Source organism: Bacteroidota bacterium, from assembly GCA_016720935.1.
Lineage (GTDB): Bacteria > Bacteroidota > Bacteroidia > AKYH767-A > 2013-40CM-41-45 > JADKJP01.
Map to the genome: position 1 here is coordinate 230,686 of JADKJP010000006.1, position 57,671 is coordinate 288,356.

At 41.7% G+C, this 57,671-nt stretch carries 52 protein-coding genes and 1 pseudogene (2 of these 53 only partly in view); 23 read left to right on the forward strand and 30 right to left on the reverse strand.

Annotated elements, in window-relative coordinates; genetic code table 11:
* Positions 1 to 2,175: the 5' portion of an aminomethyl-transferring glycine dehydrogenase gene (gene gcvP, locus IPP86_09260; GenBank protein MBL0138702.1), read on the reverse strand. It extends 693 nt beyond the left edge of the window; the window shows 2,175 of its 2,868 coding nt (coding positions 1-2,175); it begins with the start codon at positions 2,173 to 2,175; the stop codon falls past the left edge of the window.
* 136 nt (positions 2,176 to 2,311) lie between these two features.
* On the opposite strand from gcvP, the gene IPP86_09265 reads away from it, so the two are divergent.
* From IPP86_09265 to IPP86_09275, 3 genes are read left to right on the forward strand one after another with little or no spacing between them, the layout of a single operon-like run.
* Positions 2,312 to 2,908 carry a hypothetical protein gene (locus IPP86_09265; GenBank protein MBL0138703.1) on the forward strand — a complete coding sequence of 199 codons (597 nt, stop codon included), beginning with the start codon at positions 2,312 to 2,314 and terminating at the stop codon, positions 2,906 to 2,908.
* A 33-nt stretch (positions 2,909 to 2,941) separates the two neighbouring features.
* Positions 2,942 to 3,814: a hypothetical protein gene (locus IPP86_09270; GenBank protein MBL0138704.1), complete on the forward strand. Its 873-nt coding sequence runs from the start codon at positions 2,942 to 2,944 to the stop codon at positions 3,812 to 3,814.
* Entirely contained in the window at positions 3,811 to 4,233 is a 423-nt protein-coding gene (locus tag IPP86_09275; protein MBL0138705.1) for a hypothetical protein, read from the forward strand. Before IPP86_09270 ends, IPP86_09275 begins: the two co-directional genes overlap by 4 nt.
* On the opposite strand, the gene hemL is transcribed toward IPP86_09275, so the two are convergent.
* Complete coding sequence (hemL, locus tag IPP86_09280) at positions 4,207 to 5,526, reverse strand: glutamate-1-semialdehyde 2,1-aminomutase (protein MBL0138706.1); 1,320 nt, start codon at positions 5,524 to 5,526, stop codon at positions 4,207 to 4,209. The two genes, IPP86_09275 and hemL, sit on opposite strands and share 27 nt — an antisense overlap.
* 209 nt (positions 5,527 to 5,735) lie before the next feature.
* On the opposite strand from hemL, the gene kynU reads away from it, so the two are divergent.
* The 3 genes from kynU to IPP86_09295 all read left to right on the forward strand — a co-directional run bounded on the left by kynU (position 5,736) and on the right by IPP86_09295 (position 9,173).
* On the forward strand, positions 5,736 to 7,028 hold the full coding sequence (gene kynU / locus IPP86_09285) for a kynureninase (GenBank protein ID MBL0138707.1): 1,293 nt from the start codon (positions 5,736 to 5,738) through the stop codon (positions 7,026 to 7,028).
* A 119-nt stretch (positions 7,029 to 7,147) separates the two neighbouring features.
* Positions 7,148 to 8,500 (forward strand): FAD-dependent monooxygenase, encoded by a 1,353-nt coding sequence (locus IPP86_09290; protein ID MBL0138708.1) that lies wholly within the window; start codon positions 7,148 to 7,150, stop codon positions 8,498 to 8,500.
* 25 nt (positions 8,501 to 8,525) lie between these two features.
* Positions 8,526 to 9,173, forward strand: a complete 648-nt coding sequence (locus IPP86_09295; protein MBL0138709.1) for a hypothetical protein — start codon at positions 8,526 to 8,528, stop codon at positions 9,171 to 9,173.
* Here the strand turns inward: IPP86_09295 and IPP86_09300 are convergent.
* The gene (locus IPP86_09300) at positions 9,170 to 9,805 is read right to left on the reverse strand and encodes an MBL fold metallo-hydrolase (protein MBL0138710.1); all 636 of its coding nucleotides are present in this window, start codon (positions 9,803 to 9,805) and stop codon (positions 9,170 to 9,172) included. The genes IPP86_09295 and IPP86_09300 overlap by 4 nt on opposite strands.
* 200 nt (positions 9,806 to 10,005) lie before the next feature.
* Between IPP86_09300 and IPP86_09305 the strand changes: the two genes are divergently transcribed.
* Together IPP86_09305 and IPP86_09310 are read left to right on the forward strand one after the other, a co-directional pair.
* Entirely contained in the window at positions 10,006 to 13,302 is a 3,297-nt protein-coding gene (locus IPP86_09305; GenBank protein ID MBL0138711.1) for a hypothetical protein, read from the forward strand.
* Positions 13,303 to 13,366: 64 nt separating this feature from the next.
* Positions 13,367 to 14,557: an amidohydrolase gene (locus IPP86_09310; protein MBL0138712.1), complete on the forward strand. Its 1,191-nt coding sequence runs from the start codon at positions 13,367 to 13,369 to the stop codon at positions 14,555 to 14,557.
* Positions 14,558 to 14,623: 66 nt separating this feature from the next.
* Here IPP86_09310 and gyrB read toward each other — a convergent pair whose 3' ends face one another.
* Positions 14,624 to 16,627 carry a DNA topoisomerase (ATP-hydrolyzing) subunit B gene (gene gyrB, locus IPP86_09315; GenBank protein MBL0138713.1) on the reverse strand — a complete coding sequence of 668 codons (2,004 nt, stop codon included), beginning with the start codon at positions 16,625 to 16,627 and terminating at the stop codon, positions 14,624 to 14,626.
* Positions 16,628 to 17,113: 486 nt separating this feature from the next.
* The gene (locus tag IPP86_09320; GenBank protein ID MBL0138714.1) at positions 17,114 to 18,901 is read right to left on the reverse strand and encodes a DNA polymerase III subunit gamma/tau; all 1,788 of its coding nucleotides are present in this window, start codon (positions 18,899 to 18,901) and stop codon (positions 17,114 to 17,116) included.
* A 358-nt stretch (positions 18,902 to 19,259) separates the two neighbouring features.
* On the opposite strand from IPP86_09320, the gene IPP86_09325 reads away from it, so the two are divergent.
* The gene (locus tag IPP86_09325; GenBank protein MBL0138715.1) at positions 19,260 to 19,532 is read left to right on the forward strand and encodes an HU family DNA-binding protein; all 273 of its coding nucleotides are present in this window, start codon (positions 19,260 to 19,262) and stop codon (positions 19,530 to 19,532) included.
* A 65-nt stretch (positions 19,533 to 19,597) separates the two neighbouring features.
* On the opposite strand, the gene IPP86_09330 is transcribed toward IPP86_09325, so the two are convergent.
* From IPP86_09330 to IPP86_09355, 6 genes are all read right to left on the reverse strand, one after another.
* On the reverse strand, positions 19,598 to 20,380 hold the full coding sequence (locus IPP86_09330; protein MBL0138716.1) for a 2-(1,2-epoxy-1,2-dihydrophenyl)acetyl-CoA isomerase: 783 nt from the start codon (positions 20,378 to 20,380) through the stop codon (positions 19,598 to 19,600).
* 63 nt (positions 20,381 to 20,443) lie between these two features.
* A complete protein-coding gene (gene paaJ, locus IPP86_09335; protein MBL0138717.1) occupies positions 20,444 to 20,938 on the reverse strand; it encodes a phenylacetate-CoA oxygenase subunit PaaJ in 495 nt (164 codons plus the stop codon).
* A gap of 48 nt (positions 20,939 to 20,986) precedes the next feature.
* Positions 20,987 to 21,751, reverse strand: a complete 765-nt coding sequence (gene paaC, locus IPP86_09340) for a phenylacetate-CoA oxygenase subunit PaaC (protein ID MBL0138718.1) — start codon at positions 21,749 to 21,751, stop codon at positions 20,987 to 20,989.
* Between the two features lie 57 nt (positions 21,752 to 21,808).
* Positions 21,809 to 22,093: a 1,2-phenylacetyl-CoA epoxidase subunit B gene (paaB, locus tag IPP86_09345; protein ID MBL0138719.1), complete on the reverse strand. Its 285-nt coding sequence runs from the start codon at positions 22,091 to 22,093 to the stop codon at positions 21,809 to 21,811.
* A gap of 43 nt (positions 22,094 to 22,136) precedes the next feature.
* Positions 22,137 to 23,087 (reverse strand): 1,2-phenylacetyl-CoA epoxidase subunit A, encoded by a 951-nt coding sequence (paaA, locus tag IPP86_09350; protein ID MBL0138720.1) that lies wholly within the window; start codon positions 23,085 to 23,087, stop codon positions 22,137 to 22,139.
* A gap of 70 nt (positions 23,088 to 23,157) precedes the next feature.
* Entirely contained in the window at positions 23,158 to 23,604 is a 447-nt protein-coding gene (locus IPP86_09355; protein MBL0138721.1) for a hypothetical protein, read from the reverse strand.
* Positions 23,605 to 23,714: 110 nt separating this feature from the next.
* On the opposite strand from IPP86_09355, the gene IPP86_09360 reads away from it, so the two are divergent.
* Both IPP86_09360 and IPP86_09365 read left to right on the forward strand, forming a co-directional pair.
* Positions 23,715 to 24,845, forward strand: a complete 1,131-nt coding sequence (locus IPP86_09360) for a glycosyltransferase (protein MBL0138722.1) — start codon at positions 23,715 to 23,717, stop codon at positions 24,843 to 24,845.
* The gene (locus tag IPP86_09365; protein MBL0138723.1) at positions 24,835 to 25,965 is read left to right on the forward strand and encodes a hypothetical protein; all 1,131 of its coding nucleotides are present in this window, start codon (positions 24,835 to 24,837) and stop codon (positions 25,963 to 25,965) included. Before IPP86_09360 ends, IPP86_09365 begins: the two co-directional genes overlap by 11 nt.
* A 40-nt stretch (positions 25,966 to 26,005) precedes the next feature.
* Here IPP86_09365 and IPP86_09370 read toward each other — a convergent pair.
* The 3 genes and pseudogenes from IPP86_09370 to IPP86_09380 form a co-directional block, all read right to left on the reverse strand.
* A pseudogene (locus IPP86_09370) lies at positions 26,006 to 26,708 on the reverse strand (ATP-binding cassette domain-containing protein).
* A 54-nt stretch (positions 26,709 to 26,762) separates the two neighbouring features.
* Positions 26,763 to 26,966: a fructose-6-phosphate aldolase gene (locus IPP86_09375; protein ID MBL0138724.1), complete on the reverse strand. Its 204-nt coding sequence runs from the start codon at positions 26,964 to 26,966 to the stop codon at positions 26,763 to 26,765.
* Between the two features lie 82 nt (positions 26,967 to 27,048).
* Positions 27,049 to 27,918 (reverse strand): hypothetical protein, encoded by an 870-nt coding sequence (locus IPP86_09380; GenBank protein ID MBL0138725.1) that lies wholly within the window; start codon positions 27,916 to 27,918, stop codon positions 27,049 to 27,051.
* A gap of 198 nt (positions 27,919 to 28,116) precedes the next feature.
* Here IPP86_09380 and IPP86_09385 point away from each other — a divergent pair, with 198 nt between their 5' ends.
* Both IPP86_09385 and IPP86_09390 read left to right on the forward strand, forming a co-directional pair.
* Complete coding sequence (locus IPP86_09385) at positions 28,117 to 31,206, forward strand: tetratricopeptide repeat protein (protein MBL0138726.1); 3,090 nt, start codon at positions 28,117 to 28,119, stop codon at positions 31,204 to 31,206.
* 24 nt (positions 31,207 to 31,230) lie between these two features.
* A complete protein-coding gene (locus IPP86_09390) occupies positions 31,231 to 32,895 on the forward strand; it encodes a TonB-dependent receptor (protein MBL0138727.1) in 1,665 nt (554 codons plus the stop codon).
* Between the two features lie 49 nt (positions 32,896 to 32,944).
* Here the strand turns inward: IPP86_09390 and IPP86_09395 are convergent, their stop codons facing one another.
* From IPP86_09395 to paaZ, 3 genes are all read right to left on the reverse strand, one after another.
* Positions 32,945 to 33,709 (reverse strand): enoyl-CoA hydratase/isomerase family protein, encoded by a 765-nt coding sequence (locus IPP86_09395; GenBank protein MBL0138728.1) that lies wholly within the window; start codon positions 33,707 to 33,709, stop codon positions 32,945 to 32,947.
* Between the two features lie 126 nt (positions 33,710 to 33,835).
* On the reverse strand, positions 33,836 to 34,288 hold the full coding sequence (locus IPP86_09400; GenBank protein MBL0138729.1) for a hypothetical protein: 453 nt from the start codon (positions 34,286 to 34,288) through the stop codon (positions 33,836 to 33,838).
* A 100-nt stretch (positions 34,289 to 34,388) separates the two neighbouring features.
* Entirely contained in the window at positions 34,389 to 36,434 is a 2,046-nt protein-coding gene (gene paaZ, locus IPP86_09405) for a phenylacetic acid degradation bifunctional protein PaaZ (GenBank protein ID MBL0138730.1), read from the reverse strand.
* Positions 36,435 to 36,775: 341 nt separating this feature from the next.
* On the opposite strand from paaZ, the gene IPP86_09410 reads away from it, so the two are divergent.
* Genes IPP86_09410 through IPP86_09420 form a run of 3 tightly spaced genes read left to right on the forward strand, consistent with a single transcriptional unit; the run spans position 36,776 to position 37,876 of the window.
* Positions 36,776 to 37,135 carry a 30S ribosomal protein S6 gene (locus IPP86_09410; protein MBL0138731.1) on the forward strand — a complete coding sequence of 120 codons (360 nt, stop codon included), beginning with the start codon at positions 36,776 to 36,778 and terminating at the stop codon, positions 37,133 to 37,135.
* Between the two features lie 12 nt (positions 37,136 to 37,147).
* On the forward strand, positions 37,148 to 37,417 hold the full coding sequence (locus IPP86_09415) for a 30S ribosomal protein S18 (protein ID MBL0138732.1): 270 nt from the start codon (positions 37,148 to 37,150) through the stop codon (positions 37,415 to 37,417).
* Between the two features lie 12 nt (positions 37,418 to 37,429).
* Positions 37,430 to 37,876 carry a 50S ribosomal protein L9 gene (locus IPP86_09420; GenBank protein ID MBL0138733.1) on the forward strand — a complete coding sequence of 149 codons (447 nt, stop codon included), beginning with the start codon at positions 37,430 to 37,432 and terminating at the stop codon, positions 37,874 to 37,876.
* A gap of 94 nt (positions 37,877 to 37,970) precedes the next feature.
* On the opposite strand, the gene IPP86_09425 is transcribed toward IPP86_09420, so the two are convergent.
* On the reverse strand, positions 37,971 to 39,203 hold the full coding sequence (locus IPP86_09425; GenBank protein MBL0138734.1) for an ABC transporter permease: 1,233 nt from the start codon (positions 39,201 to 39,203) through the stop codon (positions 37,971 to 37,973).
* A gap of 348 nt (positions 39,204 to 39,551) precedes the next feature.
* Here IPP86_09425 and IPP86_09430 point away from each other — a divergent pair, with 348 nt between their 5' ends.
* Positions 39,552 to 39,860 carry a hypothetical protein gene (locus IPP86_09430; GenBank protein ID MBL0138735.1) on the forward strand — a complete coding sequence of 103 codons (309 nt, stop codon included), beginning with the start codon at positions 39,552 to 39,554 and terminating at the stop codon, positions 39,858 to 39,860.
* 84 nt (positions 39,861 to 39,944) lie between these two features.
* On the opposite strand, the gene IPP86_09435 is transcribed toward IPP86_09430, so the two are convergent.
* The 7 genes from IPP86_09435 to IPP86_09465 all read right to left on the reverse strand — a co-directional run bounded on the left by IPP86_09435 (position 39,945) and on the right by IPP86_09465 (position 45,392).
* Complete coding sequence (locus tag IPP86_09435; protein ID MBL0138736.1) at positions 39,945 to 40,640, reverse strand: noncanonical pyrimidine nucleotidase, YjjG family; 696 nt, start codon at positions 40,638 to 40,640, stop codon at positions 39,945 to 39,947.
* Positions 40,637 to 41,203 carry a hypothetical protein gene (locus IPP86_09440; protein MBL0138737.1) on the reverse strand — a complete coding sequence of 189 codons (567 nt, stop codon included), beginning with the start codon at positions 41,201 to 41,203 and terminating at the stop codon, positions 40,637 to 40,639. The genes IPP86_09435 and IPP86_09440 overlap by 4 nt, the downstream gene beginning before the upstream one ends.
* A gap of 52 nt (positions 41,204 to 41,255) precedes the next feature.
* On the reverse strand, positions 41,256 to 41,903 hold the full coding sequence (gene upp / locus IPP86_09445; protein ID MBL0138738.1) for a uracil phosphoribosyltransferase: 648 nt from the start codon (positions 41,901 to 41,903) through the stop codon (positions 41,256 to 41,258).
* 12 nt (positions 41,904 to 41,915) lie between these two features.
* Positions 41,916 to 42,836 (reverse strand): GNAT family N-acetyltransferase, encoded by a 921-nt coding sequence (locus IPP86_09450; GenBank protein ID MBL0138739.1) that lies wholly within the window; start codon positions 42,834 to 42,836, stop codon positions 41,916 to 41,918.
* Complete coding sequence (locus IPP86_09455) at positions 42,833 to 44,149, reverse strand: polysaccharide deacetylase family protein (GenBank protein ID MBL0138740.1); 1,317 nt, start codon at positions 44,147 to 44,149, stop codon at positions 42,833 to 42,835. Before IPP86_09455 ends, IPP86_09450 begins: the two co-directional genes overlap by 4 nt.
* Positions 44,150 to 44,323: 174 nt before the next feature.
* Entirely contained in the window at positions 44,324 to 45,013 is a 690-nt protein-coding gene (gene radC / locus IPP86_09460) for a DNA repair protein RadC (GenBank protein MBL0138741.1), read from the reverse strand.
* 124 nt (positions 45,014 to 45,137) lie between these two features.
* Positions 45,138 to 45,392 carry a 30S ribosomal protein S20 gene (locus IPP86_09465; GenBank protein MBL0138742.1) on the reverse strand — a complete coding sequence of 85 codons (255 nt, stop codon included), beginning with the start codon at positions 45,390 to 45,392 and terminating at the stop codon, positions 45,138 to 45,140.
* Between the two features lie 264 nt (positions 45,393 to 45,656).
* Here IPP86_09465 and IPP86_09470 point away from each other — a divergent pair, with 264 nt between their 5' ends.
* The 6 genes from IPP86_09470 to IPP86_09495 all read left to right on the forward strand — a co-directional run bounded on the left by IPP86_09470 (position 45,657) and on the right by IPP86_09495 (position 51,916).
* Positions 45,657 to 46,853: a 3-hydroxybutyryl-CoA dehydrogenase gene (locus IPP86_09470; GenBank protein ID MBL0138743.1), complete on the forward strand. Its 1,197-nt coding sequence runs from the start codon at positions 45,657 to 45,659 to the stop codon at positions 46,851 to 46,853.
* A 53-nt stretch (positions 46,854 to 46,906) separates the two neighbouring features.
* Positions 46,907 to 48,442 carry a DUF853 family protein gene (locus IPP86_09475; protein MBL0138744.1) on the forward strand — a complete coding sequence of 512 codons (1,536 nt, stop codon included), beginning with the start codon at positions 46,907 to 46,909 and terminating at the stop codon, positions 48,440 to 48,442.
* A gap of 29 nt (positions 48,443 to 48,471) precedes the next feature.
* On the forward strand, positions 48,472 to 48,894 hold the full coding sequence (locus tag IPP86_09480; GenBank protein ID MBL0138745.1) for a hotdog fold thioesterase: 423 nt from the start codon (positions 48,472 to 48,474) through the stop codon (positions 48,892 to 48,894).
* 99 nt (positions 48,895 to 48,993) lie between these two features.
* Positions 48,994 to 50,202: a 3-oxoadipyl-CoA thiolase gene (pcaF, locus tag IPP86_09485; protein MBL0138746.1), complete on the forward strand. Its 1,209-nt coding sequence runs from the start codon at positions 48,994 to 48,996 to the stop codon at positions 50,200 to 50,202.
* Between the two features lie 202 nt (positions 50,203 to 50,404).
* A complete protein-coding gene (locus IPP86_09490; protein ID MBL0138747.1) occupies positions 50,405 to 50,992 on the forward strand; it encodes a transferase hexapeptide repeat family protein in 588 nt (195 codons plus the stop codon).
* A 129-nt stretch (positions 50,993 to 51,121) separates the two neighbouring features.
* Positions 51,122 to 51,916: an SOS response-associated peptidase gene (locus tag IPP86_09495; protein ID MBL0138748.1), complete on the forward strand. Its 795-nt coding sequence runs from the start codon at positions 51,122 to 51,124 to the stop codon at positions 51,914 to 51,916.
* Positions 51,917 to 52,217: 301 nt separating this feature from the next.
* Here the strand turns inward: IPP86_09495 and tnpA are convergent, their stop codons facing one another.
* The 5 genes from tnpA to prfA all read right to left on the reverse strand — a co-directional run.
* Positions 52,218 to 52,682, reverse strand: coding sequence for an IS200/IS605 family transposase (gene tnpA / locus IPP86_09500; GenBank protein MBL0138749.1), 465 nt, complete (start codon positions 52,680 to 52,682; stop codon positions 52,218 to 52,220).
* 694 nt (positions 52,683 to 53,376) lie between these two features.
* The gene (locus tag IPP86_09505) at positions 53,377 to 53,760 is read right to left on the reverse strand and encodes a VOC family protein (GenBank protein MBL0138750.1); all 384 of its coding nucleotides are present in this window, start codon (positions 53,758 to 53,760) and stop codon (positions 53,377 to 53,379) included.
* Between the two features lie 88 nt (positions 53,761 to 53,848).
* A complete protein-coding gene (locus IPP86_09510) occupies positions 53,849 to 55,906 on the reverse strand; it encodes a tungsten formylmethanofuran dehydrogenase (GenBank protein MBL0138751.1) in 2,058 nt (685 codons plus the stop codon).
* Positions 55,907 to 56,089: 183 nt separating this feature from the next.
* Positions 56,090 to 56,953: a 4,5-DOPA dioxygenase extradiol gene (ygiD, locus tag IPP86_09515; GenBank protein MBL0138752.1), complete on the reverse strand. Its 864-nt coding sequence runs from the start codon at positions 56,951 to 56,953 to the stop codon at positions 56,090 to 56,092.
* Between the two features lie 119 nt (positions 56,954 to 57,072).
* Positions 57,073 to 57,671: the 3' portion of a peptide chain release factor 1 gene (gene prfA, locus IPP86_09520; GenBank protein ID MBL0138753.1), read on the reverse strand. The gene runs 475 nt beyond the window's last position; 599 of the gene's 1,074 nt are visible here — the last part of the coding sequence; its start codon lies off the right edge, out of view; its stop codon occupies positions 57,073 to 57,075.

Sequence of the window (57,671 nt, forward strand, 5' to 3'; positions counted from 1 at the left end):
TGCAAGATGTGCCGCCACTCCGATCGGTCCCATTCCTGGCCCGCCTCCGCCATGAGGAATTGCAAATGTTTTATGCAAATTCAAATGGCAAACATCAGCTCCGATGGTTGCAGGATTGGTAAGACCAACCTGAGCATTCATATTTGCTCCGTCCATATAAACTTGTCCACCACATTCATGAACAATCTGAGTAATTTCACGAATGCCTTCTTCGAACACTCCATGTGTTGATGGATAGGTTACCATCAAAGAGGAAAGTTTTTCTTTGTTTTGTTCCGCCTTCTGACGCAAATCACTGATGTCAATATTTCCATGATCGTCACATTTCACAACCACCACTTTCATTCCGGCCATCACTGCGCTTGCCGGATTGGTGCCATGAGCAGAAGATGGAATTAATACGACATCACGATGCTGCTCATTTCTGCTGTGGTGATACGCCCTGATAACCATCAGCCCTGCATACTCTCCCTGAGCACCGGAATTCGGTTGCAATGAAACTGCTGAAAAACCGGTGATGGTACAGAGGTATTCCTCCAACTCACGGATTATTTGCTGATAACCGTCAGTCTGATCGAGCGGTGAAAACGGATGCAAGCCATTGAATTCAGGCCAGCTTACCGGAGCCATCTCACTGGTCGCATTCAGCTTCATAGTACAAGAGCCCAGTGCGATCATGGAATGGTTAAGCGAAAGATCTTTGTTTTCCAATCCGGTGATGTAACGCAGCATTTCTGTTTCAGAGTGATGCTGGTTAAAAACAGGATGAGTTAAATATGCTGAACTCCGGGCGAATGCTGATTCTGAAATCAGAAGTTTTGATGTTTTGCTCAATGCAGGAAGTGATTTTCCTTTTGCAGTGGCAAACAATGAAAGCAACCGATCTAATTCATCACCTGTTGTTGTTTCATCAAAACTGATTGCAATTTTCTTGTCGCCGATGTAACGCAGATTGATTTTTTGTTCAAGTGCCGCCTTGCGAATAGCATTTGTCAGTTCACCGGAATCAATCAATAATGTATCAAAATAAATTTTGTTCTCTTGTTTGTAACCCAACTGACCTAAAACATCAGCTGCAAGCGTTGCTGTTCCATGCACTCCTTCAGCTATATGTCTGATGCCTTCAGGGCCATGATAAACAGCGTACATACTTGCCATCACTGCCAGCAGAACCTGCGCGGTACAGATATTGGAAGTAGCTTTATCCCTGCGAATGTGTTGCTCACGGGTCTGCAAAGCCATTCGTAATGCGCGATTGCCATGTGAATCTACGGATACACCGATGATTCTTCCCGGCATTTCACGTTTGAATTCTTCCCTTGCTGCAAAAAACGCCGCATGCGGACCGCCATATCCCAGTGGAACTCCAAAGCGCTGCGAATTTCCGTACACTACATCGGCACCCCATTCTCCCGGAGGAGTAAGCAGGGTCAGCGCGAGAAGATCTGTTCCGACACCCACACGAATACCAAGATCGTGAGCTTTCTTTACCCAGTTTTTATAGTCGCCGACTTCTCCATTCATTCCGGGATACTGAAGTATCGCGCCAAAGAAGGATGCATCCGGATTAAACTGCATCGCGTTTCCAATCACCAGCTCAATACCCAGAGGCTCTGAACGTGTTTTGAGAACGTCTATCGTTTGAGGAAAACAGGATTCATCTACAAATAACTTAAGTACGTTTTGTTGTAGCTGTTCACGTGTTCTGCTTGCAAAAAATAAGTGCATCGCTTCACCCGCCGCTGTGGCTTCATCAAGCAAGGATGCATTGGCGATTTCCATTCCGGTAAGATCCAGAATCATGGATTGGTAATTCAGCAATGCTTCCAGACGACCCTGGGAAATTTCTGCCTGGTAGGGTGTGTATGCAGTATACCAACCCGGATTTTCAAGAATATTTCTAAGAATCACTCCGGGAGTGATGGTGTCATAATAGCCAAGACCGATATAGGATTTGGAAAGAATATTCCGGCTCGCGACCTTTCTGAGCTCTTTTAAAAAAGCATATTCACTTTGTGCTTCCGGCAGATTCAGAGGTTTCTTTAACCGGATGGAAGCAGGTACTGTTTCGTCAATCAATTGGTCTACCGAAGCAACACCAATTTCTTTTAACATAGCTTGTAAATCCTGTTCATCAGGACCAATATGACGGGAAGCAAAATCGAAATGTGACATACTTTTTTAGGAATAAGATTTCGGCCGCAAATGTAGTGAATATTGAATCGTTTGGGGCTGAGGAATGTACTTTCATTATTGAGAATTTTTTACAAGGATATTTTATTGTAGTTTTGGAGAATTGACACTCATGCGCATGCGTAATCTGCTTTTTTCACTATTTTTTTTCGCCCTTTGTTCGGGTACCTTACTGGCCCAGGACACATTGGTATTGATCAACGGTAAAACGATTCTGGTAAAATCTGTCGATCTGAAGGATTATACCATCGCTTATCGAAAAATGGAGCCCAAAAGCAAGCTCAAAACCATCGATCCTGAACGAGTCTTTTCTATCCGTTACAAGGATGGAACTGAACGTGTTATATATTATTCCGATTCCCTTGATCCTGTCGATTTCAAACCCGAAGAAATGAGAATGTTCATCAAAGGGGAACAGGATGCCGACAAATACTATAAAAATAACTTCAACAAAGGCACTGCCTTCGTCCTGGGAGCGGGAGGTGGATTACTTGGATTTTATGGTCTGGCTGTTCCTCCTCTTTATGCGACGATCGTAGGAGCATTTTCTCCAAAAATGGAAAAACAAAAAGTCTCTGACCCGGCTTTGCTTCAAAATAACATCTATCGTGAAGGCTATGAAAAGAAAGCCAGAGATCGCAAAATCAGAAATGCGATGATTGGCGGACTGATCGGTTTTGTAGCCGGGAGTGTTACCTTAAGTATCATTTATTAGCCACTTTTTCGGAGTGGATAATCCACCGCTAATGTGAACCGAATCATTAAGGTTTTTGACCTTCTCGTATTTGGAAATATTTTTATCGGACTTTGTTCCGTCGCACTGGTGTTTTCTACTTTTCTCCTCAATGGTATTGATCTGAAAATAACTCCCGCTGTAATCCTGGTCTTCTCATCCACCTGGTTCTATTACAATTTTCATCACCATTCTCACCATTTGGATTTTAATGGATATAACAAATTCGTCAGCTCAGTAAAAGCTCGCGATTTTTCAGCGGTCGATCTGATTTTTCTTTTTCTGCCCGCTTTGATGATTGTTTATAGTTTGACACAATTGAATTTCCCAATCATCTTATCCTTCGCCGGAATTTCTCTCTTTAGTATTCTCTACAGTATTCCTCTTGTAAAATGGAATGGTCGTCGAAGAAAACTTCGCGAATCGTTGCTCTTAAAACTGCCATTTCTTTCCTTGAGTTGGGCGGCAGTCACTGTACTGATTCCATTACTTGAACAACAACACGCGCTTGATACAGGGAAAATTCTGGGACAGGCAATTGCCAGGTCTTTTTTTATTTACGGACTTTGTATTCCATTTGAAATCCGTGATGTGGATAATGAAAAAAAGTGGGGAACAAATACTTTACCTGTAGTTTACGGAATCCGGATTACAAAGCTTACCGGGATGTTGATTTTGCTGGTTGGCATCTTGCTTCGCCACCTGGCTAAGGCTCCCATGATGATTACTCCGGCTGTTATGCTTGCCCTGGATCTTTCATTTTTTATAGCAATCTTTTTAATTTTTAAATCAAAAACCAATCCTTCAAAATATTTTTGCAAAGTTTACGTAGATGGAATGATGATTCTGCAATTTGTTTTTGTATATTTAGCTATCCGACTCGTATGAAATCATACCCTATAGAAGCATTTGAGCACCTGGTACTCTGTGTCAGGAATGATGATGAAATGGCTCAGCAATGGCTCGTTGATAATGACTACCGTGAATTGTCTGAATTCTGGGATGCATTTGAAGGAGTAGAGAAGTCATTCAAATGGCTGATGGAGAACGGATATCGTCCATTGGCAGCAACTGTCGACGCGATGGCCGGTGATGACAAGGCAAAAGTTTTTCTCATCACTTCCGGAAACAGGGAACTGGCAGCTTTCGCTGATGCCTGTGAGGGCAAAGCCCCGGCTGTAAACTGGCTGATTCAGTTTGGTCACAAAGGGTGGATTCTCCTCGCAAGAGAAATTGCCGCCCGCGAAAAGAAAAAAGATAAAAGTTTTTTCTGGAGTCTTCTAAACTTTGGAAACCCCTTCCGGTAGAGTAGCAAAAACTACATCCAGTGCCGCGCAGATTTTGTCTGCAACCTGATTCAATATTTCCGGTGTATGAGCGGCGGAAACAAACCCGACTTCATATCCTGACGGACCGAGATAAACTCCTTTCTCCAGCAACTCCGCGTGAAGCACTCTGAAAAATTTCATACTCTCGGAACTGATATCATCCGCGGATGAAATTTTTTCTTTTTCAGTGAATGCAAACCAGAATATTGATCCTATTGAGAAAACTTTGAACAGATATTTTTTAGACTGCGCGTAATTGTTCAGCTTGGTCGTGAACACTTTTGTTTTTTCTTCCAGTTGAGTGTAAAAACCGGGTTTGGAACACTCTCTCAACTGAGCAATTCCTGCTGACATCGCCACCGGATTTCCAGACAATGTCCCTGCCTGGTAAACATTTCCTTCAGGAGCGATATGTGACATCATTTCCTTGCTTGCTCCATATGCACCCACAGGCATCCCGCCACCAATGATTTTACCATAAGTGATAATATCAGGCTGGATGTCATAAAGGCCGGCAGCTCCTTCAAAACCTACTCTGAAACCGGAGATTACCTCGTCAAAAATCAGGAGGATATTATTTTCTTTCGTCACTTTCCGTAAATATTCAAGGAAAGATTTTTCCTGAAGCATCAGTCCGTTGTTGGCCGGAATCGGTTCAATGATAATGGCCGCGATATCGTGAGCAAAATCCGACAGCGCAACATCCAAAGCTCTTTTGTCATTCAATGGTAACACCAATGTGTCCTTTGCCACAGCTTCAGTCACACCCGCGGAAGAGGAAATACCAAATGTCGACAAACCGCTTCCGGCTTTCACCAGCAGGGAATCCACATGACCGTGGTAACAACCTTCAAATTTAATAATGACAGGTTTTCCGGTATATCCACGGGCAAGGCGAAGTGCCGACATCACAGCCTCCGTACCGGAACTGACAAATCTTATTTTTTCTATGTAACGGTTGTGCTGAAGAATTAATTCTGCTAACTCATTTTCTTTACGGGTCGGAGCCCCGAAAGAAGTACCCAAAGAAACAGCTTTGATAATTTCTTCACGCACTACCGGATTATTGTGACCCAGAATCAACGGCCCCCAGCTACAGCAAAAGTCAACGAATTCATTTCCATCAGCATCCTGAATGATACAACCATCGCCTTTTTCAAGAAAAAGCGGTGTTCCACCGACAGAACGAAAGGCCCTGACAGGAGAATTTACTCCTCCGGGAAAATAATTTAACGCTTTCTTATAGAGTGCTTCTGATTGTGCTCTTTTCATGATTAATTTGCTGATAAATTAAAACCAATTCTTATAACTTTGGCTTCCTTTGCCAAACGATCACGAAGGTAAGGATACCTGATAGATAGCAAAAGAATGAAGCAGAATTTCCATGGAATCTTTTTGCACATTATTTTCTGAATCTTCGGATACATGATCTTTATCATTGCCTAGAATTTGTCAATATGCCTGAATCAGTATACCAAACAATGATCAATTCCCTTGACTTTGCCAGAAAAATGGATGAGTCGGATCCATTGAGTGAATTTCGTTCCCGTTTTTATTTTCCTCAGAATAACGGGCATCCGGTGAGATATTTTACCGGAAACTCTCTGGGGTTGCAACCACGTTCTACACAGGAATATGTTTTGAATGAATTGGAAGATTGGGCAACCTGGGGTGTGGAAGGCCACTTCCACAGCCGTTTTCCATGGTTTCATTACCAGGATATTCTCACCAATCAGATCGCTTCATTATTAGGCGCCCAACCTGATGAGGTGGTGTCCATGAATTCGCTTACCACCAATTTGCATTTGTTGTTGGTTTCTTTTTACAGGCCAACAGCTTCGCGGTATAAAATCATTTGTGAATACGATGCTTTCCCTTCGGATTTATATGCTCTGCAATCTCAGGCTTATGTTCATGGCTTTAATCCGGATGAGGCTGTTATTTATTTAAAGCCACGGGAAGGGGAACATTGTTTGCAAACTGAGGATATCATTCAGGCTATCCGGGAACATGGCGACACTGTAGCGACAGTCATGCTTGGTGCAGTAAATTATTATACCGGTCAGTATTTTGAACTCGACAAAATTACAAAGGCTGCTCATGAAGTTGGCGCTACCTGTGGTTACAATCTCGCGCATGCCGCTGGCAATGTGAAATTGCAATTACACGACTGGAATGTTGACTATGCCTGCTTTTGCAGTTACAAATACCTGAATGCCGGACCGGGCGGTGTGTCTGGAATTTATGTTCATGAACGACACGGAAACAATTCTTCTCTTCCACGATTTGCAGGATGGTGGGGAAATGACCCGGATACAAGATTTTCAATGCCCCGAAAATTTATTCCTGCCAAAGGAGCCAGAGGCTGGCAACTCAGCAACGCGCCGGTGCTTTCAATGGCAGCCCTGAAAGCTTCTTTGGATATTTTTGAAAAGGCAGGATTTGACAAACTGTTGCAAAAAAGCAGGGAGCTCACTTCTTTCCTGGAGTTTATAGTAAATGAAATTAATCAGGCTTCAATATCTGAAGGAAAAGAAGCTCCCATTCAGATTATCACACCATCTGATCCCGCCCAAAGAGGTTGTCAGTTATCATTGATCGTAAAAAAATATGGGAAGGAAATTTATAAACTGCTGACAGAACACGGAGTTATTGTCGACTGGAGAGAGCCGGATGTCATCCGGGCCGCTCCTGTGCCACTTTATAATAGTTTCGAGGATGTTTATTATTTTGGACAAGTACTAAGCAAATCAATTCTTTCATTTCAGAAATAATTTCAGAAAAAAGATTTTTTTCCTGATCAATGATAAGGGATATGTAAATAGTTAAATAGTTGCATTATATTTCCGCAATTCATTTGAAATAAAGTTTACTATAGAAGTATACAGAAATCATGGCTAAATCTTCAGTAAAAAATATCACCATACTCGGGGCAGGAATGGTCGGAAGTTTACTTTCCATTTATCTCGCAAAACGCGGATACAAAGTCACCATTTTTGAACGTCGTCCGGATATGCGAAAAGAAAATATTCCTGCCGGCAGATCCATCAATCTGGCCATCAGCGACAGGGGCTGGAAAGGATTACAGGGAGTGGGTATCGAAGAAGATATCCGCAGGATTGGAATTCCCATGGGTGGAAGAATGATACACAGTATTTCCGGTGAGCTTACCTATCAGCAGTATGGTGAAAAAGATCAGGCCATTTATGCGACGTCCCGAGGAATTCTCAATTGCGAAATGATGAACCTCGCTGAAAAGAGCGGAGTAACAATTCATTTTAATGAACGATGCACAGGGCTTGATCTTGATCACAACACAGCAAAATTTGAAAATGCGGTAACGAAAATTGCAAGCTCAGTCGGTAGTGATCTGATCTTCGGAGCGGATGGCGCATTTTCTGCCGCGCGTCTGCAAATGCAACTCAGTTCTGATCGCTTCCAGTATTCTCAGAATTACCTTGAACATGGTTACAAGGAGCTGATCATTCCTCCAGGACCTGGCGGTGAATTTCAGATGGAAAAAAATGCCTTGCACATCTGGCCCCGTGGCGGATACATGATGATCGCATTGCCAAATCTTGACGGAAGTTATACGGTTACCTTGTTCTTTCCCTTCGAAGGAAAAGATTCTTTCGCTTCCATACAAACTCCCGAAGAGTGCATTTCGTTTTTCAATAGAGTCTTCCCGGATGCTTTGCCGTTAATGCCAACTCTGGCGGAAGATTTTTTCCAAAACCCTACCGGAGGACTCGTAACCGTGAAGTGTTTTCCATGGGCATTCAAAGATAAACTCGCCCTTATCGGTGATGCGGCTCATGCGATTACACCATTTTATGGACAGGGCATGAACTGTGGCTTTGAAGATTGCACCGTGTTGGATGCTTTGATTGACCGGCACGATGGTGACTGGTCAAAAATTCTTCCGGACTATCAACTGGCGCGTAAACCCAATTCGGATGCAATCGCTGATCTTGCTGTCATGAATTTTGTCGAGATGCGCGACCTGGTTGGCAGTCAGAAATTCTTATTGCAAAAGAAAATTGAAGCGAGAATACATGAAAAGCATCCTTCTAAATGGCTGCCACTTTATTCTCAGGTGACTTTCAGTTCTATTCCATATTCAGAAGCACTTGCAAACGGGCAAAGGCAACAATCCATCATGCAGAATGTGATGGCATTACCGGATATCGAAAAACAATGGGACTCTCCGGAAGTTGAAAACATGATTCTAAAAGCAATTTCCTGAAAAATATTTATTGAGATCCCAGATAATGTCCAATAGTTCCGTTGCCTGGAGAAATGCCTGGCGTCAAAAGAATTTTCGCCTGCAATTCATCATCTCATTGCTGGTACTGATTTCATTTTCCGGAATCTTCAATTGGTTTTTCGATTTTGCCGAATCCCGCAATGGGACCCGATTGGAAGATTACTTCTTGTCGATCCTCCCTGTCAGGGATGTTTCCTGGTTGGTTTTCTTTTTTCTGTACATGGGTATTTTACTCGCATTGTATTGTAATTGGCCCAAACCTAAATTACTTCTGCTTGCGCTTCAAACCTATGTGCTCGTCACGATTGTGAGGATTGGTTCAATTACACTTTTCCCACTGGAGCCGCCTCAAGGGTACCTGCCACTTCGTGAGCCCATTGTTCAGTTTTTTACAAACGGAGGGAGAATAATTTCCAAGGACCTTTTCTTTTCCGGCCATGTCTCAACCATTTGCTCAATGTATTTCGCGGTAGATCACAAACGCTGGAAACCGATACTTGGTTTTTTTTCCATTATGGTTGGCTTTCTGGTTCTCATCCAGCACGTACATTATACCATTGATGTAGTGTTCGCTCCCTTTGCAACCTGGTGCTGCTTTTACTTCAATAAAAAGTTCCTTAACAGCAGGATAGAGGATACAACCGGTGTTTAAAGAAATGGGTTGTGTTGTTTCTCGAAGCCTATCGTCGTAGACGGGCCATGTCCGGGATAAACAACCATATCATCTCCCAGGGGAAAAAGTTTTTCACGAATAGACCTGATCAGTAATTCATGGTTACCCCCGGGAAGATCGGTTCTTCCAATGCTTCCATAAAATAAGACATCTCCGACAATCGCGAATTTTTCATCACTTGAATAAAATGTAATACTTCCGGGACAATGACCGGGAGTATATAATACGTCAAGTTTAGAATTGCCAAATTTTACTTCATCACCCTCTGTCAGAAAAGCTGAAGGTTCAGGGGAGGGTTCAGGTTTTATTCCCCACATTTGACCGTAAACCGGTGCTGAGCGAAGCAAATCAGCGTCAGCTTCATGCATTTCCAGTTTCAGTCCATATTTTGCCGCAACAAAATTGTTCCCGAGTACATGATCTATATGTGCATGTGTATTCAGCAGTTTTACGGGTTTGATACCGGCATCCCGGATAAACTTTGCCAATTCTTCTTTCTCCGGTAGGGTATAGCAACCCGGATCAATAATTAATGCCTCCTTCGTTTCATCATACAGGATGTACATGTTTTCTGAGAAGGGATTGAAGGTGAAGGAGTGTATTGTAATCATCGTGTCATTTTTTATACTTGAAATCCTTTTACCATCCTGATTCGGATTAATTCAGGCACCGGAGCAAGGTGTAAATACTCTGTTAAAATTCAGGATTTACCCGAGAAGTTTGATCATTTGGGCTTCTGTATTTCTGCAAATTTAGTTACATTCGCATTGTCTGATTCCAATGTCCCGGAGTTTATTTGCCGGAAACTTTTATGAACCTGATTTCTGCTTTTCTTTCTCCAAAAAGATTTCGTTTCTACGGGTTGATTCTACTCGTTACACTTTCCATTTCCTCCTCTGCTCAGTTCTACAATGGATATGAAATGCAGTTTGGAAAAAACAGAGTGCAATATGATGAACGATTCTGGACGTTCATGAAATACAAAAATTTTGACACGTATTACTATCTCGGAGGCCTTGATCTCGCGGCATTTACAGGAAGGACAGCGGATAAAGACCTGGAAGAAATAGAACATTTATTCGATTACAAACTCGATGGACGTATTCAGTTCATCATTTATAATAAGCTTAGTGAAGCGAAGCAAACAAATATCGGATTGGAAACCGATGATTTGAATAATAATACCGGGGGTATTACCAAGATTGTTGGCAATAAAGTGTTTCTCTATTTTACCGGAGATCATGAGAAATTTCGCAGACAAATTCGCGCAGGTATTGCAAGGGTACTCATTGATCAGATCATGTATGGAGGAGATGTTAAGGAAAGAATACAGAATTCCGCGCTGCTCACCTTACCGGACTGGTATATCAATGGGCTAGTATCCTACGTTTCAAAAAACTGGGATGTTGAGATTGATAACCGTTTACGTGACGGAATTGTCAGCAAGAAATATCTGAAATTTAATCACCTTACCGGACTGGATGCACAAACCGCCGGACATTCCATCTGGAAATACATCATCGATACCTATACGGAGTCTTCTGTTTCCAATCTCCTGTACATGACCCGGGTGAACCGGAATATTGAAAGTGGTTTCATGTACGTATTGGGTCTGAATATGAAAGAACTCGCCCGCAACTGGAAAGACGCGATGCTCAGTATTTATGCTCAGAGCGATGTCAACCGTGATTCTGTAGACACTAAAGGAATTGTGCGTAAACCGAAGCAGAACATGCTCTATTCACAGCTGAAAACCAGCAGTGATGGACGATACAGTGTGTATGTGAGTAATGACCTCGGAAAATACAAAGTGAAATTGTACGATTGGGAGAGAAAGAAAACCAAACGTATACTTAAAAGTGGTTATCGTTCCTATACTCAGGAGACAGATCTGTCCTTTCCTATCCTTGCCTGGCATCCCACCGGAAAAATGTTTGCTTTGATCCGTGAACGACGCGGATTTTTATGGCTCGGGACCTATTCCATGGAATCCAGAAAGTATGAAGAAGGTAAATTGTTCAACTTTGATAAAGTTCTGGATTTCGCTTATTCAGATGATGGATTATTACTGGTGATGTCAGCGGTTCAGAAAGGACAGAGTGATATTTTTGTCTATAATCTTCGCACAAGAACCTTTGAGCAAATCACAAAGGATTTTTATGATGATCTCCATCCACGTTTTATCAATCATTCTTCAGCAATTGTTTTTTCTTCCAATCGAATCAACGATACACTTGAAGCGGACAAAAAAAATGTATTGCCTACGCGTTCAAACTATGATGTCTTCTATTACGATTACAGAGCGAAATCAACTGTGTTGAGGAGAATCACAAATACTCCTGAGTACAACGAAATTCAACCGATGCCTTATGATTCCGGACATATCGCGTATCTCAGCGATGAAAATGGAATTGTAAACCGATACCTTGCCAATCTGGATAGCGCTTTGGCTTATGTCGATACAGTTGAACATTACAGAATGATCGTAGAGAATTATCCGTTGACCAATTATTCACGCAATATTGTTTCGCAGGACGTAAATTACACAAAGTCCAAAGTGAGCCAGGTTTTTTTCAAAGACGGTCGTTTGCGGATGAAAGTAGAAAGCATTCAAAAACCCTCTTTGTCTTCCGGAACCCTTCCGAGAACACTGTATAGAAACGAGGAATCCAGGAAGTCTCAATTCCAGGCACCTGCTCCGGAAGATGGAACTCCGGAAAAAAACGGCGCTGAAGAACCTTCCATAACTCCTGCTGATTCCAATAAGATCGACATAGATAATTATGTTTTCCAAAGTGATTTCCCGAAATCAAAGAGTAAAAAGGAGAAGAGAAAGGAAGCAGAATTAAAAGAAGAACCTAAAGTTGTCACACAGCAACCTGATGTTACAAAGCAGGATTCACTTGCAAACCTGTTGCCTAAACAGAGAAATTATGAAACCGCTTTTTCTTCGACCTATTTTGTAAGTCAGCTTGACAATACACTGCTCAATCAAAGTTACCAGCTGTTTACCGGTGGCGGAGCGATTTATTATAATCCGGGACTGAATGGTTTCTTTAAGTTAGGAATCAGTGATCTGATGGAGGATTACCGGATTACCGGCGGATTCAAGCTCGCGGGAGATTTGAATTCCAACGAGTATTTTTTAAGTTATGAAAATCTGAAGAATCGCTTCGACAAACAAATTACATTTTACCGACAGGCTTTATTGTTGTCACAATACGGTGCAAAATTACATTCACACGAATTACGTTTCCAGGGTAAATGGCCATTCAGTGATGTCTCTTCTGTTCGTGGCTCAGTCGCGTACCGGAATGATCGTCTTGTAGCACTTGCTACAGATTACAATTCATTGCTTTTTCCAAATCAATATCTGCATTGGTTGAATGGTCGTCTGGAATATGTTTTTGACAATACACTTCCCACCGGAGTGAATTTGTTCAATGGTACACGATTAAAGATTTTTGGTGAGTACTACAAACAAGCGGATATTTCCAAAACAGGTATGGTTGTTCTTGGTGCTGATGTCAGACATTATCAAAAAATTCACCGCGAACTTATCTGGGCAAACCGTTTCGCCACCGGTACCAGTTTTGGTGAAGAACGCATCATCTATTACATGGGATCTACTGACAATTGGCTGGTTCCGCGCTTTAACAATGAAACGCCAATTGATTTTAGCCAGAATTATTATTTCCAGGCTTTGGCTACAAATCTTCGTGGCTTTGAGCAAAACATCAGAAATGGAAACACTTTCGCGCTCATCAATAGTGAATTGCGCGTGCCGATTTTCAGATATCTTCTCAACAGACCAATCAAATCCGATTTCGTTCGTAATTTCCAGATTGTAGGATTCGGTGATATCGGAACAGCGTGGAACGGTGCCTCTCCCTATGATTCAACCAATGCTTTGAATAAAAGAGTCATCTTCCAGCAACCCTTCCTTGTAACGATAACCAGTCAGAATGAGCCCATTGTAGGAGGTTTTGGTTTTGGCTTGCGTAGCCGGCTTCTCGGTTATTTCCTGCGTGCCGATTGGGCCTGGGGCGTAGAGAACAGAGAAATTTTACCCTACCGCTTTTACTTTTCCCTTGGATTGGATTTCTGATCCGGACTTTGGCGCTTTTTTCTTTATTTTACCCTCCTGACTTTCTAAACAAGACCCATCTAAGATGAATTCCATCGAAAAGGTTAAACTACTTGCAAAGCAATTTCATCCGGAAATTGTTTCCTGCAGAAGACATCTGCACATGTATCCTGAACTTAGCTTTAAAGAAACGGAGACACAAAAATTTGTCGAACAGAAATTAAAAGAGTTTGGTATCACAGATTTTAAGAGAATGGCAAATACAGGTGTCGTCGCTTTGATTGAAGGGAAGAATCCGCGGAAAAAAGTTGTAGCACTCCGGGCTGATATGGATGCCTTACCTATTCAGGAAACGAATAAAACAGATTATGTATCTAAGCATGCGGGAGTCATGCATGCATGTGGCCACGACGTACACACTTCTTCATTGTTAGGTGTAGCCAGAATTCTGAACCAGTTAAAAGATAGTTTCGAAGGCAGTGTGAAATTTATTTTTCAACCCGGTGAAGAAAAATTACCGGGTGGCGCTTCACTGATGATAAAAGAAGGTGTCTTGCAAAATCCCGTTCCTCATTCTGTTATCGGGCAGCATGTAATGCCGCAAATCAAAGCAGGCAAAATTGGATTCAGGAAAGGGTTATACATGGCAAGTACCGATGAGATTTATGTTCGGGTAAAAGGAAAGGGTGGACATGGAGCCATGCCTCACCTGACGATAGATCCTGTGATGATCACCGCACAAATGCTGGTCGCTTTGCAACAAATTGTAAGCAGAAATGCGAAACCCAGTCTGCCTTCAGTTCTCAGTTTTGGAAAAGTAATTGCCAATGGAGCAACCAATGTAATTCCGGATGAAGTGTATCTGGAGGGAACGTTCCGGACATTGAATGAAGAATGGCGTGACGAGGCACACCGGCGCATGAAAAAAATGGCAGAAGGTATCGCGGAAAGTATGGGAGGATCCTGTGAATTCAATATTGTTCGCGGTTATCCTTTTCTCATCAATGATGAAATTCTCACAGACCGGGCGCGTAAGTTTGCCGAAGAATTTGTAGGAAAAGAAAATGTGGAAGACCTTGAAATATGGATGGCCGCTGAAGATTTCGCTTTCTATTCACAGGAAGCATCCGCTTGTTTTTATCGTCTCGGAGTAAAAAATGAAGAGAGAGGAATTGTCTCTTCGGTTCATACTTCCACATTCGATATTGATGAATCCGCTCTTGAAACCGGAATGGGATTAATGGCCTGGATGACTTTAAGGGAACTGGAGTCCTGAAGAAATCTTGTAACAAAAAAAAGCACCGGACTCCGGTGCTTTTTTTTTGAGTTTATTTTACAGCTGTTAAGCGTCAATCTTCGCGTACTTCGCGTTCTTTTCGATGAATTCTCTGCGTGGAGGAACATCGTCGCCCATCAGCATTGAGAAAATTCTGTCAGCTTCTGCGGCACTATCGATTGTTACCTGGCGAAGAGTACGTGTCTCCGGATTCATTGTAGTTTCCCACAACTGTTCCGCATTCATTTCTCCAAGACCTTTGTATCGTTGTACGCCGACATTTTCTTCTTTACCATCACCAGCTAATCTCTTCACCGCGGCAATACGTTGCTCATCATTCCAGGCATATTGTTGTTCCTTACCTTTTTTAACGAGATAGAGTGGAGGAGTAGCGATGTAGAGATAACCTTCTTCGATCATTTCCTTCATGTGTCGGAAGAAGAAAGTTAGAATCAATGTTGTAATGTGGCTACCGTCAACGTCGGCATCGGTCATGATCACAATCTTGTGATAACGGATCTTATCCATGTTGAGCGGACGTCCTTCTTTCGTTTCATCACGAAATACACCGAGAGCGGTAAAAATGTTCCGGATTTCCTCGTTTTCGTAAATTTTGTATTCCATGGCCTTCTCCACATTCAGGATTTTACCACGTAAAGGCAGAATCGCCTGAAAACGTCTGTTTCGTCCCTGTTTGGCAGTACCACCCGCGGAATCTCCCTCAACCAGATAAAGTTCACATCCTTCCGGATCGCTGTCGGAACAATCGCTCAATTTACCGGGCAAACCTGATCCGGATAAAACATTCTTCCGTTGCACCAATTCACGCGCTTTACGGGCGGCGTGACGCGCTGTAGCGGCAAGAATTACTTTGTCCACGATCATTCTCGCTTCCCTGGGATGCTCTTCGAGGTAATTGCTAAGCATTTCGCTTACCGCCTGGTCAACCGCCCCCATCACCTCGTTATTCCCGAGTTTGGTTTTTGTCTGTCCTTCGAATTGCGGCTCCTGAACTTTTACCGAGATAATTGCGGTGAGTCCTTCGCGGAAGTCATCTCCACTGATTTCAAATTTCAATTTATCAAGCTGACCTGATTTCTCAGCATAACTTTTGAGAGTACGTGTGAGAGCGCGACGGAAACCCGCAAGATGTGTTCCACCTTCGTGTGTATTGATATTGTTTACATACGAGTGCACATTTTCGTTGAAGGAAGTGTTGTATTGCATCGCGACTTCAACGGGAATGTTGCTGCGTTCTCCCTCCATATAAATGGGGTCGGCAATCAGCTTCTCACGATTTTCATCAAGGTAAACTACGAATTCACGCAGACCACCTTCACTGTAATATGAATTGTTGCGAAACTGTCCGTCTCCGTTAGCTTCTCTCTCATCACTGATCGACAGGCGAATGCCTTTATTCAGGAATGAAAGTTCACGCAAACGGGTTGCCAGCGTATCATACTGGTAAATGGAGGTGATGAAGATTGAATTATCAGGAAGGAATGTTGTTGTTGTTCCGGTTCTGTTGGTTTCACCAACAACCTTCACATCATACAAAGGTTTTCCGCAACTATATTCCTGAACAAAGATTTTTCCTTCACGGTGAACTTCAACTTTCAAATGAGAAGACAGTGCGTTCACACAGGAAACTCCAACTCCGTGCAATCCGCCGGATACTTTGTAGGAATCCTTGTCGAATTTACCTCCGGCGTGCAACACTGTCATTACGACTTCCAGCGCGCTCTTTTTTTCCTTGCTATGATAATCCGTTGGAATACCACGTCCATCGTCCCGGACCATAATTGAATTGTCGGGACGGATAAATACTTCTATGTTCTTACAATGACCGGCCAGAGCCTCGTCAATGGAGTTGTCTACAACTTCATATACCAGGTGATGCAATCCCTTAATGCCAATGTCGCCAATGTACATGGCAGGACGTTTACGCACCGCTTCCAGACCTTCAAGGACCTGAATACTATCGGCTGAATACTCCTGGTTTTTTTTCGTCGTGTTCGTTTCGATGATCGTTTCGGTTTTATTCACGTTTTCATTAATGAACTCACTCATTCCTTTAATTTTTTTTTGAATTTCCCCCACCCCGGTAATAATTGAAAAAACTGCATTCAGACATCAAAAAAGCCGATTATTTGAATCAGCTTGCATAGGTTGTAAATTTACAAAAAAGCAACCGCTAAAACAAGCATTTTCATGCTGAAAATCAGTGATTTTCGACGAAAGAAATGAACAATTGCCTGTTTGTTAATTTATTGAAAAACAGGCAATTATTAGAGCCGAAAAAGGACTTGAAATTTTAGTTGAAAAACGATGCATATAATCAAAAAATATAGCTGTTTCCGGACCAACTTTGATCCAGATTTTAGAGGTTTTTTCAAACCATTTAAGGCAATTTCTTTTTAAAAATTTCGTCCTGAAATTTCCTGAATTCTTCCAGAAAAGCATCATCAAATAAAATGAAGAAATGTTTTCTTCTGTACAAAAAAAAATCTGAAAAAAAATGAACCTAAAATAATTTTGCAGGACTCAAATCAAAAATCAATATTCAATTTCCAGGTCAAATCTTTTTTTGAGCTCATGCATCAAAGGATTTTTTTCAGCAAGCTTTTTAAATTTTTCAGAAGGTGTATAGGGCTTGCTGTCTGCAGTATCTCCGGTTGCAATTACGATGGACAAATTCAGTTTGTAATTCGATAATTTTTTTCGCAGAAAAGCAAGTAAATCCGCCTTCTGATCGTTCAGATCTTTTTCCGCGGCTGCACTATCCACAGCGAATACCAAAGCAAAATTTTCTCTGAGTTCAGGTTTTCTTTTTGTGAGCGCAGCTGAAACAGTCATACGTCCCTGCTTCTGCAATTGATTCGCGTACTCATTCCAGACCGGTTCCAGCTCTGTCATTGAAAATGGTTCCTGAAGATCCGGGAGAATTTCAGCGACTTGCTGAGTTGCTTGTTCAGGCTCTTTGTAGAGCTTAGAACTGATAGAAATTGTTTTGCGAATGCTGCTGCCCGGCATCGGTGTTCGCTCTTTCGTCGCAGGTGCTGTAGTTGCAATTGCCGGCGCAGCGGAGGCCACATTGGTAGTGGTTTCCATCTCGGCTTTGGACAGAGCTCCGGATACTATAGTGGGAGAAGGTAATGGAATGGAGGGTGTAACACTTACTGCTGCAGTAGGAGTTGAGGATATTGCAGGTTCAGTTTTTTTTTTGAAAGCTTCGCCTGCACCGGGTTGTGGAGCAGTTGCCGAACACATTTTCAACAAAGACAATTCGATGTGAAGACGCTGGTTTTTGGATGATTTGAATCCCATATCGGCACGATTGGCGACTTCAAGTTTTTCGAGCAACCAGTTCGCCGAACAATTCCTGCTTTGGACTTTGTATTTTTCACGGACACTCGGACTCACCTCCAGCAAGGGGAGTGTGATTTCATCTTTGCAAACCAAAAGATCCCGGAAATGGGATGCCAGTCCGTTGATGAAATTATGTCCGTCAAAACCATTGTTCAGAATCTCATTATAAGCCAATAAAACGGCTGACATGTTTCCGGTAAGTAAATCATCGGTAATTCTGAAATAGTAATCGTAATCGAGGATATTGAGGTTCTCGATCACATCTTTGTACTTGAGGTTGGAGCCGGCAAAACTTACAAGCTGATCAAACAAGCTCAACGCGTCGCGTAAAGCACCATCCGCTTTCTGAGCGATGATGTGCAAAGCGTCTTCTTCAGCGACAACATTTTCTTTTTGCGCGATGGATTGCAGATGCGTCGCGATATCTTCAACAGAGATGCGGTTAAAATCAAAAATCTGACAACGTGATAAAATTGTCGGGATAATTTTATGCTTCTCAGTCGTTGCAAGAATAAATACAGCATAGGAGGGCGGCTCTTCCAGCGTTTTCAAGAAGGCATTGAACGCGGAAGTACTCAGCATGTGAACCTCATCGATGATATACACCTTGTATTTGCCAAGTTGCGGCGCATAACGCACCTGCTCTACCAAAGCCCGGATGTCATCCACAGAATTGTTGGAAGCTGCATCAAGCTCGTATATATTCAGCGAATTGCCGGAATTGAACGAAATACAGGAAGTACAAACATTACAAGCCTCTACATTCGCAGAAATGTTCTCGCAATTTATTGTCTTCGCAAGAATTCTCGCGGTGGTGGTTTTTCCAACTCCTCTTGGACCTGTGAAAAGAAATGCCTGAGCAAGATGATTATTCCTGATCGCATTTTTTAAAGTATTGGTAATAGAAGGCTGCCCAACTACCGTGTCAAAGGTAACTGGCCTGTATTTACGGGCGGAAACAATAAACTTATCCATGATGTAAGGGAGAGAAACAAAGATACAATTTGCAATTGAATGGAGGAGGGGTTTTGATAAATTGTAGTTGGGTTTTGGGTTCAAGAATTAAGCAAAGTATTTATACTCCTTTTTTCTCAGCATGAATCGTTCAACCCGGAACTCGAAACCCTGAATCAATTTGATGAATATTAATTTTATCGAATTGCCTGCAAACCTGCAACACCACTGACTTTACCTTCTTAGTTTTCAACAAACACTAGTATTTATCAACAATTCAGGGCATTTGCATTCCTGAAACTTGCAACAGGTGATGCCTCTAAGTACTTTTGATGAAGTCATTATTCCTAACCTTTAATCACTAAAAACTAAGAAGAAAATGAACAAAGCTGAACTGATTGATGCTATGGCATCAGAAGCCAAGATCACCAAAGCTGACGCTGGTCGTGCGCTGCAAGCATTTATGACTGTTACTTCCAAGACCTTGAAAAAAGGTGAGCGCGTAGCGCTGGTAGGTTTCGGTACCTTCTCTGTTGCTAAACGTGCTGCTCGTAACGGACGTAATCCACAAACAGGCAAGCCGATTAAGATTGCTGCTAAGAAAGTAGCTAAGTTCAAAGCCGGTGCGGAGCTTTCTTCCCGTATCAAGTAATTCCGCTTACCAATGCATAAAAAAACCCGCTCGAAGCGGGTTTTTTTATGCTCTTAAAATAATTATTATTCTCCTTTAAATTCCGGTTTTCTTTTTTCGAGAAATGCCTGAACACCTTCTTTGTAATCATACGTTTTTCCGGCTTCCTCCTGAAGCATTTCCTCTCTCTGCAATTGTTCTTCAAGCGTATTGGTCATCGATTCATTCAGCAATTTTTTAGTCAGCCAGATTCCACGGGTCGGCATTTGCGCAAGTGTTTCCGCGACTTTCATTGCTTCTTCTTTCAATTTCCCGTCTTCGCATACTTTGTACAACATTCCCATTTGCAAAGCTTCAGGAGCAGAAATTTTATCGCCCAGCATCATCAACGCGGAAGCTCTCTGAAATCCGATCAATCGAGGAAGAATGAAAGTGCCGCCACTGTCCGGTACCAATCCGATTTTACTGAAAGCCTGAATGAAAGACGCGCTGGCAGTAGCGAGTACAATGTCACATGCAAAAGCCAGATTCGCGCCCGCACCGGCTGCCACACCATTCACAGCACACACAACGGGCTTTTCCATCTTCCGGATCTTTAGAATGATCGGATTGTAATGCTCAGCGACTATTCTGCGTATACCCGGACCGTTAGGGTCAATTGCTTCCGCCAAATCCTGACCTGCGCAAAATGCCTTTCCTGAACCGGTGAGGAAGACAGCTCTGACTGTTTTATCCGCTGCTGCCTGATCAAGCGCTGCCTGCATAGCTAAGGCCATTTCCCTGTTAAAACTGTTGAACTTATCTGGACGGTTTAGTGTAATACTTGCGACGCCATTCCCGGCTTCGTATAGAATGAAGGAACTATTCATGGAGTGGATATTTTTTTGAGAATGGAAAATTAAACAGAGCAAGAATGAATTTCTGCTTTTTGTTCAATGGCATTTGAAATAATCAAAAGGTTCACGACAATCTTCGCAGCGATACAATGCTTTGCAGGCTGTGGAGCCAAACTGGCTCACAACCGATGTATTTGAAGAGCCACATCGCGGACAATTCACGATACGGGGCCTGCCTGTGATAAGACTCTTGTCAGGACTGCTTTTTTCGGGAGGAGCTATTCCGTACACCCGTAATCTTTCTTTGGCTTCCTCATTGATCCAGTCTGTGGTCCACACCTCATCAAATACAAGCCGTACTTCTACTTCCTCTATACCTTCTTCCTTCAGTTTGGAAACAATATCATTCTGAATAGCCATCATTGCCGGGCATCCTGAATAGGTAGGAGTAATATTGACAATTACCTTATGATCGTGAAGAATAATATCTCTGACAATTCCCAGATCTACAATACTGATCACAGGAATTTCAGGATCCGGAATCTGTTCCAGAATCTTCTCAATAATTTCTTTGGTGATAATTTTTGACATCCTTGATTTTGGCTTTACGAATATTGCAAAGCACGCTTCAATGAAACTTTACCATTCCGCACCCGGAAAAGCTCGTGGTAAAGCCTGCATTTCACTTAACAGATGTCCCAGGTGTTCGGTGTGTCTTCCCTCACGACTGCCTCGGATCATAAATACGTTATCAGGAACCTTTAGTGTAGCTGATTGAAAAACTTCCCTGACCTTCTTTTCCCAGGGTTGACGAATTAAATCAGTATTGACAGCAATACCTTGTTTGATCAAAGTTGCGTCGACCTCATCCATATCAAACATGTCACCGGTGAAATTCCACAAAGCGTCAATGGCCTGTTCCATTCGCTGATGACTTTCTTTTGTACCGTCACCGAGGCGAACCATCCATTCTGTACTGTGACGAAGATGGTAGGTTACCTCTTTCAGGGATTTGTCGGCAAGCGAAGACAGAGTTGAGTCGTTACTTTTCTTTAATTCTGAATAGTAGAAATAGTAAAATGAACTCAGCAAAAACTGACGAAGGATTGTTTGTCCAAAATCTCCATTGGGTTGCTCCGCAAGAAGAAAATTATAATACTCCCTTTCATCACGAAGGAACGCGTAATCATCTTCAGATTTTCCAGCACCTTCAATTTTGCCGGCATAGGTATAAAAAGCGCGCGCCTGACCGATCAGGTCGAGTGAAATATTCGTGAGCGCGATGTCCTCTTCAATGATTGGGCCGTGACCACACCATTCTCCAAGTCTTTGTCCAAGGACAAGGCTGGTATCACCCAGGCGAAGACAATAGGTCAGTAATGGATTTTTATGATTGGCATTCATGATTTAATTCTTATGGATGGTGAATAGGCAGTGACAGTATTTGAATTTGAAATTAGCTCAATCAAAACTGGCACCCGGTGTCTTGTAGAAATTTGGATGACGATAAATTTTATCGTTGGAAGGCTCAAAAAATGAACCCATATCTTCAGGAGTACTGGAAATAATGAATTCAGAAGGAACCACCCAGATACAAGTTGCTTCATTTCGCCTTGAATAAACATCTCTGGCATTTTGCAAAGCTAGTTCTTTGTCGGGAGCATGGATACTTCCGGCATGTTCAAATGGTAAACCGGATTTCTTTTGTGTAAACACTTCCCAAAGGGGCCATTGCGTATTGCTCATTTTATTTGTGCTTTGAGTGAATATTAATTCCTGGTACCGCGATTCAGGCAGCAACCATTTTTTCTTTTTGTTTTTGTGCATAGGACTCTGCTGCTTCTCTCACCCAGGCTCCATCAGCATGCGCTTTTCTGCGTGCTTTCATGCGCTCCTTGTTGCAGATTCCATTACCCTTGATGACATTGTAAAATTCGTCCCAATTGATCGGACCATGATCATAATGTTTGGTATCAGGATTGATTTTCAAATCCTTGTCGGGAATCACCAAACCGATATTTTCAGCCTGGGGAACAGTACGATCAATAAATCGCTGACGCAGTTCGTCGTTAGAAAAACGTTTTACTTTCCAGCGCATGAGTTCTCCGCTATTTGGTGAATCCGTGTCGGATGGGCCGAACATCATAAGTGAAGGCCACCACCAACGATTCATCGCGTCCTGTGCCATCGCCTTTTGTTCAGCAGTTCCTTTCATCAAGGTCGCAAGAATTTCATAACCTTGTTTGTGATGAAAGTTTTCCTCTTTGCAAATTCTTACCATTGCCCTGGAATAAGGACCATAAGAACACTTTGCCAATGCGGTTTGATTCACAATGGCAGCACCATCCACCAACCATCCAATAGCACCGATATCAGCCCAGGTCAAAGTCGGATAATTGAAGATGCTGGAATATTTTGCTTTTCCGCTCAGTAATTCGTCGATCATTTCTTCCCGAGACACATTCAGGGTCTCCGCTCCACAATAGATGTACAATCCATGTCCACCTTCATCCTGAACTTTTGCAAGTAAAACCGCTTTTCTGCGGAGGCTTGGAGCCCTGGTGATCCAGTTTCCTTCGGGAAGCATACCAACCACTTCAGAGTGGGCATGCTGACTCATCATACGGATCAATTGTTTGCGGTAACGTTCCGGCATCCAGTCTTTAGGTTCTATCATTTCACCACGATCAATTCGTGCCTGAAATTCAGCTTCTCGTTCCTGTTCAGTGAAGTTGTTCATTTTTATTTATCAATTAATTTTTCGAAATTATCGGTTGGTAATGGTACGAACTATGACAATAATCATATCTCTAAGCCCTGTGATAATCACCTTTCCAGCGGGTAATAGCCTTCTTGATTTCGTCCGGCGTCAGTTGTTTTTCTATGGCCTCTTTGCAGAGCAAAATAAACTCATCATCAGGAGCAAATCGTAATGCAATTACCTGTGACATCCGGATTCTCCCATCGAGTGGCTTGCCTGTTAGCAGGAAATGTCTGAAATTTTCCTCGGAACGTATCACCCGGTCCTGAACGCGAAGAGCGAAAGCCCTTACATAAATATACAGTATGCCAAGAATCAAACTAGCCAATACTAACAAATTGGCTGAAAAAAGGTTCCCTTTCTGAACTACATCCTCGTCGAGAAGGTTGAAAACATTCACTACGGATGCCGCCAGAAGGCTGATGATCAGAATCGATAAGACAAAGTGATAAACAGGCACATAGCGTCTGTGGTTCGAATAACTCTGTTTTTTCATGCGATGAAATCTTATGAAACAAAAATAACCTTTTAAAAAGAGCCCGGCAAATCGCTCTGGGAAGCACAATGGAGTCAATAATTTTCATTTACTTGCCCTGATCAATGACTATGTCAAACGCCGGGAAACGTGTAATTCTGTCTGTAATCAGTGACCTTGTTACGGATCAAAGGGTTCATCGGACTGCTTTGGCGCTCCATCGAAAGGGGCTGAAAGTCACACTAGTAGGCCGAAAATTAAAACAAAGCCCGATCCTGGAGAAACGAGAATATTCTACCAAAAGATTTAAATTATGGTGGGAGCAAGGTCCTTTGTTTTATGCGGCATTTAATGTCCGGCTTTTCTTTTACCTGCTCTGGAACAAAGCTGATGTGCTGGTTGCGAATGACCTGGATACCTTGCCGGCGAATTATCTGGCTTCCGGAATTCAGAAAAATGTACTGTATTACGACAGCCACGAATATTTTACAGAAGTGCCGGAACTGGTTTCAAGACCGCGAATCCAGGCTATCTGGAAAAGAATAGAGCGCTGGATCCTTCCGGGAATAAAACATATGTATACAGTGAATGATTCCATCGCAGGACTCTATGGAATGGAATACAAAAAGAAAGTCGGAGTCGTAAGAAATGTTCCTTTCCGAATTCAGGGAGCAATAAAATCGAATGACAGGAAGTCCCTTGGATTACCGGCAGATAAAAAAATATTTATTTTCCAGGGTTCAGGAATTAATGTTCACCGTGGCGCTGAAGAAGTATTATTAGCCATGCAACATACACAAGGTTTGTTGTTGCTGTTTGTCGGCGGAGGTGATGTTATCGATTTTTTAAAAAGCGAAACTCTTCGATTGAAGCTTTCCGACAAGGTGATGTTTGTTCCCCGTCAAAGTATGGAAAAACTGCGTGAGTATACCCGACTTGCGGATGTAGGCTTATCGCTTGACAAGGACACAAATCTGAATTATAAATATTCCCTGCCCAACAAATTATTTGATTATATCCAGGCTGAAATACCCGTGCTTGTTTCTGATTTGCCGGAATTGAGAACAATCGTCGATAAATATGCTATCGGGAAGATTGTGGATTCACATCAACCTGAAAAATTGGCCATGCAAATGATGGAAATGGTAAAAGATCCGGTACAATTTGCTCAATGGAAAGAAAATTTAAAACTTGCGGCCTCTGACCTGTGTTGGGAAAACGAAGAAGTAAAATTGCTCGAAATATTCAAAGATGTCCTCTGAGCTGCATACACATATTATCAGTTTTGATGTACCCTATCCTGCTGATTATGGTGGAGTGATTGATGTGTTTTACAAATTAAAAGCGCTTCAGGCAGCCGGAGTTAAAGTTCATTTGCATTGTTTTGAATACGGCCGTCCGCCTCAACAGGAGATCCATCGTTATTGCGAGGAAGTGTACTATTATTCCAGACAAAACGCGAAATCAATGTTGTTCAATACGCTTCCTTATATCGTGTTGAGCAGACAATCCGAAGAACTCAAGCGAAGACTGCTGAAAGATAATTTTCCAATTCTCTTTGAAGGTTTGCATTCTACTTTTTACCTGCCCGATGTGGATCTTGCAACAAGGCATAAAGTGGTCAGAACGCATAATGTTGAACATGATTACTATGAGAGCCTTGCTGCGGTGGAGAAAAATATTTTTAAGCGGTATTATTTTTTTAACGAAGCGGGGAAACTAAAAAAGTATCAGAACATTTTGAAAAATGCTCAGGGAATAGCCGCTATTTCACCGAATGATTCCCGCTATTTTTCATCGCTGTTTTCCGGAGTAAGTTTTATACCGGCTTTTCATCCCTATGATCAGGTTGACATTCGACCAGGTAAAGATGAATTCGCTTTTTATCATGGAAATCTTGGGGTGGGAGAGAATAACGAAGCAGCTTTATTTCTGGTCAGAAAAGTATTTAATGATCTTCCATTTCATTTGATCATAGCGGGTACTAAACCTTCTGAAGAATTAAGAAAAGCAGTAAAAGAATATAAAAACGTGACTTTATTTTCTGATCGTTCTCCTGAAGAAATTCGTGAACTGATTGCAACTGCTCAGTGCAATATTCTTCCGACATTTCAGGCCACTGGCATCAAATTGAAATTGCTCGCCGCCTTGTTCGGCGGGCGTTATTGTATTGTGAATTCCCCTATGGTAGTCAATACAGGATTGGAGTCACTGTGTATTATCGCTGACACTGCTGATGAAATGAAAAAGCAGGTAGAATTGGTGATGAAGAAAAAAGATTTTTCAGATCGGAAAAAGCGAGAGGAAGTACTTGCGAATTTTTCAAACGCAATGAATGCTGAAAAACTGAAAATGCTTCTGTTCCCGAAAGATCAGGATTGATCCTTTTTTCCGGAAGTATGGCAGATTTCCCGGGATGAGATCAGTTGTATACAGGATCAACGGGAACTTTTGAATCAATGATCCTCCCGTTTTCACACTTAATAATACGAGCAGGGAATTTGTCGATCATGGAATAATTGTGAGTTGCCATCAGCACCGCGCGTCCGGTGTTTCGGATATCAAATAAGAGTCGCATAATTCCCTCTGATGTTTCCGGGTCGAGGTTTCCGGTGGGTTCATCAGCCAGAATAATTTCCGGATCATTCAAGCAATGCACGTGCAATCACTACTCTTTGTTGTTCACCTCCACTCAGTTCATGCGGCATTTTGAATCCTTTTGTAACCAGCCCGACTTTTTTCAACACTTCATTGATGCGCTCTTCAATTCTGACTTTATCTTTCCATCCTGTTGCCTGCAGCACGAAAAGTAAATTCGCATGCACCGACCGGTCATTGAGTAACTGAAAATCCTGAAAAACAATTCCCAGTTTCCTGCGCAGAAATGGAATTTGATTTTCCTTTATATGATTGAGATGAAAACCTGCAACTGTCGCGTCACCCTGTTCAAGTTCCAGATCGCCATAGATCATTTTTAAAAGACTGCTTTTCCCTGTACCAGTCTTGCCAATGAGGTAGGCAAATTCTCCCTTTTCAATGTCCATGCTTACATTGGATAATACCAGATGCTTCGCCTGGAAGATATTCACATTGCGTAAAGAAATACTCATTTCGGTCGCTGTCATTGTATAAAAGGTATTTTGTAAAAACGAATTTTTGGATGCTGGATTAGCGGAGAATTACAATTCCAGTTTTTGGATTTTTCCATAAGGCATTTCATTGATGAGACGGATAATTTCACTCTCCTTATCACCAAGCCCGGCTTTCGTTAATGCCTTTTCAGGACGATCAACCCTGAAATAGGCGAGCAGTGTGAAATTGTCATCACGCAATTGCACATAATCCGGGATTTTTGCGGTGCCTTTGATTTTCAGAATGTACATGATACAAAAGTAACAAAAGAAAAAGCTGTTTGTTTTTTGCAAACAGGTAATCATGAACAATAAAGAATGGAAATCTTCCCGCTCACCTGAGCTTGATAGGGAAGGTGGTATTGTTAACGGTCAGTGTCGCGTCATCATCGCATGTACCGTTGCCATAATCGAAAACTCTCGTTGGTTTGCCGGTAGGTGTCAGTTCAAAAACGCCTTCCTTGATGTAAGCACAGTCAAGTGCGACCCAGAGTCTGGTTGTAATGTTGACACTAAATGCTGTCCCTTCAAATCCGGTTCCATTGGCACTACCGCGAATGTAATATTGATCATCCAGCCAGTTACTCATGCCAGTTGTTGATTCACCGGCAATCCATTCCCTCTCGCGCTGCGAATTCCAGGTCAGAATTTGACCATTACGATTTTCCAACTGTCCGTTCACCTGAATCGTGTACCAGAGATGATTATCGGAGTTATGGCCTTTGTTCGTCACCGTTTTTTGTCCGGTTACCTTGAACATATTCGTGGCTTCCCGGCCTACATAGTAATTGTTGAAAGTGGTGGTGATGACTGTTCCTGAATCCCGGTATGCACCTGTATATTGAATATGTATGATCCCTTTTCTGTAACGGAAATCCCGGCAAAGGCATGTATCTGACCCAAAATCTACTTCAATACTTCCTCCCGGACCTGCGCTGTCAGGTGTGATTGTAACCGTTGCACAAACACTCAGAAGTGAATTGTCATCCGCAAAACGGTATGTCGTCAACCCGCTTCCTCCATTTTCAACAGCCTGATTGGCGATATTGTTTACGTCATTGAAGGTATTTTCTGCAAGTGAATTGTCCTGTGAGGTCTGAGTATCAAATTCCAGTTCAGTGTTTTTTTCCTTTTTACAAGCCATTAATGCTAATAACAAACACAATGCATTAACGGAAAGGTGAAAAATCCATTGCTTTTTCATTCGTGTGGTTTTGGGTTAAATCTGGAAATCCTGAGATACTTCGATTAATACAGAAAATTTATACTGGGAATCAAACAGATAGGTTACTCATGTTTAAAACTATGTTGGTAACTACACTGCCTGTAAAAGGTGTTAAGCAGTGGTTTCCAATAATTTTGCTCACATCCCGTTTCAATTTCAAATTCCCTGTACATTACTATGTCAACACGACTTTTTTGGGTCTTCCTTTTATTTTCCATTCGTGCCTTTTCCCAACAAACAGCCATCTACACCGACCCGGAGCGTGGATATCAGTTGGGAATGGAATTGTTCAACAAACAGAAATATGTTGTTGCCCAAAAGGAATTTCAAAAAGTTCTGGAAAGCACTGCGCCTGTTTCGCTGGAAGTAAGAGGTAATTCAGCATTCTATGCTGCACGCTGCGCCGCGGAGTTGTTTCATCCGGATGCGGAGTACCTCATGTTTCATTTCATGACGGACTATCCGGAAAATCCGCATTATGACGAAGCGATTTACCACCTGGGTATTCTCTATTTCAAACAAAAGAAATACAAAAAAGCGGTCGAATACCTGGAAAAGCTGGATCGTAATGAGCTTAGCCAGGAGAGGAGAGACGAGGTGAATTTTAAACTCGGCTACTCTTACTACATGACTAATGATTATGATAAAGCGAGTAAATCATTTTTCGAAGTAAAAGATGGTACCAGTAAATATGCTACCGCAGCGCAGTACTACTACGCTCACATGGCTTATGTGAATGAGAATTATGAGACAGCATTGAAGTCATTTTTGAAATTGAAAGATTCGGAAGCCTTCGCTCCCGTGGTTCCATACTATATTACCCAGATCTACTACAAACAAGGCAAATATGATGAGCTCCTCAAATTCGCGCCTACGGTTTTGGATTCGGTCGGACCCAAAAACGGAATGGAGATCGGAAGAATGGTGGCGGAATCTTATTATAGAAAAGGTAATTACAAAGAAGCTTTGCCTTACCTGATCGACTATGAAAGAAACTCACCAAACGTTGGCAGGAACGATTATTACCAGCTTGCTTTTTGTTATTACAAATCCGGTGAGTATGAAAAAGCGATCCCTTATTTTCAAAAGACCTGTTCAAAGGAAGATGAGCTTTCGCAAAACGCTTATTACCATCTTGCCGATTGTTATCTGAAGACAAATGCAAAGAGGAGCGCACGGACTTCTTTTCAATCTGCTGCCAAAAGCACCTTTGATACCGAAATTCAGGAAGAAGCACAATTTAATTTTGCAAAATTATCCTACGAGTTAAATTATCAGAGTGTCGCTATCGAAGCTTTCAGGAGTTTTACAACTACTTTCTCTAAGAGTGCTCATCTGGATGAAGCCAATGAAATGTTGGTTGGTATTTACACCAATACACGCAATTACAAGGATGCTCTCACTTCCATTGAAGCCATCAAAAATAAAACCCAGCCCATTCGTGCCGCTTATCAAAAGGTGGCATATTACCGTGGTATCGAGTTTTTCATGGATAACAATCAGAAAGAAGCGATCAAGCTATTTAAGACTTCAATTTCCTATCCTGTTGATCAGGGGTTGGTAGCCAAAGCGCTCTACTGGTCAGGAGAATCCTATTATAAACTGAATGATTTTGATAATGCAGCGAAGTCTTACAGCGATTACATTTTGACTCCTGCTGCAGTTACACAGGAAGAATACAATCTTGCCAATTACAATATCGGTTATTGCAAATTCAAATCGGAGGATTACGCTTCCGCGCAAACAGCCTTTCGTAAATATGTAAAGGAAAAGTCACAAACCGATAACACCCGCTATACCGATGCTTTGCTTCGTATCGCTGACTGCTTTTTCATGCTCAAGGATCAAGCGAATGCTATTGAATATTATAACCAGGCTATTGGTGCAAATGCGAAAGCCAGCGACTATGGTATATATCAAAAGGGAGTAATTCTCGGGATCCAGGGAAGAATGGCAGAGAAAGTCACCACACTTCAAAAACTGTTTGACAAGTATCCTAAATCTGTTTATTACGATGACGCTTTGTTTGAAGCTGCACAGGCAAGTATGATTACGGGAGACAATCAGCAGGCCCTGAAATATTATCAGGAGATCATGACGAATTATCCATCCGGCAGCTATATGAAGAAGGCTGAACTTGGTGAAGCCCTGGTGTATTATAACAACAAGGAAGACGATAAAGCCATGGCAGCTTATAAGAAGGTTGTTCAGAAATATCCCAATACCACCGAATCGCACGAAGCGCTTGAACAGATCCGAAAAATTTCGGTCAGTCAGAATAAAGTGGATGATTACCTCGCTTACGCGAAAAATGTCCCCAATGCGGATGTATCGAAAGCGGCTCAGGATTCATTGATGTATGAGGCAGCAGAATTGCGCTATACACAAGGAAATTGTGATGAGGCTGTGAAAGATTTCGAAGCCTATCTCCGTCGTTTTCCGGAAGCTATTTTCCTTGTAAATGCTTCTTACTACAAATCTGATTGTTTGTATCGTGCAAAACAATATGAGAAAGCATTGGAAGGTTATGAAGTTGTAAATAGTCAGCCGAAAAATCAATTCAGCGAAAAATCATTGCTCAGTGCAGGACAAATCAATTACCGTCTGAAAAACTATGACAGAGCATTGGCGAATTTTGAAAAGCTTGAAGCCAGCGCGGAAGTGAAGGACAATATCATGGCCGCTCAAGCCGGTGAGTTGCGTTGCAGTTACAAGCTGAATGATTATGATAAGGCCATCAGCAATGCTCAGAAGGTTTTGAATTCATCAGCAACAGATAAAGACCTGATCACAGAAGCTCATTTCATTGCAGGAAAATCCTATTTCGCCAAAAATGACATGGCGAGCGCGAAATCAGAACTTACCATCGTCTCCAAACGCACCAATAGTGAGATGACAGCGGAGAGTAAATATCATCTCGCCCTGATTGAATTCAGAATGGATAATTATAAGGAAAGTCAGAAACTCATTTTTGAAATTCAAAACCAGGTTCCTTCCTATGATTTCTGGATCGCGAAAGGATTCATTTTGCTCGGGGATAATTACCTCGCGCAGAAAGATACTTTCCAGGCTCGTGAAACCTACAAAAGTATCGTCGATAATTTCCAAAAAGATCCAAACGATCCTGAAGATTTGAAAGAAGTTGCAAAACAAAAGCTGGATGCCATTACTGCAGCTGAAAGTAAGAGAGATAAAGAAATAATGGAACGCAAACTGACTCCGGAAACTGTTGAACCGGATTCTACCGATGATGCAGGAAATAAATAATTTTTGAAACGACGCAGCCACACCATGTATAAGCACCTGTTAATTGCACTCGCATTATTTTCCACAACCTCTGTTTTTGGACAAGAGGGGAAAGAAAAGGAAGATCTTGGAGACAAGGAATACATCATTGTAAAGGACTATAAACCGGTTCTTGCGGAGTCATATAAGATTTCGGATGTTCCGGAAGGAGACACTACTACAGTGAATCCTCCGGCGATGAAATACAATGCCGTTTCAAAAAAGGTAGAAACCAATTACGAAACCGCTACCATCAAAGCAGTGAAGGTGATGGATGAGAAACTGGCTAAGTTGTATCGAAACCTGGTGAAGTTGGGAATCGGCAATTACACAACATACAATGGTGAAGCCTATATCAATTCTCTTCGTTCTAAAAAAGGAGCGCTGGGATTGGCGGTACGACACTTCTCAGGCTCTCCCAGTCTGAAAGACGCCGGAGAAGCGGATTTCAGCCAGAACAAAGCCGGGTTGACCGGAAAGTATTTTTTAAGCAATGCTACCTTTAGCGGAGACCTTGGTTACGACAGAAATGTTGTTCACTATTATGGGTACAACTCAGCTGATACTATTATTGATAAGAAGAATACTAAACAAAGATTCAGTGAATTTAATATCAATGCGGGATTGGCCAGCAATTATCTGAACAAAGGTCATATGGATTATGGTGTGCGTTTTGGCTACACTACTTTTAATGATTTGTTCTCCGTAACAGAAAACGATTTCCTTGCTGTGGCAAATGCGGGCAAACAATTGGAAAATTTTTATCTACGGGTTGACGCCGCTTTCAATTATTTCAAAAAGACAGATGCGGATTATGAAATCCTTTCATTGAACAGCAACCTCAATAGAAATATTATTCGTATTTCTCCTACTTTCAATTTTGATAAAGAAAACATTCATCTTGTCCTTGGTGGCCGATTGGAAATTGAAAAGAATCTTGGCTCTGATGTTCACTTGTATCCAAGAGTCGATTTCTCACTTCCAATTGCTGAACATATCCTTTCAGTCTTTGCTAATGTGGACGGAAACCTCTCAAAGAATAGTTTCAGAACACTTGCCTATGAGAATCCTTTCATTACATCTTCAATCAGACCTTTCAATACCAATAATAAGCTGATGCTTACGGGAGGATTAAAAGGAAATTTCTCCAGCACTGTTTCATTTACAGTCTGGGCGAGATATTCAAAAGTTGAGGATTTGCTGATGTATGTAAACGACACAATCCATTTCAATAAATTCAATCTCTTGAGAGATGATGGAACTGTTTTTAATCTGCACGCGGAACTTGGATTTTTGTCGGATGAAAAATTAAATCTCTCCCTGCATCTTGATCAGAACTCCTACAAACTTGATTTGTATGAAAAAGCCTGGCATATGCCTGCAACAGTTGTGACCTTTGTTGCTAAATACAATCTCCGGGATAAAATTCTGGTGAATGCTTCACTCTTTGCTAGAGGAGTGACTTATGCCGCGGTAAGAGAAGGTAATGGATACAAGTCAGAAAAAATCAACGCTTATCTTGATGGCAACCTCGGACTGGAATACCGTTATTCGAAAATTTTATCTGTGTTTGTTAACCTGAACAATCTGGGTTTTGCAAAATACTACAACTGGTATCAGTACCCGTCCGAACGTTTCAATGTACTTGGTGGAATTTCCTATTCTTTCTAAACGATCAACCTCGAACTTCAAACCTTGAACCTCGAACTTCGAACCCCAATCATCTTGCGCCTGCTTTAAACTTGGCGATCGCATTCCTGGTAAATTCAGACAGAACCAATCTTCCGCTAATTGCGGCACGATCTGCAAGTAAAGTGTCCCAATTTTCAGTGCCTTCCCAACAAACTTTTTTCAGATCCTTCATGGCATCAGGATTGCTGGCAGCTAATCTTTGAGCAAGAGCATGCAGTGCCTGATCCATTTCCTGAATAGTAGGGTAGAGGGAAGCATACATTCCTTTTTCACAGGCCCATTGAGCCGTTTGCCATTCCGTTGCATTAATCGATAACATCGAAAAAGCCGCTGTTCCGATTTTTCGTTCTACAGCAGGACCAACGACAAATGGACCGATACCTACTGCCAGTTCACTGAGTTTGACGGAAGCATTATCTGTCGCGAATGTATAATCTGCAGCACAGGCGATTCCGACACCTCCTCCAACCGCTTTACCCTGTACTCTTGCGATCACAAATTTTGGAGCTTTTCGCATCGCGTTGATAACCGCTGCAAACCCTGAAAAAAAATACGTTCCTTTTTCCAATGAATCAATTGAAACCAATTCATCAAAAGAAGCACCTGCACAAAATGATTTTTCGCCTTCGCTTTTTAGTACAATCACTTTCGCTTCCGGATTTTTTCCGGCATTCTCTATTTCCGTCGCAAGTTGCCGAAGCAATGTGCCGGGCATTGAATTACTCTGCGGATGAAAAAATGTGATGCTTGCAATTCCTTCTGCAATTTTGCTTTGAATGGATCCGTTGGACATGGTATTAATTTGTGACCGAAAATAAATATTATTTGTGGTTAAGAGAAATTGAAGATGGGAGACTATTGTAATACAAAAGCCGTTCGCATAATACATGCAAACGGCTTCTGTTGAATATGAATTCAATTAATTCTTACCGTACGCAGGTAATTTGCCTTCGGTAATCATTTGTTGAGTTTTCACTTTGTGTGCCTCGTAATCACCGAAGCAGAGAGCAGACAAAATTTCGTCACGCGACATAGCGGGGTTGCCCAGTTGCTTCTTGATTTCCAGGCTGCATCTGTCTACGAAATGTTCGAAACGTTCAGGAGCCCAGATGTAATCTACCTTTTGCCAGTCGGGACGCGTTCTGTCAATTTTAAATTCCATTGGAAGATCACCATGAATAATGGCTTTTACATCCAATCCTTCGAAAGTTTTTGGGAGCAGACGATTGTCAAAGACAAGCGGACGACTCACATCGATCACATGCTTTTTACGTTTAGGGTCAACCATTTTGAGCCCGTTTATGCGAAGACCTTTTTTCTTAAGGTGTCCGAATTTTTTCTCGAATCTTTCGAGTGTGTCATAGAGTAACATGGCTGGTTGGTTTTTTTATGTGTTGGAGTGGTTGTATTTATTATTGGATAATTTGCAATCGGTAATTGAGTTATGAGTTATAAACCTCGAACTTTGAACACTAAACTCTGCTTGCCACCAAGGTCAAAACAGTTTCAAGAGCGACAATCTCCCCGCGTTGATTGGTAACTTCAACATACCATTCTACTACGCCTTGAGGAATCTGACCTTCGCGATTTTCTTTTTTTGTTTTGCGCTGGCACGTCAGTTTTACCTGGATTGTATCACCTACATACACTGGTTGAGTGAAACGTAAGTTATCCAACCCATAATTCGCGAGCACCGGTCCTTTTTTAGGATCTACAAACAATCCTGCTGCAGCGGAGATGATGAAATATCCGTGTGCTACTCTTTTTTCAAAGACTGATCCTTCCAATGATGTTTCGTCGGTGTGCGCATAGAAGTAATCACCGCTGATACCGGCAAAATTGACAATATCCGCTTCGGTGACAGTACGTTTATGAGTAATCAACGTATCGCCAACATTTATTTCTTCAAAATATTTACGGAATGGATGGATAACATCTTCCTTCGTTTCCGCTCCGGGCAAATATGTATTCAGAATTTTTGTAAGTGTAGTTGGTGATCCTTGCAATGCGGTACGCTGCATGTAATGATGTACACCACGAATTCCACCCATCTCTTCACCACCTCCTGCTCTTCCCGGACCACCATGAACCAGGTGGGCAAGGGGAGAACCATGACCGGTAGATTCCGCGGCACAGTCTTTATTGATAATGACCATTCTTCCATGTAAGGAAGCGGCACCAAGTACAATTTCTTTTGCAAAGGAATTGTCGGCAGTGAATACTGATCCAACGAGACTACCTTTTCCCATCTTGGCCAGTTCAGCGGCCTCATCAGCGTTTTTATAGCTCATCACTGTATTCACAGGGCCGAAAGCTTCAATTGAATGTGGTTCTGTTTTATGTAAAGCATCTTTGCAATAAAGCAACACGGAAGACATAAATGCTCCACGTTCGCTGTCGGCTCCAACAACTTCCACCTTATCCAGATCGCCATAAACAACCTCACAGGAATTCATCAGTTTTCTGACGTTATCCTTTACATCCTTCACCTGGCTTTTACTTGCCAGTGGCCCCATTCGAACGCCTTCTACTGCAGGGTCGCCGATAATGTTGCCTTTCAATCTTTCGCTCACAGCCTTTATAACAGCATCCGTAAGTGATTCCGGAACTATCGTACGACGAATCGCGGTACATTTTTGTCCGGCTTTCACTGTCATTTCCCGGACTACTTCTTTAATAAATAATTTGAACTCTTCCGTATCAGGAGTTGCATCCGGACCGAGAATTGAGCAATTCAGAGAGTCCGCTTCCATGTTGAAGCGAATGGAATTTTCCAGAATAACAGGACTGCTTTTCAGCATTCTTCCTGTGTGAGCTGAACCTGTAAAGGTGACTACATCCTGACAAGTCAGGTGATCCAGCAAATTTCCGGTGGATCCGCAAATCAGTTGTAATGAGCCTTCAGGCAGAATGCCTGAATCGATGATATATTTTGTTGTGAGTTCGGTAAGATAGGATGTGGCGGAGGCTGGTTTTACAATAGCCGGAACTCCTGCAAGGAAGTTGACAGCAATCTTTTCCAACATTCCCCAAACCGGGAAATTGAATGCATTAATATGAACAGCGACTCCTTCCAGAGGAACACAGATATGATGTCCGACAAACGTCCCGGTTTTGGATATTTTCTCCATGTTACCATCGACGTAAAAAGTTTCGTCTGGCAACTCCCGACGACCTTTGCTCGCGTATACAAACAGGTTACCGATACCTCCATCGATATCGATCCATGAGTCCGTTTTGGTGGCTCCTGTCGCAGCTGATAATGCGTACAATTCCTTTTTCTTTTCACCCAGGAACAAAGCCAGAGCCTTGATCATTCGCGCTCTTTCATGGAAAGTCATTTTCCTTAGTGCTCTTCCTCCTTTGGTTCTGCCATAATCGAGCATACCCTTAAAATCAAGCCCCTCGCTGCTGACATTGAAAATTTCAGCACCTGTGACGGCATGATATAAAGGAATTCCCTTGCCGGAACCTTCCTGCCAATGACCTTGGGAATACGATTTTAATTTCGTGGACATAATGCAATAAATATGATTTTCAGGACGTCAGCGACCATTCCGGCGGATTCAGATCAAAGATCTTCCGTCAGTTAGAAGTCAAAAGGGCTAATTTTAACCAATTTCAGCCTTTTGCTGCGTTCCCGAAATCATTAAGGAGAATGAGTATGCAAAGATAACCGATCCCGCTCTCAAGTCAAGAAGTTATCAACATCTGTTGAAAATATATATGAGTATTTTAGCCGCCGACACCCCTGAACGGCCTTCTGTTGAAGATATTCTTGATTCTTTCTTGGATATCAAGGCCTTTTAATTATCTTTGCAGCCCATAAAAAAATCTCCGTAAAACCTAAAAATCAAACATGTCAAATCAGTATGAGACAGTTTTCATCATGACACCTGTTCTTTCGGAGGAACAGATGATGGACACAGTCAACAAATTCAAGAAAATCCTCACCGACAACGGTTCCGAAATTGTTCATGAGAACAACTGGGGATTGCGCAAACTGGCTTACCCGATCCAAAAGAAAAACACCGGGTTTTATTACCTCCTCGAGTTCAAGGCACCGGGAGAGCTTATTGGTAAGCTCGAAACGGAGTACAAGCGCGATGAGCGTGTAATGCGCTTCCTCACTGTGAAACTGGACAAGCACGCTGTCACTTACAATGAAAAGAAGCGCAAGAACGCCGCGCTGAAGAAAGAAGAAGAAAAAGCCTCTTAAACCCTGAACACGATGGCATCACAATCTAACGAAGTACGGTACCTCAACCCACCAACGGTTGACACCAGCAAAAAGAAATACTGCCGTTTCAAAAAGAACGGAATCAAGTATATCGACTACAAAGACGCGAACTTCTTATTGAAGCTTGTTAATGAGCAAGGGAAAATTCTTCCTCGTCGTCTTACCGGCACCTCGCTGAAATATCAGCGTCACGTCGGACAGGCAATTAAAAGGGCACGCCACCTGGCATTGATGCCTTATGTATCTGATCTTTTAAAATAAGGAGGCTGAGCAATGGAAGTTATCTTAAAACAAGACATGGACAATCTGGGCTATGCTGACGAGATCGTAAAGGTCCGCCCGGGTTATGCACGCAACTACCTTATTCCGCGTAGCCTTGCTATTATCGCTAACGAAGAGAACCGCAAGGTCCTTGCTGAAACCCAGAAACAACGTGCTCACAAAGCACAGAAAATTAAGGGTGATGCTGAATCTGTAGCTAAACAACTTGAAGCAATCACTCTTAAGATTGGTGCTAAAGTAGGTGAAAGCGGAAAGATCTATGGTTCTGTGACTGCTTTACAGCTTGCTGACGCTTTGTCTAAGCACGGTGTAAATGTTGATCGTAAAAAGATCCACCTCGATACCGAACACATTAAATCTCTCGGTACTTATACTGCAGTTGTTAACCTTCACAAAGACGTGAAAGCGAAAGTAAATTTCGAAGTTATCGCTGAGTAATAAAGCTATCAATTAAAAAGAAAAGACGTCTGTTTTGCAGACGTCTTTTTTTTGTGCTTTATTTTTTTCAGTTTTTACTGTTCCAGAAAAAGTATCACTCGTATCTCAAGGCCTCAATCGGATCCAGACGGGCCGCTTTGGAAGCAGGATAATAGCCCGAAAGAATTCCCACGACAAAACAGATCACCAGTCCGGTCGTAATCCAGAGCCAGGGAACAATAAAACCGGAATCGAGAAGTGATGACATCAGATTGCCAATAAGGATTCCAAGGATAACACCCAGAATACCTCCCATCTGACAAATCAAAATAGCTTCGAAAAGAAATTGTCTGCGAATGGCGGATGGAGTAGCGCCAATTGCCTTACGGATCCCAATCTCCCGCGTACGCTCAGTCACGCTGACAAGCATAATATTCATCAGCCCTATCGCGGCACCCAGAAGTGTAATGGCACCTACAATGAAGGCAATGTATTTCATAAAGACCAGCTGTGAAATAAAGAGGTTCGCAAGGCTGTCACTTTGTGTAATCTCAAATGAATTGTCTTCTCCGATTGGTACGCCTCGTATGATCCGGAATAAACCGGTCGCTTCACTCACCGCCGGTTCCATCATCCCAATATCTTTTACACTCACATTGATCGCGAAGGACATGTCGGGCCGGTTGAAGTTTTGTTTGACATTAAACAAAGGCAGGATACACACATTGTCGCCTCCAAATCCCATGGAAGAACCTTTCTCTTTCAATGTGCCAATGACACGGTATTTATTTACACCAACAGAAATAATTTTATCAATCGGGTCCTGATCAGGAAATAATTTATCCATTATTTCTTTTCCAATAACCACCACGTTGGCTCCGAATTGTATTTCCTGCGGAGAAAAATTTCTTCCACGATCAACGGTGTACCCTGTTGTGACAAGGTAATTTTCATTTCCACCCATGACAAGTACATTCGGGTTGGTCTTTTTGTCGTTGAATTTGATAGTGGAAATCCTTGAAGCTACAGTAGAAATAGAGACTGTTGCCGGGAAATGGTATTCGTCAGCGAAACGAATGGCCTGATGGTAATCAATCGGTTTAAACCGTTTCGGTCGCTTTCCTTTATTGCCTACTCGAATGTGCATCCCACGGTTTTGAATCGTAAAGGAGTTTGCACCCATACTCGAAAAATTATCACTGATAGATCCCATGATGGCATCAACCGCGGTGAGCATACCCACCAGAGCCATGATACCAATCGCGATAATCAGCGCGGTGAGTATTGTTCTCAGCAACTGACTGCGAATACTTCCGAATGCTACTTTTATATTTTCGCGGATATCCATTTCGAATGGGTGTGAAAGTACGAAATTGAATTCCAGTGTTGAAAATAAGATGCCGTTAAACTGTGTTAAGTTTAAAATTAATCAACGTACATTCCGTTTGAACCAGAACAACCTTCTTCAGGTAATGAAGATTCACTTACATTTCCCTTGAAACCCGGCTGCGATCCCGGTTATTGAATGGTGCATTGTGTAAAGGGAAAAGAAGAAAATGTGTCGAAATTGGACTAAATTAGCTGAAAATCAACGATTCCTGTAAGAATTCTCTTTTTAAAGCAAACTTTGATTCTTAAAATCTCGTATCTTTGCCAATAATCTTGAAATTAATCCTAAAAAAATAAATCCATTCTCATGAAAAAATTCCTCGCTATCCTTTCGTTGGTATGTTTCGTGGCTTTTGCAAGTCATGCACAAACTCCACAACCTACTGCACCTGCAGCGAAAAAAGAAGTTTCTGTTGCTAAGTCGGATGAAAGTACTGCAACTCCTGCATGCTGTTCCAAAGCAAACAAAGCTTGTTGCAAAAATAATTCAGCAGCAAAAAATTGCACACCTGAACAAAAAGCAGATTGTGCTAAAGCCGGAGCTGAAGCGAAAGTAGAAAAAGCACAAGTGAAATCTCAGCCTGCTAAAGTTCAGTCGGCACCGGATTCAAAATAATATTGATAAGCTTTCAAAAAAAACGCCTCATGTTGAGGCGTTTTTTTTTGGTTTTATTTTTTTAAAATGACATAAAAGACAAAGTCAAAACAGACGTGTCAATTCATCCAGTGATTTTATTTCGAAGGTGACGCTGTCGGTGTGAGGAATTTCAAAGGGATTAAAATAAACAGTGTCCCATCCCGCATTTCGTGCCCCTGCAATATCGACATCCAGCCCGTCACCAATCATCACACACTCATCCGCGCTCGCCCCGGCTTTTTGCATTGAATAATTGAAGATGTTGATGTCTGGTTTTTTGTATCCGGTGTGTTCACTGATAATTATTTCTGCAAAATATTTTTCCAGATCAGAGGCCTGCAATTTGATTTCCTGTGCTTCTACAAATCCATTCGTAATAATGTGCAAAGTGTATTTCGAGCAGAGATAGCTCAGTGTTTCGTGTGCATGTGGAAACAAATGGGTTTTGCGCGGACTGATGCGCAGGTACTCATCCGGTAGTTCATTTGGCGCGGTTTCCGCATCAAGACCCATATCCCAGAACGTAAGTTGAAATCGCTTGTCTCGCAGGGTGGCCTTGTCAATTTTCCCAAGTCTGTATTCATCCCACATCATCGCGTTCCGCTCTTTGTATTTTTCTAAAAAGATTTCCAGCGAACTTACTCCAAGTTTTTGCAAACTATATTTATGGTAAAGTTCTGTCAACGCTTCTGTTGAATTTCTTTCGAAATCCCAAAGCGTGTTGTCGAGATCAAAAAAAAGATGTTTGTACTTACTCATTTGATGATTTCATTGATCGAACGGACGTGCAACAGCTCAAACATCGTTGTCATTAACAGGGACCAGGAAGTGATTGAGATGAACATATAGAAAATAATTTTCCTGTTGTTCTTTTCAAGACGTGTCATGAAAAAAGTACCAAGTGGAATTGAAAACAGTATGGGCGTCAGTGCAGCAAGTCCGATAAGACCGTAATTCCGCCAAAGCTTTACCATTCTTCTGTTACGTGGAGTAAATATTTTTCGTGCGGGCAGTGATTTTTCAACGTATTGGTAATGGATTTCGATTTTTTCATCAGTGTCGGCCACCGGTGGTGAAAATAATTCATCCCGTCTTTGTTTCCTTTTGAAAAAAAACAAACGTACCCGATCCCACAATTCTATCAGCCATTCACTGAAATGCATAAAAATGATCACGCCAATCATTCCACCCAGGATGGAATACATATTCGTTTCAAACCAGGTGAAATCGTACTTCTCATTGAAATATACCATGGGAGGTCCTACCGCGAACTTTACGCTGCTGATGAGGATAAGGGAAAGTATTTTTAGGAATTCCTCCACGAAAGATTCTGGAACAACAAGGGTTTATAATCAGAGGATAACACCTGCAGTGTTACATCTTGTCCCCATAGGCAAGGTCTCCTGCATCACCCAGTCCGGGAACAATGTAGGATTGAGATGTCAATTCCTCGTCGATGGCAGAACACCAGATCGTCACATTTTCCGACATGTGTGCTTTTACATATTCTACACCTTGAGTACTGGCAAGAACACTTACAATGTGTGTATGTTTCGGAGCGCCTCTTTCCATGAGCGATTTGTATGTAGCAACCATGCTGGATCCTGTTGCAAGCATGGGATCCGAAAGAATGAGGATACGATTTTCAAGAGAAGGACTTCCGACATATTCCAGTTTGATTTCAAAGGAACCATCCTTGTGATGTTTGCGGTAGGCGCTGATGAAGGCACTATCTCCATGATCAAAATAATTCAGCAATCCTTCGTGTAAGGGCAATCCCGCACGTAGAATTGTTCCGATTACAGGCTGTTCGCTCAAGACAGGAACATTGGCAATCCCTAGTGGTGTGGTCACTTCCTTCTCGGTGTAAGGAAATGTCTTGCTGATTTCATACGCGAAAATTTCACCCAGACGAGATAAATTTCTCCTGAAACGCATACGGTCTTGTTGAATACTCGAATCCCGTAATTCGGAAATAAACTGATTAACGATGGAATTGTTCAGACTGAGATTATGTACCATACCGGTGAAACATTAATTTTTTAACCAGCGAATGAATGCCGGCAAAGTGTTTTTTCTGATTTGTAAATATACAACTTCCTGCGATCCGAAACTCTTATAGAATCGGGCCAGGCTGGGATTCATTGAACCTTCGAAATCGAGAATTTTATTTTCAGTGCAATGTTGCTCCACGAAATGGTTGATCAGGGCACTCATGGCTCCGTTTTCTCTTGCTTCAGGACTAACTGCGGAAAACAGAAATATATAACCGACATGAGTCTGCAAAAACGCAGCACCTGCAATTAGTTTACCATCAGGGGATTGTGCACCGAAGAGTTCAATGCTGTTGCGTTTAGCGCATTCCTCTGTGAGCTGAACAAGTATTTTATATTCGTCTTCGCCCAGGTTTTTTATCTCCCGGCCTCTATTATTTCTGAACAGATCAATGATTTCACTGATCCCCTTGAGATGGCTGATTTTGATACCGGCCTTTTGCGCCTTCTTCAGATTCCGTCTAAGGTTTTCGGAATATCCGGAAATAAGTTTTTCCCTGTCAGCTGATAAATCCAGGTGATGTGTGATTTTCTTTTGAACTTCGAGACCTTTTACTTTCCGCTCACAAGAATTATCTGTGTTCAATTGGATTTCAACGAGCCTGTATAGTGAAGGTATCTTTTGAATAAACTCCTGAATCGAGTTTTCGGTTATTTTATTTTTGGAGAATAATCCAAGTTGTTGAGTAAATGGCGGCTGAAATAAATAAGCAATGCCAAATTTTTTTCTTTGTGTAAGTGGGAATACAGCCGAATAATCATCTTCCACAAGAGCAGCCCAACCCGGAGAAACAATATCAAGAAACCATGAATATGCATAGGTCATTCCGTTCCCGCATTCCTTAATACAGGAATCCCATTTCTGTTTATCGATTGCCTGATGCTGAAGAAAAATAATCATTTTCCGGATTTGTTGAGCGCAGCCTTAACCACATCTTCATAGACATCCTGCCAGCCTTCCCATGGTTTTTTATTGCTGATAGTTTCATTGTGCCAAAGCGACATGAAAGTTCCGTTAACCGCTTTTACTTCCCGAATCAATGGGTTCACATAACTGAGGACTTCTGCCGGTTGAATTTTCATGTAAAATCTCAGGGTTGCATCCATCACTGCAAAAGGATGAATTCTGAGAGATGTACTTTGCTCATTATCTAAATCGTAAAATAAAAAGGAAGAACAGATGCCCGCCCGAAAACCGATCTCAGAAGAAAAGCCCATTGTGTAGTCTTCTTTGATGTCGCAATCAATCAAGTGACGGTAAGTTCCGGGGAATTGTAGTTTTAGAAAATGCTGTCGGCTCTTCGTAACATCACGACGGATAACTTTTCTAAGCCTCGACTGTTCCAGTCTGATTTTTTCAGGCTGGTAATTCGAAGCGTAAGATGGATGAATTCCAACTTCATTATAATCCGCGATAGATTTGATAAGGGATTGAAAAGCTTTCCTGCTCACAGAAACATTTTTGTCGTTTTCTCCATAATCGCCCAGCAGAAAAAAATAAATGCAGGATAAATCATATTGCTGCTGGATTCTGAATAATGATTCGTAAGTATCGTATGGGTCCTGTTGTCTGCCAATAAGGACAGACAAACGAAATGCGATATCCTTGAAGTCAAATCGTGACAAGCTTCTGAGAAATGCTCCGGTGGTTCTCATCAATCCTTTTTGTAAATGAGCCCAGGCATTGTCAATGTCGATCGTTGAAATATACTTGTATTTCTTTTCAGGAAATTTTAAATCAGGATAATGTTCCATCAGAATTTCCTGAATCTTCTTTGCATAAATATTTACGATCGGTTTATGAAGAAAACCTTTTTGCCAGGCCAGACTTTCATGCGCGTCAAACCGATCGTGAGCGTCGCGTTTGTGTGGGAGGTATTCTTCGTAGCGGCTCACCATGTAAAACGTTGCCGCGAATGGATCGAATGGTAAAATGAATTTTGGATGCGTTGCAAAAAAAGCTTTTGTGTCTTCCCAGTCGAATACTGAAAGTTGCTGATCACGGATTCCTTTCTGTGTCAGAAATCCGGTCGCATAGATAAAAATTTCATTTCCGAATGCAGCTTCACTGTAATTAATTTTCGCTCCATTGAATAAATGAAATTCATCTGCATGTACTGTAAGCTTGTAATCTATGCCAAGCAATTCCCGAAATATGAGATCGAATGTATACCGTAAGCGGGGTCCGGAGACAGGGGCGTAAATCAGCAGCATTCAAAAAGAGTGGTCGGAGGTTAGCGAAAATACAGGGTATTCTACTCCGATTTTGTAATGCAATTCTAATGAAAAAAGGCCTGATTTTTCTAATAAATATTCACATTTTCTTACCTAACATTTTAGCCATGGATTCACTCTCAGAATCATTATAAAATATGCATTGCCAACAATTCAAATCATTCCTTCATCAGCAAAACTGTAAAAACCCTTTTGGGTAATAATTACATGATCAAGGACCGATATTTCAAGAACCTTCCCGGCTTCGACAATGTTTTTTGTAAGCCGAATGTCCGCTTCACTGGGTTTTGCTGTTCCGGAAGGGTGATTATGACATAGAATAATTGCCTGAGCTTTGTGGTCCAGAGCAGCCTTAAAGATCATTCGCGGGTCCACAACAGTCCCACTCATTCCACCACTACTGAGTTGTTGTTTTGCCAGAATCTTATTGCTTCTGTTCAAATAAATCACCCAGAATTCTTCATGTATCAAATCACCAAGAATATTCTGGAAAATACCTGCAACATCTGCGCTTGAACTTATTTTTTCAAGTTCTGTCTCGGTTGTTTCTTTTCGACGTCGCGCCAGTTCGAGGGCCGCTATGATGGTAATTGCTTTCGCTTCCCCGATGCCTTTGAATTTCATCAGTTCCGAAGCATTCATTCTCCCGAGTGAATACAAACTGTTACCGGCATGAGATAAAATTTTTCTCGATAGTTCTACAGCCGTTTCTTCCAAATTTCCGGAACCAAGAAGAATCGCAAGTAGTTCGGCATCTGAAAGAGAGTGCTTCCCTTTCAGTAAAAGTTTTTCACGCGGGCGATCTTCTTCAGCCCAGGATTTTATCGACAATCGGTTTTCCATGCAGATTTTTTTTTCGGCAAGTAACTCAATTGTGCAATGCGTGTCATTCTGTATAAGCAGGTTATTATAAGGCAAAAAAAAAGCTCCCGTTTTGCGGGAGCTTTCCTTCTCTGATAATCCAGAATTATTTGATGTGATTGAGGTGAACAGCAAGTTCACTCTTCAAGTTAGCTGCTTTGTTTTTGTGGATAACGCTTTTCTTAGCCAGGCGATCCAGCATAGAAGACAAATTGCTTAATTCCGTAGCTGCAGCTTTTTTATCCGTAATAGAACGGAAAGCTTTGATCGCGTTTCTCATTGTTTTAGCCTGGTAACGGTTACGCAGACGTTTTGATTCGCTGTTACGGATTCTCTTCAGTGACGACTTATGATTTGCCATTTTGCTTTATTTCGCTTAAAATATTGATTTTTACTCAAATTTTGAGGCTTTTCGATGATCAGGAAAGCACTCAACCTGCCCTGTTTATTTTTTGGGATGGCAAATATACGATTCTGATTTTTTATTGCAAACCTTTTTGTGAATTTCTTTTCTGAGGCTTTGTCGGGTCAACATCCTAAACATCAACAAAATCCCACATTATTTGCTACCCGGGAGCGGGCCGATCGGGCTTCAAAATATTGCTACTTTTGTTCACCCGAAAATATGACAAAACTTAAGCCGACATCACCAATCGGAGTCCTGGGAGCAGGCACGATGGGAAGTGGAATAGCCCAGGTGGCTGCAATGGCAGGCCATCCAACCATTCTGTTTGACTCCAATCCAGCCATGCTGGAGAAGTCAAAGACAGATCTGAATAAAACTCTGGCAAGGCTGGTTGAAAAAGCGAAAATTACAGAACAGGCCTCAGCGGAAATTCGAGAAAGAATTACTTATGCAAATTCCATGTCGGACATGATGATGGCTGATTTGGTCATCGAAGCGATACTGGAAGATTTATCAATCAAACAAAAAGTGTTCAATGATCTTGAAGAGATTGTGAACGATAAGTGTTTGTTTGCTAGTAATACTTCCTCTTTATCCATTACATCCATAGCGGCAGCAGCAAGGATTCCTTCCAGAGTGCTTGGATTGCATTTTTTTAATCCTGCTCCATTGATGCCATTGGTTGAAATCATTCCGGGGCTGGCCACTGATCCACAGCATCTTTCTGAAATGAAGAGACTGATGCTGGATTGGGGGAAATCACCTGTGATGGTAAAAGACACACCTGGATTTATTGTAAACCGTGTGGCCAGACCATATTACGGTGAGTCCATTCGAATCCATGAAGAACGTTGGAATGATTTGCCGGAAGGAAGAACCGGACTCGCAACAATAGATTGGGCATTGAAAGAATTCGGCGGATTCAGAATGGGTCCCTTCGAATTGATGGATATGATCGGTAATGACATCAACTTCACTGTGACTGAAACGGTTTGGAAACAGTTCTTTCACGACCCGCGTTACAAACCTTCCCTCACCCAAAAACGTTTGGTTGAAGCAAAACGATTCGGACGAAAAAGTGGACAAGGATATTTTGATTATATACAGGAAGATAAATTCCCTGAGCCATTCCGGCATGAAGAGTTAGGAAAAAAAATCAGGGACCGAGTTGTCGCGATGCTGATCAATGAAGCTGTGGATGCATTGTATTTAAATGTAGCCTCACGCGATGATCTGGATCTTGCGATGACCAAAGGAGTAAATTATCCCAAAGGATTATTGAAGTGGTGCGATGAATGGGGCGCTGAAAATGTTTTGGCAGTTCTGGAAGATTTGCATCGTGAATACTCAGAAGAACGATATCGCCCGAGTGTTTTATTGAAGAGAATGGTAAGAGACAAGCAAAAGTTTTATTGAGTTGAAAAAGTTGAACCGCTTGTTGATTGATTGATGACTAAAATAGAAAAACAATGAAGTCCGCAGAAGAACTGAAATCTGAAATAGAAAAGGGATATACTTTTGAAGGAAAGAGTATCGTTCTCGGCTGTGCAATCAATGATAAAAGTCCGGTTCAGGGTGCACAAGTAAGGATTCCATTGAACACTGTGAACCGTCATGGATTGATTGCCGGAGCTACCGGAACAGGTAAAACAAAAACGATTCAACAGTATGCCGAAAGTCTTTCAGACAATGGCATTAGTGTACTGTTAATGGATATCAAAGGTGATCTTAGTGGAATAGCAAAACCGGGTACAGAAAACCCGAAGATTCAGGCAAGGCACCAGCAGATAGGAACAGAGTGGAAGTCCACTCAGTTTCCTGTTGAATTGATGTCTATCTCCAACGAAAAAGGACTTCGATTGAGAGCTACTGTTTCTGAATTCGGTCCGGTGCTTTTTTCAAAAATGCTGGAGCTTAACGAAAATCAACAGGGAGTTGTAACGATTGTGTTTAAGTATTGTGATGATAAAAAACTTCCTTTACTTGACATTAAAGATTTCAGACAGGTATTGCAGCATATTTCAAATGAAGGAAAAAATGAAGTGAGTGCTTATGGACAAGTCAGTCCGGCAACCGTCGGAGTCATCATGCGAAAATTATTGGAGCTTGAGCAACAGGGTGCCGATCGTTTCTTTGGTGAGAAGTCATTTGAAGTGGAGGATTTGTTGAGGAAAGATGGGGAGCGTGGGTACATCAATGTTGTACGTCTTTGTGACATGCAAGACAAGCCTAAATTATTTTCCACTTTCATGCTTTGTTTGCTTGCGGAGGTGTATGCGAAATTTCCTGAGATGGGCGATAAAGCTGCTCCCAAACTCGTAATTTTTATCGACGAAGCCCATTTGATTTTTAGAGAAGCTACCAAAACCTTGCTGAATCAGTTGGAGACAGTAATCAAGCTCATCCGCTCAAAAGGTGTAGGAATCTATTTTTGCACTCAGATTCCGGGAGATATTCCGGATGAAATACTCAGTCAGCTTGGTGCAAAATTCCAGCATGCCATGCGTGCCTTTACTGCCAAGGACAGAAAAGATATCAAACTTGTCGCGGAAAATTACCCTTCAACTGCATTCTACGACACTGAAACATTGCTTACCGAATTAGGAATCGGTGAAGCACTGGTAACAGTGTTGAATGAAAAAGGAGCTCCGACTCCATTAGCTCATACACTTTTATGTGCGCCCCGTTCGCGAATGGATATTCTGAGTCCCGAAGAACAAGATGCAATAGTGAAATCCTCCGATATCTATTCAGAGTATAACGAAGAGATTGATCGTGAAAGTGCATATGAAATCCTAAACAAAAAAATAAAAGGGGAGACAGAAGAGGAAGATCATCAGGAAACAAAACAAAAGGAGAATGAAAAGAAGGAAGAAAAGACTTCCACTATTGCAGATACAATCTCCGCGGTTGCAAATAATTCTACTGTACGTACGGTAGTGCGTGAAGTAACCCGTGGACTGTTGGGTGCATTGTTTGGAACAAGCACAAGAAGAAGAAGGTAAAGAAAATTCCAAGAAAGAAAATAAAACGCATGTCTGAAAAAACTCTTGCCGAACGGGTAGTTGGCAGAATGTATGAAAACGATTGGTTCAGTCAATGGCTGGGAATCGAAAGGGTGGAAGTAAAGCCCGGCAGATCTGTACTCAAGATGAAAATCAGGAAAGAAATGCTCAATGGCTTTTCTATCGCGCATGGCGGCATTACATATTCCCTGGCGGATAGTGCTCTTGCTTTTGCTTCCAACAGTCACGGACGAAAAAGCGTGTCTGTTGAAACATCCATATCACATACTGTCGCCTTACGTGAAGGTGATGAAATTACCGCTGTCGCTGAAGAGGTTTCACTGACGGATAAAATCGGAGTTTATTATATTACCATTACCAATCATTTGGGGAAAACAGTTGCTCTTTTTAAGGGAACTGTTTACCGAACAAGCAGAGATTGGGAAGTGTGATATTGATTGTAGATTTTAGATTGTAGATTGATCGTAAATTCTAACAACTAACAACTAACAACTAACCACTAACCACTAACAACTAACCACCAAAAATAAATGAAAGAAGTTTATATCATAGACACCATTCGTACCGCAATAGGAAGTTTTGGAGGAAGTTTAGGGCCCGTACGGACGGATGATCTCGCGGTAGTTGTATTGCGTGAATTATTAGATAGAAATCCATCTGTTGATCCTGAAGCGATCGGAGATGTGATTCTGGGTTGTGCAAATCAGTCCGGAGAAGATAATCGTAATGTTTCCAGGATGGCTTTGCTTATGGCAGGATATCCGATCAATGTGCCGGGTGAAACCGTGAACCGCTTGTGTGCATCCGGACTTTCCGCTGCTATTTCTGCTGCTCGCGCTATTCAGGTCGGAGATATGGAAATTGCCGTAGCCGGTGGAGTTGAGAATATGACGCGTGGTCCATGGGTAATTTCCAAAACTTCCACAGCCTTTGGACGCGATGCGCAAATGTTTGATTCCAGTTTTGGCTGGAGATTTATTAATCCCAAAATGAAAGAAATGTTTGGTACTGACGCGATGGGAGAAACAGCGGAAAATCTTTCTGACAGGGATCATATTTCCAGAGAAGATCAGGATAAGTTTTCACTGTGGAGTCAGCAAAAAGCAAAAGCTGCACGTGATCGCGGTCGATTTGCAAGGGAAATTGTAGCGGTTGAAATTCCCGGAAAAAAAGGTGAAGTAAAGCGATTCGATCAGGATGAATTTATGAAACCTGAAACTTCACTGGAAGGCTTGTCAAAGTTGAAGCCTTCATTCAGGAAGGAAGGAACGGTTACTGCAGGTAATGCTTCTGGTCTGAACGACGGAGCTGCAGCTTTGTTATTAGCTTCCGGTGATGCAGTGAAAAAGTATAATCTCAAGCCACTTGCCAGAATTCTTTCATCAGCAGTTGTTGGTGTTGAACCGCGAATTATGGGTATTGGTCCTGTCGAAGCATCCAATAGGGCTATTCAAAAAGCCGGACTTACATGGAAGGATATTGATGTGATCGAGTTGAATGAAGCCTTCGCGGCACAATCACTTGCATGTGTACGTTCATGGGGTTTGCAGGACAACGATGCACGAATTAATCCGAATGGTGGTGCAATTGCCTTAGGTCATCCTCTTGGAATGAGCGGTGCAAGAATTCTTGGATCAGCTGCTATAGAATTGAATGAGCAAAACAAAAGATATGCCCTTGTAACAATGTGCATCGGTGTAGGACAAGGCTACGCCGCTGTCATCGAAAGAGTAGTCTGACACTGAATTATTTTTTTGAATCAGATGCTTTCTGTAAAGTAGTGATCTACGAAATTTAATATTATATCTATGAATTGAAGGATGGAACCAGGTACCATGTATTTTGTACTCAATCAACAATCAACAATCAACAATCTACAATCTACAATCAGCAATCTACAATCAGCAATCTACAATCTACAATCAGTAATTTCACTTCTCAATGATCTACTCCTTCAACAGCTACATTCCGGTTATTCATGAATCTTCCTTTGTCCATCCTCTTGCCGCGGTTACAGGGAATGTAGTGATTGGAAAGAATGTTTATATCGGTCCGGGTGCTGCCATTCGTGGAGATTGGGGAGGAATAATTATTGAAGACGGTTGCAATGTTCAGGAGAATTGTACTGTACATATGTTCCCCGGAATTACAATTACTTTGAAAGAAGGCGCGCATATAGGACATGGAGCAATAGTTCACGGCGCAGCCATTGGTAAAAATGTTTTGATTGGAATGAATGCAGTTGTAATGGATCATGTTGTTGTAGGAGATAACTCGATCATTGGTGCTTTGACTTTCGTTCCTGAAGGTATGCAGATACCTGAACGTAAAATAGTAGTCGGAAATCCCGCAAAAATTTTAAAAGATGTCAGTGATGAGATGATAGAGTGGAAGACCAAAGGCACTTCCCTTTATCAGCAGTTGCCTACGCAATTGCATGCAACCTTACACGCATGCGAGCCATTACGAGAAATGCCCGCGAACAGACCAACCCAACAGGATATTTACAAATCCTGGAAAAAGCAGTGAGAGAATCAACATTTTAAAACAAAATCTAATTCGTGATTTTAATTTATTTGAAGAGTAAAAAGAAGTTTAGCTGATTTTTATCTCGATTTCTAACAACTAACAACCAACAACCAACAACCAACAACCACGATGTGCGGCCGTTACGTAGTAGTTTCCAATGTTGAAGTCATTGAAAAACGTTTTCAGGTGAAAGCGCCTGAGATTGTGCCTTCGCTTTTTCCGAATTACAATGTAGGCCCCGGTGCGCTTGCTCCGGTTATTTGCAGTGACAAACCAAACGAGTTGCAGTTTATTCAGTTTGGCCTGACTCCCTTTTGGGCGAAAAAGAAAATGTATTTGTTCAATGCACGGAGTGAAGGTGATTCAAATAAAGAAAATGATCCTAATTACAACGGTGGAAAAGGAATCATCAATAAACCTTCTTTTCGTAAACCGATCCGTTCACAGCGTTGCCTGATTATTGCAGATGCATTTATTGAAGGAAGTACAAATGAAGGACTGGACAAACCTTATGTTGTTTATTTAAAAGCGCGTCGTCCGTTTGCTCTTGCCGGAATCTGGGATACATGGACGGATCCTGAAAGTGGGGAAGTGTCGCGGTCATTCGCGATCATCACCACAGTTCCAAACAAACTTTTGCAAATGATCCCGCATCATCGTTCACCGGTTATTTTGCACGAAAGTGATGAACGCCGATGGTTAAGAGCAGAACATTTGAACGAAATCACCGGAATGCTGGAACCATATCCTGCAGATGAAATGAATGCCTATCCTATTTCTCCGAGAATTAAAAACCCACGTTCAAACGGTAGAGAATTACTGGATCCGGTAGGCGACCGTCTCACTCCTGAAACAGAAACGCGGATAAATTCTGAAATTAAATTACAGGGAATGGGTTCTGGGAAACGGGATGAAAAAAAGTGATTGGTTTGTTTTTTATTAAGTTGTTTTATTACAGCAGTTTCTAATAATTACTTCATTTTTGTATTTTAGTTTAAGATTCAAAGAAGGACGTTTTTACAAAATTTTAACCTGTGCTGTGAATCAATCAATTTTGGACGCTTACTTCTATTCAATTGAAAGTTCGGCTCCGGAGGAGCCCAAGCATTGTAGCCTGAATGTAATTAGGTTGACAGCGCTCCGTAGGAGCGCAAGTTGTCGCAAATATAGTAGGATTTGGCAGGATGCATTAGTTGCTTGTTAAATATTACGTTGTCCAAAATATTTATTCGAAAAAATCAAATTCAGTTGACTTGGGGTTTTTAGTAATATTGAATTTTATCAACATCTCATCCCATTCTGATTTAAAGGTTCTGTTCTTGTGATGTTTTTCCTGACACTTTATATACTTAATAACCTTGTCTATCTGCGATCTTGAATATGAAAATGCACCATAACCGTTCTGCCACCTGAACTTGTTCAAGGATAATTTGTTGTCATTAATGAATTTGGCAGAATCAGATTTTATAATTCTGACTAAATCAGATATTGATTGATTGGGATTCATTCCAATTAGAATATGAATGTGATCCTCGACTCCATCTATTGCCAGGCATGCATGCTTATTATTTCGAATGATACCGCCGATATAATCAAATGCGCGCTCTCTCCACTTTTTATCCAAAAGAGCTTGTCTGTATTTTACTGCAAAAACGAGATGTATATAAAGTTGGGTATATGTGTCAGACATTTTTTCTGACAAAGAAAGGTAATCTCATTATTGAATTCAATCACTATTGTATGGTTATTTAATGAGGAGTTTTTTGTTCTAATATTTGTTTTGCTAGAAAAATATTACTAAGTACTACCTACAATAGCTATTAATTAAAAATTGAGCACAAATAGATTTCATTAAATATTTATGTTGTAGATTCTAAAGGTTGAATCCCATTGGTTGTTTTTAAAATTGATATGATGGAGAAAATGATGTCGTAAAGTAAATCATATAGCAAATATTTCTTAAAATGGGATTGTTTGGCAGGTAGTATTATTCTTGTGAAAAGGCATATAATTATTTATTTAGATTTATAAAACGAAGATTTATTCTGGTGAATGTCGTCTCAACTTCCGCTCCTCCGGAGCGGGTTTAGTTCACTGCATATTTCTACAATGCTTTGGCCCCTCCGGGGCCGGAATATCAATTTGAGTATTCTTAGTGAATTGGAATAGTTACTTTAATTGAAAATCAGGATCATACTGGGAATTTCGAATCGTAGAAAAACCACATTGTTATTTATCACTATTTAGATTTTGGAAGATCAGGCCAATTTAAATGTAAATAAACGACGGTCTTTTGCTACTTGGAGTTAATGAACTCCGGCTAAATGAAAGGGTGAAAATATTAAATGTAGGATTAAGTCCTAAAGATGAAATGTATTCGGTTATTACTTTTCGTACAATTCAATCGGCAAACCATCGGGATCAGAAATAAATGAAAAACGTTTCCCGGTTTGTTCATCAAGACGAATAGGTTCTGCCTCAACACCTTTTTTTAGAAGCTGTTCAATTGTTTCTTCAAGATTATTTACTTCAAATGCAAGATGTCGCAGACCGCAAGCTTCCGGACGAGTTAGTCTTGGCTGTGGATCCGGGAATGAAAATAACTCAAGGACATAAATTCCGTTCAGTGATAAATCGAGCTTATGGGATTTTCTCTCTTCACGAAAAACTTCGCGAATTATCTCCAATTCTAAAATTTCTGTATAAAAGCTTTTTGATCGTTCGTAATCGGAACAGATCACAGATATATGATGAATCCGATTGAACATTTTTGGGATTTTTGATTTAAGATTTATGATTTTTGATTTACTTTAATCAACAACCAACAACCAACAACCAACAACCAACAACCAAAAATCAGTACCCCAACACCTTCTCCATAGCCTTAGCCACCTTATCGGCATTCGGAATCATGGTGAATTCAAGGATGGAGTTTAAAGGAATCGCCGGTAGATCTTCAGATCCGATTACTTCCACAGCGGCGTCCAGGGATTCAAAACAGTTTTTTGAAATTAACCCTGCCAAAGCTTGTGCGAATGTATTGTGAATGGGTTCTTCTGTCACCACCAAACAACGGTTGTGTTTTCTTACAGCTGCAAAAACCGCATCCTCATCAAGAGGAAGAATGGTGCGCAGATCTACAATTTCGATTTTTCCCGGAAAGTTTTTTGCTGCATTTTTGGCCCAATAAACTCCCATTCCGTAGGTGATGACAGCAAGCGTTGGTTCTTTACTTGAATCAGCGGATTGAACAGTTCTTGCTTTCCCAAAAGGAAGTATATAATCTTCATCCGGTTCAATAGTTTTCGCGTCTTCTGTTCCTTTGATCTTTGACCAGTACAATCCTTTGTGTTCAAGAATGACACATGGATTTGGATCATAATAGGCCGACTTCAGCAAACCTTTCAGATCTGCTCCGGTTGATGGGTATGCGATTTTTATTCCACGGATATTCGTAAGCACACTTTCAACGCTTGAAGAATGGAATGGTCCGCCACTGCCATAAGCACCAATCGGGACACGCAGGATACAGCTGACAGGCCATTTACCATTACTTAGATAGTAGGAGCGACTGACTTCTGTGAACAATTGATTCAGTCCGGGCCAGATGTAATCGGCAAACTGCACTTCAACAATTGGTTTCAAACCAACCGCGCTCATTCCAACAGTACTTCCAACAATAAATGCTTCCTGAATGGGTGTATTGAAGACACGAAGTTCTCCGAATTTTTCAGCGAGTGTCGCGGCTTCACGAAATACTCCTCCCAATCTTCCTCCAACATCCTGTCCATATAATAAACACTCTTTGTGTTTCGTCATGAGTTCCTGAACAGCAAAGAGAGCGCAATCCACCATCACGGTTTTTTCTTTTCCCTGTGGTTCGCGCTGACCTTTTTCTTCCGTTACAGGAGTAGGTGCGTAGTCGTAATTAAATAAATCTTCAGGACGGGGATCTTCAGCCTTTAATGCTTTTTCGAAATCTGATCGAACAAGAATGGAAGCCCTTTCATTGATAGCATTCAACTCTTTTTCATCAAAGCCCTGTTGTATGAGTGTTTTCCTGAATTTTGGAAATGGATCCCGCTTCTGGTGTTCTTCCAGATCCGGGCGATACCATTCTCTTCTGACACCGGAAGTGTGATGTCCGAGCAAAGGAACTTTTGCGTGAATCATGAAAGGCCTGCGTTCCTTACGGATAATATCAAGAACTTCTCTGACGGTTTCATACGAAGTTTGAAAATCTGTTCCGTCAATCGAACGCACTTCAAGTCCTTTGAATCCTTTCGCGTAATCCGGTGCGTCCATCGCACGGATTTCTTTGGCACTTGCAGAGATATCCCATTCATTGTCCTGAATGAAATACAGAATCGGCAATTTTTTGAGCACCGCCATCTGAAATGCTTCAGCAACTTCTCCTTCTGTAATCGAACCATCACCAAGCGAACAAACAACAACCCCCTTATCTTTTGCATCAGGATTGTTCAGACCAGTATTCTCTCGATACTGAAGTCCCATCGCGATTCCTGTTGTAGGAATTGCCTGCATACCGGTAGCTGAACTTTGATGCGGAATTTTGGGCATGTCATCGCGACGCAAACTGGGATGACAATAATATGTGCGTCCGCCTGAAAAAGGATCATCGCGTTTGGCGAGCAATTGCAGCATTAACTCATAAGGTTGTAAACCGATCCCAAGCAGAATACTGTCATCACGGTAATACGCCGATAAATAGTCCTGCGGTTTTAATTGTAAGCCAAGGGCGAGCTGTATAGCTTCATGACCTCTTGAAGTCGCATGCACATATTTTTGGGTAATCTGGGATTTTTCCTCGTACAAATCTGACATTGCTCTTGCTGTACACATCAATTCATAAGCCTTTAAAAGGGTTTTTTGATCGATGTCGGGAGATGCCATTTTCCTGGTTTCAGTTAACATTCAACAAACCTAAAGAATTGAGACGAATACACCAATTCCGGATTGCTAAAGCCCTGAAATACTGAGGTTTTGAAGGGAGGCTGGTTTTCCGTAAAAGCAATTTAAAGGGGAATTCCGGACAACAATTGAGTATTTGATTCCGGGCGGTTTGTGGAGCGCTTTTTAACCTATTTTAAAACTTCGCATTGAAATTGAGCCCATCAATGTTTTGGCTGCAAAAAATGCGGCATGTTCATTTTTTTCCTGTAGGGCCAGCGTATACAACATGGGCAAATAATGTTCGTTGGATGGAATAGCAAGCTGTGCCGATTTACCCAGGTCTTTATAGTTAATAAGCGATTTGTGATTGCCTTCTTCTATAAATTTTGCAGCCATTGCATCAAATTCAATTGCCCAGTCATAAGACTTTTCTGACCATTGCATCATACCAAGATTGTGTACAATGTTGCCACTTCCAATAATAAGGACACCCTTTCTTCTCAATGCAGCAAGTTCCTTGGCAAGTTCATAATGATATTGCGGACCTTGGGTGTAATCGAGTGAGAATTGATAAACCGGAATTTTTGCATCCGGAAACATTGGAGCAAGTACCGACCATGTTCCATGATCAAGGCCCCATTCCAGATCCAATTCCACATTCGTTTTTTTGACAAGTGATTTTGTTTCAGCAGCCATTTCCGGACTACCGGGAGCCGGATATTGTTTGTCAAATAATTCCTGTGGAAATCCGCCAAAGTCATGAATCGTTTTTGGCATCTGCATCGCTGTCACTTTGGTACCTTTCGTTTCCCAATGTGCACTGACACACAATATCGCTTTCGGAGCAGGAAGTTGTCGTGCTATAGATTTCCATGCTCTGCTGAATTCATTGTCATCAAGCGCATTCATTGGAGATCCATGGCCAATAAACAAGACCGGCATTTTATCGGATGTGCCGAGAGCATCCATCTCGTTTCGAAAAGAGGATAGTGTCATCATAGCAATGGAGCCCATTGAAAGTTGTGTGAGAAATGATCTTCTGTCCATGAAAGATCTGATTGATTCTCCAACTAAGTTAGAGATTAATTATTTCATTTCTTATCTGGAAAATTCCAGATTTTTCTTCGGGATATGAAAATAATCTATACTAATTTGAATTTAACTTCTTATGCAACACCTTCTTTCAGGCGTTCAGAATTTTCAGCAACCTGGAGCGCATCAATCATTTCGTAAATATCTCCTTCCATGAATGAGCCGAGGTTGTACATCGTCAGACCAATACGATGATCGGTAATGCGACTCTGAGGATAATTGTATGTTCTGATTTTCGCCGACCGGTCGCCGCTTGAAACCATGGTCTTACGTTTCTTTGCTTCCTCTTCCATGCGTTTGTTGTATTCCAGTTCATAGATACGTGAACGCAGAACGGCAAGTGCTTTGTCATAATTCTTCAATTGGGATTTCTGATCCTGGCATTGCGCGACGATACCTGTTGGAATATGCGTCAAACGCACTGCGGAATAAGTTGTATTTACCGATTGTCCACCGGGTCCTGATGAACAGAAAAGATCTTTACGAATATCGTTGGTTTTAATGTCTACATCGAATTCGTCAGCTTCTGGCAACACAACAACAGTAGCGGCGGAAGTGTGAACACGACCCTGCGTTTCTGTTTGCGGAACACGCTGTACACGGTGCACACCGCTTTCATATTTCATTACTCCATAAGCCCCATCTCCGGATACATTGAAAATAACTTCTTTAA

Bases quoted from the DNA above. Each gene is read 5' to 3' on its own strand.
- IPP86_09265 (MBL0138703.1), top strand. From the start codon at position 2,312: ATGCGTAATCTGCTTTTTTCACTATTTTTTTTCGCCCTTTGTTCGGGT.
- IPP86_09275 (MBL0138705.1), top strand. From the start codon at position 3,811: ATGAAATCATACCCTATAGAAGCATTTGAGCACCTGGTACTCTGTGTC.
- hemL (MBL0138706.1), bottom strand. From the start codon at position 5,526: ATGAAAAGAGCACAATCAGAAGCACTCTATAAGAAAGCGTTAAATTAT.
- kynU (MBL0138707.1), top strand. From the start codon at position 5,736: ATGATCAATTCCCTTGACTTTGCCAGAAAAATGGATGAGTCGGATCCA.
- IPP86_09290 (MBL0138708.1), top strand. From the start codon at position 7,148: ATGGCTAAATCTTCAGTAAAAAATATCACCATACTCGGGGCAGGAATG.
- IPP86_09295 (MBL0138709.1), top strand. From the start codon at position 8,526: ATGTCCAATAGTTCCGTTGCCTGGAGAAATGCCTGGCGTCAAAAGAAT.
- IPP86_09300 (MBL0138710.1), bottom strand. From the start codon at position 9,805: ATGATTACAATACACTCCTTCACCTTCAATCCCTTCTCAGAAAACATG.
- IPP86_09305 (MBL0138711.1), top strand. From the start codon at position 10,006: ATGAACCTGATTTCTGCTTTTCTTTCTCCAAAAAGATTTCGTTTCTAC.
- IPP86_09310 (MBL0138712.1), top strand. From the start codon at position 13,367: ATGAATTCCATCGAAAAGGTTAAACTACTTGCAAAGCAATTTCATCCG.
- gyrB (MBL0138713.1), bottom strand. From the start codon at position 16,627: ATGAGTGAGTTCATTAATGAAAACGTGAATAAAACCGAAACGATCATC.
- IPP86_09320 (MBL0138714.1), bottom strand. From the start codon at position 18,901: ATGGATAAGTTTATTGTTTCCGCCCGTAAATACAGGCCAGTTACCTTT.
- IPP86_09325 (MBL0138715.1), top strand. From the start codon at position 19,260: ATGAACAAAGCTGAACTGATTGATGCTATGGCATCAGAAGCCAAGATC.
- IPP86_09330 (MBL0138716.1), bottom strand. From the start codon at position 20,380: ATGAATAGTTCCTTCATTCTATACGAAGCCGGGAATGGCGTCGCAAGT.
- paaJ (MBL0138717.1), bottom strand. From the start codon at position 20,938: ATGTCAAAAATTATCACCAAAGAAATTATTGAGAAGATTCTGGAACAG.
- paaC (MBL0138718.1), bottom strand. From the start codon at position 21,751: ATGAATGCCAATCATAAAAATCCATTACTGACCTATTGTCTTCGCCTG.
- paaB (MBL0138719.1), bottom strand. From the start codon at position 22,093: ATGAGCAATACGCAATGGCCCCTTTGGGAAGTGTTTACACAAAAGAAA.
- paaA (MBL0138720.1), bottom strand. From the start codon at position 23,087: ATGAACAACTTCACTGAACAGGAACGAGAAGCTGAATTTCAGGCACGA.
- IPP86_09355 (MBL0138721.1), bottom strand. From the start codon at position 23,604: ATGAAAAAACAGAGTTATTCGAACCACAGACGCTATGTGCCTGTTTAT.
- IPP86_09360 (MBL0138722.1), top strand. From the start codon at position 23,715: ATGTCAAACGCCGGGAAACGTGTAATTCTGTCTGTAATCAGTGACCTT.
- IPP86_09365 (MBL0138723.1), top strand. From the start codon at position 24,835: ATGTCCTCTGAGCTGCATACACATATTATCAGTTTTGATGTACCCTAT.
- IPP86_09375 (MBL0138724.1), bottom strand. From the start codon at position 26,966: ATGTACATTCTGAAAATCAAAGGCACCGCAAAAATCCCGGATTATGTG.
- IPP86_09380 (MBL0138725.1), bottom strand. From the start codon at position 27,918: ATGAAAAAGCAATGGATTTTTCACCTTTCCGTTAATGCATTGTGTTTG.
- IPP86_09385 (MBL0138726.1), top strand. From the start codon at position 28,117: ATGTCAACACGACTTTTTTGGGTCTTCCTTTTATTTTCCATTCGTGCC.
- IPP86_09390 (MBL0138727.1), top strand. From the start codon at position 31,231: ATGTATAAGCACCTGTTAATTGCACTCGCATTATTTTCCACAACCTCT.
- IPP86_09395 (MBL0138728.1), bottom strand. From the start codon at position 33,709: ATGTCCAACGGATCCATTCAAAGCAAAATTGCAGAAGGAATTGCAAGC.
- IPP86_09400 (MBL0138729.1), bottom strand. From the start codon at position 34,288: ATGTTACTCTATGACACACTCGAAAGATTCGAGAAAAAATTCGGACAC.
- paaZ (MBL0138730.1), bottom strand. From the start codon at position 36,434: ATGTCCACGAAATTAAAATCGTATTCCCAAGGTCATTGGCAGGAAGGT.
- IPP86_09410 (MBL0138731.1), top strand. From the start codon at position 36,776: ATGTCAAATCAGTATGAGACAGTTTTCATCATGACACCTGTTCTTTCG.
- IPP86_09415 (MBL0138732.1), top strand. From the start codon at position 37,148: ATGGCATCACAATCTAACGAAGTACGGTACCTCAACCCACCAACGGTT.
- IPP86_09420 (MBL0138733.1), top strand. From the start codon at position 37,430: ATGGAAGTTATCTTAAAACAAGACATGGACAATCTGGGCTATGCTGAC.
- IPP86_09425 (MBL0138734.1), bottom strand. From the start codon at position 39,203: ATGGATATCCGCGAAAATATAAAAGTAGCATTCGGAAGTATTCGCAGT.
- IPP86_09430 (MBL0138735.1), top strand. From the start codon at position 39,552: ATGAAAAAATTCCTCGCTATCCTTTCGTTGGTATGTTTCGTGGCTTTT.
- IPP86_09435 (MBL0138736.1), bottom strand. From the start codon at position 40,640: ATGAGTAAGTACAAACATCTTTTTTTTGATCTCGACAACACGCTTTGG.
- upp (MBL0138738.1), bottom strand. From the start codon at position 41,903: ATGGTACATAATCTCAGTCTGAACAATTCCATCGTTAATCAGTTTATT.
- IPP86_09450 (MBL0138739.1), bottom strand. From the start codon at position 42,836: ATGATTATTTTTCTTCAGCATCAGGCAATCGATAAACAGAAATGGGAT.
- IPP86_09455 (MBL0138740.1), bottom strand. From the start codon at position 44,149: ATGCTGCTGATTTACGCCCCTGTCTCCGGACCCCGCTTACGGTATACA.
- radC (MBL0138741.1), bottom strand. From the start codon at position 45,013: ATGGAAAACCGATTGTCGATAAAATCCTGGGCTGAAGAAGATCGCCCG.
- IPP86_09465 (MBL0138742.1), bottom strand. From the start codon at position 45,392: ATGGCAAATCATAAGTCGTCACTGAAGAGAATCCGTAACAGCGAATCA.
- IPP86_09470 (MBL0138743.1), top strand. From the start codon at position 45,657: ATGACAAAACTTAAGCCGACATCACCAATCGGAGTCCTGGGAGCAGGC.
- IPP86_09475 (MBL0138744.1), top strand. From the start codon at position 46,907: ATGAAGTCCGCAGAAGAACTGAAATCTGAAATAGAAAAGGGATATACT.
- IPP86_09480 (MBL0138745.1), top strand. From the start codon at position 48,472: ATGTCTGAAAAAACTCTTGCCGAACGGGTAGTTGGCAGAATGTATGAA.
- pcaF (MBL0138746.1), top strand. From the start codon at position 48,994: ATGAAAGAAGTTTATATCATAGACACCATTCGTACCGCAATAGGAAGT.
- IPP86_09490 (MBL0138747.1), top strand. From the start codon at position 50,405: ATGATCTACTCCTTCAACAGCTACATTCCGGTTATTCATGAATCTTCC.
- IPP86_09495 (MBL0138748.1), top strand. From the start codon at position 51,122: ATGTGCGGCCGTTACGTAGTAGTTTCCAATGTTGAAGTCATTGAAAAA.
- tnpA (MBL0138749.1), bottom strand. From the start codon at position 52,682: ATGTCTGACACATATACCCAACTTTATATACATCTCGTTTTTGCAGTA.
- IPP86_09505 (MBL0138750.1), bottom strand. From the start codon at position 53,760: ATGTTCAATCGGATTCATCATATATCTGTGATCTGTTCCGATTACGAA.
- IPP86_09510 (MBL0138751.1), bottom strand. From the start codon at position 55,906: ATGGCATCTCCCGACATCGATCAAAAAACCCTTTTAAAGGCTTATGAA.
- ygiD (MBL0138752.1), bottom strand. From the start codon at position 56,953: ATGGACAGAAGATCATTTCTCACACAACTTTCAATGGGCTCCATTGCT.